This is a genomic window from Amycolatopsis sp. NPDC004368 (assembly GCF_053602515.1).
Map to the genome: position 1 here is coordinate 109,871 of NZ_JBSGDT010000008.1, position 53,841 is coordinate 163,711.

Consider the following 53,841-nt stretch of genomic DNA (forward strand, 5'->3'; position numbering starts at 1 on the left):
CGGCGCTGATGGCCGAGGTCGGCATCTCGGCGTCACTCGCGAGCACGCACCTGCGCAAGCTCAAGGACGGCGGCCTGGTCGTCGTGGAGGTGTCCGGCCGGCAGCGGCTTTACCGCCTCGCGAGCCCCGTCGCCGACGCGATCGAAGGCCTGTTGCTGCTCGCGCCACCGGGACCCGCGAAGTCGTTGCGGGAGGTCACCCGTGGCCGCAAGCTGCGTGAGGCCAGGGTGTGTTACGACCACCTCGCCGGCGGTGTGGGCGTCGCGATCAACGATGCCTTCCTGGGCAAGGGATTTCTGGTCGAGGACCGCGATTCCTACCGCGTCTCCGCCGAAGGGCGCGCGGAGCTGGCAGCGCGCGGGATCGACGTCGACCGGCTGAGCGGGCGGCCCCGGCCGTTGGCCCGGCCGTGCATGGACTGGAGCGAACGCCGCTACCACCTCGCCGGCAGCCTCGGTGCCGCGGTGAAGAGCCGGTTGCTCGACCTGGGCTGGATCGACCTGATCGAGGCGAGCCGGGCCGTCGACCTCACCGACGCGGGCCGCCGGGAGCTGCACGCGTGGCTCGGGGTCGGTCCGGGTGAACGGGTTCACCGGAGAACGGAGTGAGATGTTCGAGGTCAGCGAGGTGACGGTGGTCGCCGTCGACGTCTTCGGGACCACTGTGGACTGGCGCCGCGGTGTGCTCGAGGGCCTGCGCGCCCACCACGAGAACGACTTCGACTGCGCCGCGCTCGTGGATGCCTGGCGTGAGCGCTACCTGCCCGCGGTCGAGCGGATCAACAGCGGTGCTCGCGAGTGGGCGAACCTCGACGCCGTGCACCGTGAGGCGCTGGACGCCTGCCTCGCGGACCTCGGCGTCGCCGAGAAGGTCTCCGACGAGGCCCGTGACCGCATGGTCCGCGCCTGGCACGCGCTGCCGCCGTGGCCCGACGCCGCCGAGGGGCTGGCCGAGCTGCGTCGTGACTTCGTGGTGGTGGCGTTGTCCAACGGCGGGTTCGCCCAGCTCACGAACGTGGTGAAGGGTGCCGGCCTCGGCTTCGACGCGATCCTGTCGGCCGAGAACGTCGGCGCGTACAAGCCGGACCGCCGGGCGTACGTCAACGCCGCGAAGCTGCTGGACGTGCAGCCGGGCAACGTCCTGATGGTCGCCGCCCACACGTGGGACATCCACGGTGCCCGTGACGCCGGGTTCCGCACCGCGTTTGTCGAACGGCCGGGGGAGAAGGGGCCCGACCGCGCGGCCGATGCCGCCGAGACCACGGACAGCGACCTCGGGGCGGCGAGTTTCACCGACCTCGCGGCCCGGTTGCGGGCGGCCCGGCACGGTCGTTAAATTTCACTATGCGGAAGATAGATTGCACTTTGTGGAAGTTTTTGGCCGTCAAGCCTTGTGACGCCGTGGGCTGAGGGTTAGCGTTGGCGGGGCCACGACTTGTGTCGCAGTCCTGTTCCAGCCCTCGACCTGATGGAGGTGGCGACGGTGCCGAAGCACTTGCACGCTGGCTTCGTCAGGGCCGTGGGCGCTGAGGCCGTGGTGCGGGTCTGCGCGAAGCACGGGGGTGTCGTTCGTCGCGCGTGGTACCGGCAGCGGGTTGTCCGGCGGTGCACTGCCGGTGGCCGACGGTGTGGTGATCGCGTTGCGGCGCCTGCCTTCCGCCGTGGAGATCGACGTGGTGAACCGGCGCGCGGTCGTCGTGCCCGGGGTGACCAATGTGGACATCAGCCGGGCGGCGGTGCCGTACGGGCGGTACTTCGCGCCGGACCCGTCGTCGCAGCAGGTGTGCCCGATCGGCGGCAACGTCGCGGAGAACTCCGACGGCCCGCAAGCGGAGGTCGACGAGCGGTTCGAGCAGGTCACAGCCCTGTGTGAGCGGTTCGGGACCACGAAGCTGCGCGTCCCGCCCCGAGCCAGCTTCTGGACGCGTCGATCCGCGGCGTCGATCCACTCGTGACGCTTTCCTGAGCGTCGGTTTCCCAAGGAGTTTCCACATGAGCACGGTGGGTTTCATCGGGCTGGGCATCATGGGCCTGCCGATGGCCGAGAACCTGGTCAAGGCGGGGTTCGACGTCGTCGGTCACAACCGCGGTCCGCGGCGGGTCGAGGCACTGGTCGCCGCGGGTGGCCGTGGCGCGGCGAGCGTCGCGGAAGCGGTGCGGGGTGCCGATTTCGTGATCACGATGGTGCCGGATTCCCCGGATGTCGTTGCCGTGGCGATGGGCGAGGGAGGGGTGTTCGACAACGCACACGCGGGACAACTGTTCATCGACATGAGCACGATCGAGCCGGCGACGGCCCGTGCGGTCGCCGAAGCCGGCGCGAAAGCCGGGGTCCGGGTGCTCGACGCACCCGTGTCCGGCGGGGAGTCCGGTGCCGTCGAAGCCGCACTGTCCATCATGGTCGGTGGTGCGGTGGAGGATTTCGCCGAGGCGAAGCCGGTGTTCGATGCTGTCGGCCGGACCGTCGTGCACGTGGGGCCCCACGGGGCGGGCCAGACGGTGAAGGCCGCCAACCAGCTGATGGTCGCCGGGCACCTCCAGCTGCTCGCGGAGGCGCTCGTGCTCGCCGAAGCGTCCGATGTGGATCCGGCGGTCGCCGTCGAGGTGCTCGGCGGCGGGCTGGCCGGGTCGACCGTGCTGGAGCGCAAGTCCGCCGGCATGCTCAAACGCGACTTCACCCCCGGTTTCCGCCTGTCCTTGCACCACAAGGACATGGGCATCGTCGCGGCGGCCGCACGCGAAGCCGGGGTGGCGATCCCCCTCGGCAGCGCGGTCGCCCAGCTGATCGCCGCCCTCGTCGCCCGCGGCGACGGCGGCCTCGACCACTCCGGTCTGTTCAAGCTCACCGAAGAGCTGGCCGGCCGGACCCACTAGCTGTTCCTCAGTCAGGAGTGGAACCATGCCCAGGATGACCGCGGCCGACGCCGCAGTTGCCGTGCTGCGCCGCGAAGGCATCACGCAGGCGTTCGGATTGCCAGGAGCCGCCATCAACCCGTTCTACGCCGCGCTTCGCCGCGACGGGAACATCGCCCACACGCTCGCCCGCCACGTCGAGGGCGCCTCGCACATGGCCGAGGGGTACACGCGCACCCAGCCGGGCAACATCGGTGTCTGCATCGGCACATCAGGCCCCGCGGGTACCGACATGATCACCGGGCTGTACTCGGCGAGTGCGGATTCCATCCCCATCCTGTGCATCACCGGACAAGCGCCGGTGGCGAAGCTGCACAAGGAAGACTTCCAGGCCGTCGACATCGCCGCCATCGCGGCGCCGGTCACCAAGTGGGCCGTGACGGTGATGGAACCCGCACAGGTCCCGGGCACGATCCAGAAGGCCTTCTGGCTCATGCGCACCGGCCGCCCCGGCCCCGTGCTCGTCGACCTGCCGATCGACGTGCAGCAGGCCGAGATCGAGTTCGACATCGACTCCTACGAGCCCCTGCCCGTCGCCAAGCCGGCCGCGACCCGCGGCCAGGTCGACCGGGCGCTGGACCTGCTGGCGGCGGCCGAGCGGCCGGTGATCGTGGCCGGCGGCGGGATCATCAACGCCGACGCGGCCGACCTGCTGGTCGAATTCGCCGAGCTGACCGGTGTGCCGGTGATCCCGACCCTCATGGGCTGGGGCACGATCCCCGACGACCACCCCCTGATGGCCGGCATGGCGGGCATCCAGACGAGCCACCGCGGTGCCAACGCCACCATGCTCGAAGCCGACTTCGTGCTGGGCATCGGCAACCGCTGGGCCAACCGGCACACCGGTGACCTCGACGTCTACCGCGGTGAGCGCACCTTCGTCCACGTCGACATCGAACCGACCCAGATCGGCCGCGTGTTCGCGCCGCACTACGGCATCGTGTCCGACGCGAAAGCCGCGCTCGAACAGTTCGTCGCCGCCGTGCGAGAGCGCAAGGCCGCCGGGTCGCTGGCCGACCGTTCGGCGTGGGCCGAGGACTGCGCGCGGCGGAAGTCCACGATGCAGCGCAAGACCCACTTCGACGAGGTGCCGATCAAGCCCCAGCGCGTGTACGAGGAGATGAACCGGGTGTTCGGCCCGGACACCCGCTACGTCTCGGCCATCGGGCTCTCGCAGATCGCCGCGGCGCAGTTCCTGCACGTGTACCGGCCGCGGCACTGGATCAACTGCGGCCAGGCCGGCCCGCTCGGGTGGACGGTGCCGGCGGCGCTCGGGGTGGCCAGCGCCGACCCCGACACCGAGGTCGTGGCAATCAGCGGCGACTACGACTTCCAGTTCATGATCGAGGAGCTGGCCGTCGGTGCGCAGTTCAACCGGCCGTATGTCCACGTGCTGGTGAACAACTCCTACCTCGGGCTGATCCGGCAGGCGCAGCGGGCGTTCGACATGGACTACCACGTGCAGCTCGGCTTCGAGAACGTCAACTCGCCCGAGACGGCCGGCTACGGCGTGGACCACGTGAAGGTGGCCGAAGGCCTGGGCTGCAAGGCGATCCGCGTGCACCGGCCCGAGGACCTGCACGCGGGGTTCGAGAAGGCCCGGCAGCTGGCGGCGGAGTACCGCGTGCCGGTGATCGTGGAGGTCATCCTCGAGCGCGTCACGAACATCTCGATGGGGGCCGACCTCGCGGGCGTGAACGAGTTCGAGCCGCTGGCCGAGACCGAGGAGGACGCACCGACCGCGCTCGCGCGCCGATGAGTCCGAAGTGGAGTGACCCGGCTCCGTAAGGAATCGGAAACTACTCGTTCCCGCCAGCCGCCGGTTAGCCTGGTTCCGATCAGCAGGCTCGAGGTGGGGAACGTCGATGGCGAATCGTTGGGTGGCCGGCCTCGTGGTCGCGGCCGGGCTCACGGCTTGTTCGGCCGAGGAGCCCGCCACGGCCCCGGGACCGCGCGCGGTCTACGTCACCAACTGGGCGTCCGACACCATCGCCGAGTTCGGGCTCGACGCCGACGGTTCCTTGAAGACTCCGGCGATTTCGCTGTCCGTGGGCACTGGCGCCACGCACCCGCAGGCGTCGATCCGTTCGCACGACGGAAAATGGCTCTACGTCGGCAACTGGGGCACCCGTGACGTCACTCCCTTCCGGATCGAACCCGACGGCCACCTGACCGCGTTCCCCGCGGAGCACGGGCCGGCGCCGGAACCCGTGACACCGTCGGGCATCGCGCTGAGCCCGGACGGCAAGAACCTCTACACGGCCAACTTCGGCAATGGCGGCGACGGAACCGTTTCGCACTACCGCGTTTCCACCGACGGGCTGCCGCACGGTGTCGCCACGGTGCCCGCTCACGGCCGTGGCACCACCGCGCTCGCGGTGTCATCCGACGGCCGCACGGTGCTCACGGCCAACAGCGCTTCCGGCGACGTCTCGGCGTTCTCCGTCGCCGCCGACGGCAGCCTCACCTGGGTGACGACCGTGGCGACGGGCAAGGGCGCGTTCTTCGCGGCCATCACGCCGGACAGCGCTCACGCGCTCGTCACGAACTCACTGGCCGACAGCGTCAGTTTTCTCCGGCTGGGCCCGGATTCCCGGCCCACGCTGGTCAGCACGACGCCCAACCCGGCCGACGAACCCCGTGGCATCGTCCTCACCGGCCGGGGCGACCGCGCATACGTCGCCAATTTCGCGAACGGCACCGGGCCCGGCCACATCACCACGTTCACGGTGACCCCCACCGGGCTCCGCTCGGCCGGTCCGGCTGTCGCGACCGGTGGCAACGGCGCCGAGGGCATCGCGCTTTCACCCGACGGCCGGACCCTCTACAACGCCAACTTCAACACGAACGGCGAGGGCAGCGTCACCAGCTACCCCTTGGCACCCGACGGTTCGATCGGCACCCCGCGGCCGCCGGTGCTCACGGGTGGCCGTCAGCCCGACCTGACGAGCATCACCCTGCCGGTGAGCTGACCGCGGCGGCCCCGGTTGCCGCTGCCGGGGCCGCCGCCGGTCTTCAGGGACTCACAGCACGCCGGCGCGGAGCGCGAACGCCACCGCTTGCGTGCGGTTGCGCAGGTTGAACCGGCCGATGATCGACGCCAGGTCCTTCTTCACCGTGCTTTCCGAGTAGGCCAGGACCTTGGCGATTTCCCTCGTCTCGACACCTTCGGCGAGCATGCGGAGGATCTCGACCTCCCGAGTGGACAGTCCGGGGCCCGTGTAACCCAGTGGCTCCAGAACGTCTCTCTGCAGCCCACGGACCTGCGCGACGAGGCTGCCGAGCAACCGCGGTGACAGCACGGCCGAACCGTTGGCACTCGCGAGCACGGCGTCGGCGAGGTCGGCGCCGGTGGTCGTCGCGCGGTCGAGCACGGCGGCGACACCGTGGCTCACCAGCGAGAGCAGGGAATGCTCGCGGACGTCGGTGGTCAGCAGCACGATCGGTGCGGACAGGACCGCCGCCGCCTGCACCCGGCGCATCGTGGCGGGGGAGAAGCGCTCGTCGATGACGACGGTGACGTCGGGGCGGTCGCTCTGGGCCGGGCGCGGTCCTTCGGCGCCCAAAAGTTTCCGGATGGCTTCGGTCGTGAGCGGGTCGGGTCCGAGGACCGTGACGGCGACCTCGGTGAGCGACCGGCTCGGCCTCGTCGCGCCTGGCGAGCAGGACGGCACGGCGAATCCTCCCTCCGGTGGTGTTTTTCTTCCCCCGAAGATACTGAGCGAACAGGCGGTGAACGGGGTTCGCAAGGGTTCGGTCACATTCGAGATTCGGTGGCGGCGCGCAGACGGGACGAATGAGTCTGTTGTTGTGGTGGATTCACACACCACAACACCCCGGCTCTCACGGGACGTGCAGCGTGAGCGCGCCGTATATCGTCGGTTCCGCGCGGGGGATGAATTCGGATCAGGAATCATTATCATTCGCTGGAGGAATGGACCGGGCCGCTGCTGTCCGGTGGCGACGGTGACGTTTCGGGGACGACGCGGGAAAGGAGCCAGGCATGGCCGCACCGGCCCGGTTCGGTTCCCGGCAGGCAGGCTTCGCCGGCATCTGCCTGGGGTATTTCGCGATCATCCTCGACGGCAGCGTGCTCAACATCGCCGTGCCGGCGCTGCGCCACGACCTGAACACGTCCCTGGCCTCGGTCCAGTGGGTGATCAACGCGTACACCCTGTGCCTCGCCGCGCTCCTGCTCACGGCGGGGGCGCTGGGCGACCGCTGGGGCCTGCGCCGGTGTTTCCTCTGGGGCACCGCGATCTTCACCGCCGCCTCGCTGGCCTGCTCGCTCGCGCCGTCGGTGCACGTGCTCATCGCGGCCCGCGTCGTGCAGGGGGTGGGCGCGGCGGCGCTGTTGCCGGCGACGTTGGCGTTGATCCGCACCCTGTTCACCGACGACGGCGAGCGCGCCCGGGCCACGACCGTCTGGGTGTCGACCGGTGCGATCGCCACCGCGGTGGGGCCGATGGTGGGCGGGCTGCTCATCGACGCGTTCGGCTGGCGCAGCATCTTCCTGATCAACCTGCCGATCGGTGTCGCCGCGATCCTGCTGGCCAGGGCCGGGATCACGGAGGCGCCGCGGCACCGGCGCGAGGTCGACCACGCCGGTCAGCTCACGGCCGTGGCCGCGCTCGGGCTGGTCACCGCCGGGGTGATCGTGAGCGGTAGCGCCGGCTGGACGGATCCGCTCAGCGCCGGCCTGCTGGCCGGGGGCGTGGTGGCTGCCATCGCGTTCTGGGTCGTCGAGCACCGGGTCGCTTCGCCGATGCTGCCGCCGGAGTTCTTCTCGGTGCGGGTGCGCTCGGTCGCGGTGGCGAGCGCGGCGTTCATGGGGTTCCTGTTCTACGGCACGTTGTTCGTGATGTCGCTTTATTTCCAGGAGGTGCGCGGATGGTCGGCGGGGACGGCCGGGGTCGTGCTGCTGCCGCTCACGGTCGGCTCGACGATCGGGTCGCTGGTGCTGTACCGGCCGTTGGCGCGGCGGTGGGGCGATCCGGCGGCGTTGTTGACGGGGTTCGCGTGCTGCGCGTCGGGTGTCGTGGTGTTGCTGGTGTTCACGCGGGCCGCGGGGTACGTGCCGCTCGCGGCCGGCCTGTTGCTGGTCGGGGTGTCGAGCACCATCGCGTTCTCCGCGCTCACGTCGCTGCTGGTGCCGAGCGTGCCGGTGAACCAGTCGGGGGTCGCGTCCGGGGTGCAGAACACGAGCCGGCAGGCGGGCGCGTTGATGTCGGTAGCGGTGCTGGGGGCGATTCTGAACACGGCGGTGTTTGCGGCGCGGCTGCCGGTGGCGTTGGGGGTGCTCGCGGCGGTGGTGGCGCTGGCGCTCGGCACGGCCGGGTTCGCGACGAGGCGCTGACCATCCGACCACCGATTTCGGTCTGTCCGGTCAAGTCCGGTGTGTGCCCGGTTCACCGGAGGGGGTGACGGGTAGCCAGGAACCGACCCGGACGAAGGGAAGTTCTCATGCCGGCTGGCACTCGGTGGCACGTCGTACCGCGAACCGCGGGGCTGTGCGTGCTGTGGCTCGTGGTCGGTCTTGCGCTGGCGGTGCAGGCGGTGGTGGTGCTGAACACCGGGAGCGTCGGGGAACCCGCGCTGGAAGTCGTGGTGGCCGTGCTCGGTGGGGTGCTGGCGATCGCGTCGATCGCCGGGCTGGTGTCGCCACGCCTGCGTGGCCGGTGAATCACAGACATTGAGCTTCCTCGAACAACCCCACTCTTCGAGTGATCGGAAATGAACACGTAATGTGAATCCTCCGGAGGATGTTGTTAGATTTCCCGAATGACAACGCTGCGCGCCCTGGAATGCCTGGTCGCCCTCGTGGAAGAGGGTTCGGTGACGCGGGCCGCGGCCTCCCTGCAGATGTCGCAGCCCGCGCTTTCGCACCAACTCGCCTCGCTCGAACGCGAGATCGGCACGCCGATGGTCCAGAAAATGGGTCGGGGCGTGCGGGTGACGGCGGCGGGCCACGCCGTCGCGGAGGAAGCGCGGGCGGCGCTGAAAGCGTCCGAACGCGCGGTGCGGGTGGGCCGCCGGATCGGCTCGGGCGGCTCCGGCCGGCTGCGGATCGCCTGCGCGGAGACGATGACGGCGTGGCTGCTCGTGCCGGTGCTGCGACATTGGCGGGCTCGCCGGGCCGAGGTGCTCATCGAGCTCAGCGAGCACACGAGCTCCGACCGGATGGTGGACCTCGTGACCTCGGGGGAGGTCGACGTCGCCGTGGGGCCGCGCCCGTCGGAGACGGCCGAGCACCTCGAAGTTCTCGGTGATGAGGAAGTGGTGGTCGTCGCGCCGGCCGGACATCCGTTCGCCGAACGCCTTTCCGTGCCGTTCGGGGATCTCGCAGCGGAGCCGTTCGTGCACTTCGTGAGCGAAAACGGGTTGTCCGTGTGGGTCGACCAGCTCGCCGCCGAGCACGGGGTGGTGCTGGATCCCGTGCTGCGCACCAGAAGTCCCCGGACGGCCGCGCAGCTCGCCGCCGCCGGCATGGGCGTGACGATCGTGCCCGTGTCCGCGCTGCCGGCCCGCCCGCCCGGTGTGGTGCGCCGGCTGGATCCGCTGGTGGAGCGGGAGATCGTGGTGGTCGTCGCGGCGCCCTCGGATTCACTCGCCGGACTGTTCGTGGACGATCTGCGGCGCCGGGGGTTGCCGGGCGGACGGATGGCCCGCGCGAACTGAGGGTGTGACGGAATTCTTTCAGTGGCGGCGAATCGCGCTGTGGATCATCGCGCGGAGCTAGCGTGGCGCTCGACCTGGTTGTCGACCGGGGAACGCAAGACGGGTGGCGATTCCCCGCTCCCGCGACGGTTTCCGGTGCGCGTTCCCCTGAACACGGAAGAAGCGCACTCGTGACCCAACCTTATGTACTCGACGTCGACGGGACCGACATCCCCGGGGAGGGCGCGCGGCTGCGGGCCGGCGGCTCGGCGGTGGTGGTGGAGCTGCCGGGCGGGGTCCGCGCGTGGGCCGTCGGCCACGCCGGCACGCTGAAGGCGCTGCTCACCGACAGCCGGGTGTCGAAGGATCCGCAGCAGCATTGGGCCGCCTGGAAGGAAAACCGCATCGCCGCCGACTGGCCGCTGCGCCTGTGGGTGTCGGTGCGGAACATGTTCACCGCCTACGGGAGCGACCACCGGCGGTTGCGTTCGCTGGTCGCGTCGGGCTTCACGGCCAAGCGGACCATGGAGCTCAAGCCCTGGATCGAACGCATCACCCAGACGCTGCTCGACGACGTGGCCGAGCAGGGCCGGTCGGGCGAGGTGGTCGACCTGCGCGCGGCTTTCGCCTACCAGCTCCCGGTCGAGGTGATCTGCCGGCTGTTCGGAGTGGACGATTCGCAGCGGGCCGGCCTGCGCCGGGTCGTCGACTCCGTGTTCGACACCACGACCACCCCGGAAGCCGCGCAGGCCAACGCGGAGGAGATGTACCGGATCCTCACCGGGCTGGCCGAGCAGAAGCGCGCGCGGCCCGGCGACGACCTCACGAGCGCGATCATCCAGGCCGACTCCGAACGTTTCGGCCGGCTCACCGACGCCGAGGTCGTCGACACGTTGATCCTCATGCTCACCGCCGGCCACGAGACCACCGTGAACCTGCTCGACCAGGCCGTGACGGCGATGCTCACACACCCCGAGCAGCTCGCGCTCGTGCGGTCGGCGGAGTGCTCGTGGAGCGACGTCGTCGAGGAAACCCTGCGGTGGCAGGCACCGGTGGCCTATCTGCCGCTGCGGTACGCGGTGTCGGACATCGACCTGGGTGACGTCGTGATCCCCGAGGGCGACGCGATCCTCGCCGCCTACGCCGCGGCCGGGCGCGATGAGGCGGAGTACGGCGAGACCGCGAGCGAGTTCGACATCACGCGGGGAGTCAAGCAGCACCTGGCGTTCGGGCACGGGATCCACCACTGCCTGGGTGCTCCGCTGGCCCGGCTCGAGGCGACCACGGCGTTGCGGGCGTTGTTCGAGCGGTTCCCGGACCTGGCGTTCGCCGAGGGGCCGCTGGCGCCGATGAGCTCGTTCCTGTCCAACGGGCACGTGGCACTTCCGGTGCGCCTGGGACGGGACGCTTCGCGTTGACGTGCGGGTGGCCTCGATTCCCCGCGGAACCGAGGCCACCGTCGGGGTCAGGTCAGGGGTTCGCCGCCGTCGACGCGCAGGGTCACGCCGGTGAGGAACGGGTTCGTCATGGCGAAGAGCACGGCCTTCGCGATGTCGCCGACGGTGCCGATGCGGCGGGCCGGGTTGTGCGTCCGGAAGTGTTCGAAGTAGGCGGCTTTGCCTTCTTCGCCCATGGCGTCCCAGATGCCGGTGTCGATCACGCCCGGCGAGATGGAGTTGACGCGGATCGGCGCGAGCTCCAGTGACAGCGAGCGCGTGAGGAAGTCGGCCGCGCCGTTGGTGATCGCGACGCCGAGGAAACCGACCGCGGGCTTGAACGCGGCCACGCCGGAGAAGAGCGTGAAGGAACCGCCTTCGGCCAGGTGGGGCGCGAAGTGCTTGGCGAGCATCACGGGGCCGTCTCCACGTCCCGGGCCTCCCGTGCTCCTCTGTGGACTCTTCCACCGTACGGTCCGGGCTCCGCGAAGCCATCGATGTTCCGGCTGGCCGGCGGAGGTTTCGTGAATGTGTGGCGTTGAGCTTGCTCCTGACTAGCTAATGGGTATATCTTCTTGACAGGCATTAGCCGAGTGGGGGAACTCCCGCCTGGCGGTTACTGTTCAAAGGAGACAGCCATGTCCGAATCCCTCAAGGGGCGCAAGGTTCTCGTCGTCGGCCGGGGCAGCGGCATCGCCCGGGCGGTGGTGCTCGCGGTGCGTGGTGCCGGCGCGGAGGTCGTGGTGGCCGGGCGCGACGAGGAGAAGCTCAAGGGTGCGTACGACGATCCGGGGATCTCGGTGGAAACGGTGGACCTCACCGACGAAACCAGCGTGGCCGCGCTCGCACAGCGGCTCGGGCAGGTCGACCACGTTGTGTGCACGGCGTCGGCTCGCGCCCGTGGCCTCGTGGGCGATCTCGCGCAGGGCACGATCGCGCTTTCGTTCGAGACCAAGGTCATCGGCCCGATCCTGCTGGCGAAGCACCTGGCGCCGAAGATGCCCGCCGACGGCTCGATGGTGATCTTCTCCGGTGCGACCGCGCGCAAGCCGTCGATCGGCATGCTGGCGGTCGCGGCGACCAACGGCGCGGTCGACTCGCTGACCAAGGCGCTCGCGGTCGAGCTGGCACCGATCCGTGTCAACGCCGTGTCGCCGGGCACGATCGACACGGGTGCCTACGACGCGCTCGGTGACGAGAAGAAGGCGGCGCTCTTCGCGCAGCGTTCGGCGAGCAACCCGGCGCGGCGGATCGGGACGTCCGAGGACATCGCGGACGCGGTGCTCTTCGCGCTGACCAACGGTTTCGTGACGGGTGTGTCCCTCGGTGTCGACGGCGGCGAGCCGCTGGTGTGATGCCGTCGCGACGGGATCGGAAGGAGGTCGGTGATGCCGCTGCCGTGGCTGCACGCACCGGTGCCGGACGTGTTCCGGGGCAAGTTCCTCGTGCCCGGCGGGTTGCCGGAGCGGCTTTCGTACCAGGAGCCGCTGCGGCGCCGACTGCGGGTGCGGTTCGGCGGGGAGTGGATCGCCGACAGCGAGCACGTGGTTCTCCTGCACACCCCGGGCCGGTTCCCGGTCGCGTACTTCCCGGCCGGCGACGTGCGGGTCGAGGTGCTCGAGTTCCGGCAGCGGACCACGGTGCACCCGGACCTCGGCCGCACGGCGTGGTTCGCCGTGCGGGTGGGGGATCGTGTGCACGAGGGCGCGGCCTGGCAGCACGTGCGGCCGCCGGCGCACGCGGCGGAGTTCGCGAACCTCGTGGCGTTCTCGTGGCGGGCGATGGACGGGTTCCAGGAGGAGGACGAGCGCGTCACGGCCCACGCGGCGGATCCGTACCACCGCGTCGACGTGCGCAACACCTCGCGGGAGGTCGTGGTTTCGGTGGCAGGCCGGGTGATCGCGAAGTCCGGCCGACCCCGGGTGCTGTACGAGTCCGACCGGGAGCCGCAGTGGTACTTGCCGCGGGGTGATGTCGACGAGACCGCGTTGCGTGAGGAGACTTTGCGGACGGTGTGCCCGTACAAGGGGGTCGCGACCTACTACGCGGTGGGCGGGCACTCCGGGGTGGCGTGGTCCTATGTGGACGCGAAGGCCGAATCGGCGGCCGTCGCGGGTTTTGTCGCGTTCGATCCGAACAAGGTGGCGGTGCACCTCGACGGCCGGCGGTTGCACGACACCATCGGCCGGGGCGGGCCGAAGAGGGGACTGGATCGGGCGTTCGCTTCGGAACGGTGAGCGTCAGTTTCCGAACAGGTTTTCGCAGTGGTCGAGGAACGCCTGCGCGCGATGCGTGAGCGGGCCACCGGTGGGCCAGCCCAGGACGACGGGGGTCGAGGGTGCCTTGTCGCGCAGGGGAAGGGTCACGAGCTCCAGGCCTTCGTACGAGCGGGTCAGGGCCGGTTGCTGCACGGTCATCGAATAGCCGAGGTCGCGGGCGACGAGTGATCGCGCGAGCTCGAAGCTGCGCGCTCGATGCGTCGGTGCCATTTCGAGGCCGGCGGAAGAGAAGACGGTGCGGAAGTAGCGTTCGCTCGGGGGCACGTCGAGCAGGATGAAGGGCTCGCCGGCGAGTTCGTCCAGACCGACTGATGCGCGGGTGGCGAGGCGGTGCGCACCGGGCAGGAGTACGGCCGGCTGCTGGTCGTACAAGGTGTGGAAGGTGATTCCGGGGTACACGTCCTGTTCGTAGAGGAACGCGATCTCACATCGACCGTCGAGCAGGTGGTCCTGGATCTCCGGCAGGGTGCCCTCAAGAAACCGCACTGAGACGTCCGGGTGTTCGTTTTCGAACGTCGCGATCGCCGCAGGGAGGTGGAAGGGCGCGATGGGGCCGTAGCAGCCGACGACCAGCGTGCCGCTCACCTGCAGGCCGAGGCCGCGGGCCTCGACGCCGAGGTCGCTCATCGCTCCCACCACCCGCCTCGCGTCGGCGAGTACCTGTTTGCCGGCTGCCGTGAGCGAGGCGCCGCGGCGGGGCGAGCGGATGAGCAGGCGCACGCCGAGTGCGCGTTCCACCTCCGTGAGCGCCAGGGAAATCGCGCCCTGGGACACGTGGCATCGCGTGGCCGCGGTCGTGAGCGAGCCGGTTTCGGCGACGGCGATCAGGTATTCGAGCTGCCGGATCGTCACGTTCGGCAGATTCATGAGCTCATCATATAACTGACTTCAATTTGTCGAGCTGGACTTGGTAATCGCTGGTTGGCAGTGTTGTCGGAGTGACCGAGCAGCGCCAGCACCGCCACCCGTTCGTGCCGTATTCGCCGCCACGGCTACCCGTCGACGAAGGGCTGCGCCGCGGCGCCGAGTTCCACCGGCACCTCGAGCGGCGGCGTTCCGTGCGCTGGTTCTCACCGGACCCCGTGCCGGTCGAGGCGATCGAGCTCGCGGTGCGGGCGGCCAACACCGCGCCCAGTGGTGCGCACCAGCAGCCGTGGACGTTCGTGGCCACCCAGGATCCGGTGGTGAAACAGCGGATCCGCTTCGCGGCTGAACAGGAAGAGCGCAAGTTCTACCGGGAGCGCGAGATCCCCGAATGGCGCGCCGCGCTCGCGCCGCTGGAAACCAGCGAACACAAGGAGTTCCTCGAGGTCGCGCCGTGGCTGGTGGTCGTGTTCGCGCAGAAACACCGGCTGGTGGGAAACGATCAGCCGCAGAAGACGTACTACACGTCGGAGAGTGTCGGCATCGCGTGTGGGTTTTTCATCGCGGCGCTGCACTCGATGGGACTCGCGACGCTGACGCACACGCCCAACCCGATGGCGTTCCTGGGCCGCGTGCTCCGCCGCCCGGCGAGCGAGCGGCCGTACATCCTCTTCCCCGTCGGCTATCCGGCCGACGACTGTGAGGTACCGGACCTCACGCGCAAGCCCTTGTCGGAAGCGCTGGTGTTCGTGGGGGACTGATCAGGCGAGCGTGATCGGATCGTCGAGGTGCAGGGTGCCCGGGCGCACGACCTCGGCGTACGCGCCCGCGCACGGCATGGCCTTGCCGAGCCCGGCGACGTCCACGCGGTTGCCCTCCAGCACCGCCCGCACGGCCTGTGGGTTGCGCGGCAGCGTGCCGTGGGCGAGCGACGGCACGGCGCACCGCGGGGTGGGCAGGGTGACCCGCAGCGTGGCGCCGGTGTCACCGACCTGGATTTCCCTGCCCAGCCAGTGGTTCTCGACGAACGGCTCGGTGCCGGGCGGGGTCGCGATCACCAGGTTGGGCCGATAGCGGACGGCTTCGGTGTCGAGGTGCTCCAGCGTCGCGGTGCTGATGAGGTGGATCGGGGAGTGGTCCACGAAGTTGCGGCCGGTGGTGCCCTGGCCGATCTCCAGCGTCTGGGCCGGAACGATCGCGCTCACGCCGTGGTCGAGCACGTCTTCGGGGGCCGGGCGTTCGACGGACGCGCCGTCGGGGCGGGTGCCGGACACGGTGACCGCGCGGCCCAGCAGCTGCGACAGGCGCGAGCCGGCCTCGGGGGCTTCGGCGGGTAGCCGGGTGCCGTCGGGGAAGGTGATGACGATGTGGCCGTCGGTCTCGGCGGCGAACTCCAGCAGCCGGCGCCACAACCGCGGGTGTTTCGCGGTGGCGACGAGCCCGGTGCGGGTGTCGATCAGCGCGAGCGCGCGATCGCCGTCGAGCCCGGTGGCGTCGACGCGGGCCTCGCTCACGTCTTCGCCGAGCATCGATTTCACCGGGTAACGCCGCAGGGTGAGCACACGCACGACTGTCTCCTTCACTGGTGACCGGCGACGGGATGGTGCACCGCCGGCGAGATGAGCACCCGCGCGGGACGCGCGGACGTGTTGTGCCCCCGGTGCCCGGCGGAGATGCCCGTCAGCTTGGCGAGACGGGCGAGCGTGCGGCCGCGCAGCCGCGGTTTTCCCGCGATCGGGCGGTCGTCCTCACCGTCGTCACCCATGATCAGGGCTCGCGCCGGCCTGGCGGGTGCGCTGGTAGTGGCGACGGGCCTTCATCCGGTTGCCGCACACGGCCATCGAGCACCAGCGGGCGGTGTTCGGCTTGCTGTGGTCGATGAGAAAAAGGCGGCACTCCGGGTTCGCGCACGGCCGCAGCCGGCCGGGGCTCTCGTGCCGCAGCGTGTCCCAGGCCAGCACGGCGCGCGAGGCGGCCGCACGACCGGACGCGGTGTCGAGGTCCCACTTGATGCCGCTGCCGTCGAAAACCGCGCGGTAGCTCATGCCTTCGACGAACGGCGCGAGGGCCTCGGGCCCCGCCGCGCCGCGCACCACGTCCTGCAACGCCGCCCGCACGTCGACCAGCGCCCGCCACTCCTGCGGCGACGCCGGCTGCCCGTGGGCCGCCAGCCAGCCCCGGCCCAGCTCGGCGTTCGCGAGCTCGTCGTGCGGTGTCCCGTCGACCACCGGGGTGGTGTTCAGGAGATCGAGCAGCAGCTTCTCGTCGGTCACCACGCCAGGCTAACCGGCAAAGTCGGGGTTGACAAGTTAGATGGCCTCTGTTTCAGTTCTAACCATCAAACACCACGTTAGGAGTTAAAGCCATGACCGCTGTTCACCACCGCTACGCGACCGTCGACGGCCGGCAGCTCTTCTACCGCGAGGCCGGCCCGGCCGACGCCCCGGTGATCGTGCTGCTGCACGGATTCCCGACCAGCTCGTTCATGTTCCGCACCCTGATCCCCGCCCTCGCCGACCGTTACCGCGTGATCGCGCCCGACCACCTGGGCTTCGGCCTGTCCGACGCGCCTTCGGCCGACGAGTTCGACTACACCTTCGACGCGCTGGCCGACCTCACGGCCGGTCTGCTGCGTCAGCTCGACATCACCCGCTACGCGATCTACGTGCAGGACTACGGCGCCCCCATCGGCTGGCGCCTCGCGCTCGCCGACCCGGGTGCCATCACCGCGATCGTCACGCAGAACGGCAACGGCTACGAGGCCGGCTTCGTCGAGGGCTTCTGGAAGACCGTGTGGGACTACCAGGCCGAGCAGAACGCCGAGACGGAGGCGAACATCCGCGGCGCCCTCAGCCTGGACCTCACGAAGTGGCAGTACCTCGCCGGCGCGCCGGACGAGTCGCTCGTCAGCCCGGACGCGTGGAACCACGACTTCGCGCTGCTTTCCCGGCCGGGCAACGACGAGATCCAGCTCGCCCTGTTCCGTGACTACGCCACGAACCCGCCGCTGTACCCGGCGCTGCACGAGTACCTGCGTGCGCAGCAGCCCCCGGTGCTCGCGGTGTGGGGCAAGAACGACCCGATCTTCGGCCCGGAGGGCGCGACGGCTTTCAAGGCGGATGTGCCCGCCGCGGAGGTTCACCTGCTGGACGGTGGCCACTTCCTGCTCGAGACCGCGGTCGACGAGGTGGCTGAGCTGATCCGCGACTTCCTGGGACGCGTTTGCGCGGCAGGCTAAGCCTTCGGCGGCGGGCTCATCTGGAGACGCGCGTAGATCAACCCGAGGAGCCCGAGCGGCGCGAGTCCCACGCCCGCCGACGGTCGGTACTCCGCGGGCAGGCAGTCACCGAGGTCGTAGTCCTGCCACTCGATCGCGGGATCGCACGCCGCACCGGCGGAGGTGACGAACTGAGGTGCCGCGTTGACGTCGCGAAACGCCAGATAGGCCCCGACGCCGATGGCGAGCAGGCTGACGATCGTGACGATGGCACGTGCCGACACGGGCTGCTCCTTGAGGATCCGCGGAAACCGATCACTCGATCGCGGCATTCACCTCCTTCGTTACATTCCCGACGTCGGCGGACGAAGCCAGGGGAACTTCCGCGCGGCGCGCAGCATCCCGTCATCCGCGAAGACCACTGTGGACGCTTCCGAACACGAGGCGATCGAGCGCATCGGTGTGGGACTCGCCACGAGGGAGCCGGTGACGTGGGCGGGCTTGCGAAGATCCTTGCGTGAGCTCAGGACTTCTCGTCACCGACATACCAGGACTCCTCGCTCAGCGGCACCCGCGCGCTCCGAGAGCGGACGGGTCCGGCCGGCGCGGGGGAGCCCGGCGTGGCTGAGGAGTTCAGGCTGCGGTCGGTGGCCGTGGCGGTGTACGGGCCCGCCGCGTTGTTCGGGCTGGCCGAGGGATCGATGCTGCCGGTCGTGGCGTTGAGTGCGATCGACCGGGGGGCCACGACGTCGGTGGCGGCGCTGATCGGCGCGCTGATCGGGATCGGGTCGCTGATCACGAACATCCCGGCAGGCATCCTCGCGACGCGCGTCGGTGAGCGGAAGTCGATGCTGGTGGCGGCGGGGGTGACGGCCGTCGGGCTCGTGTTGTGCCTGGTCGACGTCGGGGCGGGCCAGGGGGCGTTGGTGCTGTACGGCACCGGCGTGCTGCTGATCGGTGCCGCGAGTGCGGTGTACGGCCTCGCGCGGCAGTCGTACCTGACGGAGCGGGTGCCGCTGCACATGCGGGCGCGGGCGTTGTCGACGCTGGGCGGGACGATGCGTGTCGGGCTGTTCCTGGGGCCGTTCGCCGGGGCCGCCGCGATGCAGGTGTGGGGGCAGGCCGGCGCGTACTACCTGAGCCTCGTCGCGGTGCTGGGTGCCGGGATCGTGGTGTACCGGGTGCCGGACCTCGAGACGACCGAGGAGCACCGCGCGGCCGCGGCGGCGATCACGACATGGGGGATGGTCAAGCAGAAGTGGCGGGTGTACGCGACGCTCGGTGTCGGCATCCTGCTGCTGTCGGGGATCCGGCAGACGCGACAGACCGTGGTGCCCCTGTGGGCCGCGCACCTCGGTCTGTCGCCCACGGTCAGCTCGCTCGTCTACGGGTTCGCCGGCGCGCTCGACGCCCTGGTCTTCTACCCGGCGGGCAAGGTGATGGACCGCCGGGGGCGGCGGTGGGTCGCGGTGCCATCCGCGTTCGTGCTCGGCGCCTCCTTCGTGCTCATGCCGTTCACGCACGGGGCGGTTCTGCTCACCGTCGTGGCCATGGTGATGGGTTTCGGCAACGGCATCGGCTCGGGCATCGTGATGACGCTCGGCGCCGACGTTTCGCCGGCCGTCGGCCGCCCGACGCACCTCGGCATCTGGAACGAGCTGGGCGACATCGGTTCGGGCCTGGGCCCGCTGCTGCTGGCCGGGGCGACCGCGCTGGCCGGGCTCGGGGCGGGGATCGTCGCCAGCGGCCTGGTCGGCTTCGCGGCGGCCGGCGCGCTGTGGACGTGGATCCCGAGGACGGCGCAGCGCGTGAGCAGGGTCGCGGAGCGGGCTTGAGAAGTGGCCGGAAAACGGGCTGACCGTGTTCGAACTCGGTCAGCCCGTCGCCACGTCGGTCAGAAGCCGGGGAAGACGCGGCGGAGGTCGTCGAGGGACAGCGCGCCGCCGACGCTGACGCCGGTGTCGTAGGGCGCCTTGAGGCGGCCGTTGATCAGGCGGATGAAGGCTTCGGCCGGGCCGTCGAACGTTGCCGACGGTGACTCGAGGTGATCGACCACCGTGACGGATTCGTCGATCACCAGGCCGCCACCCGGGATGGCGACCGACGCCGGCTTGCCGAGTTCGGCCGGCTTGCCCAGGAAGCCCAGCATGAAGCCGACCGGGCCGGCCAGCAGCTCGACGAGGACCTCCGCTGAGGCGGCCGCGACGCCGGCCTGGGGGTCGAAGGCCACGCGGACGTCCCACGAGTGGTTGGCGACCTCGTTCAGGCGCATGCCGAGGGCGGTCAGCAGCGAGACCGGCTCCGGCAGGAAGCCGAGATCGACGGTCAGCGACGAGCGTTTCTCGGGCGTGAGGGCTTCGACGGTGTCGAGCCAGCGGGCGTTGTGCTCCAGGAACCCTTCGGCCTGCGCGCGCGGAGCGGAGGCGTCCCAGCGGGCCCAGATCGTCGGGTTGTCCTCGGCCGCCACCGTTTCGCCGGCGGCGCGCGCGATCGGCGCGCGGCCGATCTCCGCGCCGCTGCCGAGGTGGGACAGGGCTTGCGCGACGGTCCATTCGGCAGCGCCGCTGGTCGTGGCCAGCTGCTCGTCGGTGAGGCTGCGGACGAGGGCGGCGAGGGTGTCGTGCTCGGCGCGCAGGGCGGTGATCGTGCGGTCCACGAGTTGGCTCATGTCACGGTCAACTCCGGATCCCGCCGCGGTGTTCCGCCGGTCACCGAGCGGAGCACTCTTTTTTCGTTCGCTGATGCCCTTGGGATATCACAGCGGCTCGAACAGGTCTTGGACGTGCGCCGCGGCCCCGGCGCACAGTGGGTCCGTATGCACTGTGAGCGCAAGGGAGTTGGCATGAGGGTCTTCTTGACCGGCGGGTCCGGCTACATCGGACAGGCGACGATCGCTGAGCTGGTGAAGCAGGGGCACGCCGTGGCGGCGCTCGCCCGCAGTGATCGCGCGGAGGCGACGGTGGTGGGCGCCGGTGCGACGGCGGTGCGCGGCGGGCTCACCGAGCCGGCCGTGCTGAAGGACGCGGCGGCCCGCGCCGAAGCCGTGATCCACCTCGCGCAGGCCGAATCGGGCGACGAGGACCTCGCCGCGGCCACGGCGATGCAGGACGGTGTCGGAGCCGGCACCTACGTGCACACCGGCGGGACCTGGGTCTACGGCGACACCGACGGCGTCGTGGACGAGACCGCGCCCTGGAACCCGCCGGCGGCGGTGGCGTGGCGCAAGCCGGTGGAGGACGCGGTGCTGGCGCACGGCGGGCGTCCCGTGATCGTGCAGCCCGGGCTGCTCTACGGCGGTGACAACCGGCTGATCGACATCTTCTTCGTGCAGCCCGGCAAGAAGAACGGCGCGATCCCCTACCTCGGCGACGGCGCCAACCACTGGGCGCTCATCCACGTCGACGACCTCGCCCGGCTGTACGTCGCCGCGCTGTCCGCGGCGGCCGGGTCGGTCTACGTGGGCGTCGGGGGCGTCAACCCGACCGCGAAGGAGGTCGCCGAGGCGTGTGCGCGGGGCGCGGGGCTGGCCGGCCGGACCGCGTCGATCCCCCTGGAGCAGGCGCGGGCCGAGATGGGCCCGATCGCCGACGCGTTCGCGCTCGACCAGCGGCTCACGTCGGCCAAGGCGCAGCGTGAGCTGGGCTGGCGCCCGCGGCACACCGACCCGCTGGCCGTCTTCGCCCAGGGCTGAGTGGCCGCGGCACGACGACGACCACAGTGGACGAGGCCCGCGATGGCGTAAGATACTTCTCGTAACTTACTGCGGGCTGGAGGGTTTGTGGCCGGACGGCGGATGTCCTATGACGAACGGCACGGCCAGCTGCTCGACACGGCCGCGGCGGTGGTGCGCGAGGAAGGTGCCGACGCGCTGACGCTGGCGCGCGTGGCCGAGCAGGCGGGTGTGACGAAGCCGATCGTCTACGGGCACTTCGAGACCCGCGCCGGGCTGGTGCGGGCGTTGTACGAACGAGTCGACGAACAGCAGTCCGAAGCCATCCGGGTGGCGTTCGAGACGAAGGCCCGCACGCTGGAGGAGACGGCCACGCTGCTGGCCGAGGCGTACGTGGGCTGTGTGCTGCACATCGGGCAGGAGTACGGCGCCATCACGGCGGCGTTGTCGACCGGACCGGACGTGGCGGAGGTCCTGCACGCCGGGCGCGAGCGGTACGTGGACCTGTATCTCGAAGCCCTGCACCGGTTCCTGCCGGGCGAGCTGGATCGGACCGTGATGCTGGGGGTCATCGGCGCGGCGGAGTCCCTGTCGCGGGAGGCGATCGCGGGACGGCTGCCCGGACCACAGGCGATCGACGCGGTGGAGCGCATCATCCTGGCCGTGGCCCGGGACAGCTGAAGCCGCCCGCGCGGGTGAGTGCGGGCGGCCGGTCAGGCTGGGGTGGAGGCGAGCTGGGCGATCGCGTCGGCGACGCGGTCGTACAGCGCGCGCGGCAGGTTGTGCCCCATGCCGGGGATCACGAGCAACCGGGCGCCGGGGATGGCCCCCGCGGTGTCCTCGGCGCCCGGTTGCGGGGATCAGTGGGTCGTCGGCGCCGTGGACGACCAGCGTGGGCACCACGATGTGCCGGAGTTTCTCGCGGCGGTCACCGTTGCTCAGCAGAGCGGCGAGCTGGCGCTGCATGCCCGCCGGGTCGTGGTCGCGGTGCACTGTGGACAGCAGCGTCGCGCGCAGTTCGGCGTCGTCGTAGGGGTACGCCGGGCTGCCCAGCGCGCGCGCCGCCGCGGCGGCGTGGTCCACATAGGCCTCCTCGTCCGCCGGATCGGCTGCCGGAGCGGTCAGCGCGGCGAGCGCTTCCGGTGTCGGAGGAGGCAGTGCCGGGTTTCCGCTGGAGGACATGATGGACGTCAGCGACAGTGTCCGATGTGGATGGTCGGTAGCCACGAGCTGTGCGATCATGCCGCCCATCGAGGCGCCGACGACGTGCGCGCGGTTCACCCCTGCCGCGTCCAGCACCGCCACGACGTCGGCGGCCATGTCCTCCAGGCGGTAGGGCAGTGCCGACGTCCCGCTCGGGTCGGGAACGCCGGCTTCCGCGAAGTGGGTGGACAGGCCGGTGTCCCGGTTGTCGAAGCGGATCACGAAGAACCCGCGCGCGGCCAGGGCCTGCGGGAAACCGTCTGCCCATTTGGTCAGCTGGTCACCGAGGCCCTGCACGAGCACGAGCGGTTCGCCGGACTCCGGGCCGACGGTGTCGTACTCCAGCTCGCAGTCTCCGGCTGTGGCGCGCGCCATCAGAAGTCCAGCGCCTGGGTGAGGTCGGCGATGAGGTCGTCGGCGTTCTCGATGCCCACCGAGATCCGCACGAGCGAGTCCGTCAGCCCGATCTCCTCACGCAGCTGCGCCGGGACGCCCGAGTGCGTGGTGGACGAGGGGTGGCAGATCAACGTCTCGGTGCCGCCGAGGCTTACGGCCAGCTTGCACAGCTGCAGGCGGTCCAGGAACGCGAACGCCTCGGGCTCGCCGCCCTTGACGTAGAACGAGAACGTGGAGCCCGGCGAGGTGCTCTGGCGGTCGAACACGGCCTTGCGCGGGTCGTCGGCGGAGAGGAAACCGAGGTAGTCGACCCGGGCGATCCGGTCGTGGTCGCGCAGGAACTCGGCCAGCCGCAGGGCGTTGTCGGCCGCGCGCTCGGCCCGGATCTGCAGAGTTTCCAGCGACCGCAGCAGCATCCAGCACGTGTTCGGGTCCAGTTGGGTCCCGAGGGCGCTGCGGGTCTGCTTCACCTGGCCGACGTGCTCGGCACTGCCGGTGAGGCCGCCCGCGATGAGGTCGCTGTGGCCGCCGGCGTACTTGGTCAGCGAGTAGACGGCGAGGTCGGCGCCGTGGCGCAGCGGCTGCTGGAACATGGGGCCCAGCAGCGTGTTGTCGACGACCACGAGCGGGCGCCGGTCCTGCTGCGTGCCGATCAGGTCCGCGACGTCGGCGAGCACCTTGAGGTCGATCAGCCCGCCAGTCGGGTTGGCCGGGGTCTCGGCGAAGAGCACGCTGACGGTGCCCTGCTCCATCGCCGCTCGGGCGGCGGCCTCCACGTGGGCCTGGTCGGTGCCGTCGGTGAAGCCCGCCGAACCGATCCCGAACGCGGAGAGCGTGTTGCGGATCAGGGTTTCGGTGCCGCCGTAGAGCGGGCGCGAGTGGAGCACGACGTCGCCGGGCCGGCAGAACGTGAGCAACGTCGTGGCGATCGCCGCCATGCCCGAGGCGAAGACGGCACCGCGTTCGGCGTCGTCCCACACGGCGACGCGGTCTTCCAGGATCTCGAAGTTCGGGTTGTTGAAGCGGGAGTAGACGAGGCCGGCCTGCTCGCCGTCACGGGCCTCACGCCGGCCGGCCGTGAGGTCGAACTGGTCCTTGCCCTGTTGTGCGGATTCGAACACGAACGTCGAGGTGAGGAACACCGGTGGCTTGAGTGAGCCCTCGGACAACGCGGGTGAATATCCGAACCCCATCATGAGCGTTTCCGGACGCAGCGTGCGGTCGCCCACGGTGCGCTGCTTGTAGTTCGACGACTTCATGCGTTCTCCTTGGGATGTGCGGCAGCGCGCAGGACCAGCAGGACCCCGTTCGCGTGTTCGGGTGCCACCACCAGACCGCGCTCCGTTGTCGTGAAAGGAACATCGGCTGAGCACAGGTGCGCAGCCGCGGTGTCCTGGTCGGACACCTTGACCGCCAGCACCGTCAGCCCGGTCGGCGGCAGGTCGATGCCGGGGTAGGTCGTGGTGAACGCGGCGGGGGTCAGGTAGACGATCGGGTTGCCACCGGTGGGTACCTCGAAGGTCCCAGGCGTGGGACGCTCGGGTTCGGTCGCGAACACGCGGGCGACCTCGGCGGCGCACGTCGTCGCGTCCCCGGCGACGATCCCGACGTGGTCGAGGCCCCACGCCGTGTTCGGGTGCTTCATCAGCGCCGGGATCCAGGTGTACTCGGGCGTGTGAATCTCGTTGGAGAACAGGTGGAGGTACCCGGCGACGTCGGTGAGCCGGGCGATCGAGAAGGCTGCCTCGACCTCGGTGCCGTCGGACAGTTCGACCGGGCGCCGCACGGCATGGGGGTCCGTGGTGGCGAAGCCCGCTGCCCGCCACTGCGCGGCCACCGCCGCGGTGTCGTCCGTGCGCAGGGCGACCCCCGCGATGCCCTCGCGCACACGCTAAGTTACGAGACGTAGCTTACATTTCGTAACTCAACTGTCAAGGCCGGTTGTGCCGATTGACGCCCGAACTCTGCGTCTGCTCTACTGTTCAGAGGTTAGTTCTGCTCTACAGAGTTTTCGGGTTCGAGGAGACGCGACGATGACCGATCAGTCCGGCACCCTGTCCGACGTGCGGCGGGGGATGATCCCGGCGCACATCTACAACGACCGGGAGATCTTCGAGCTGGAGAAGGAGCGCGTGTTCGGCCGGGCGTGGCTGTTCGTGGCCCACGAGTCGGAGATCGCCAAGCCCGGGGACTACGTGGTGCGCCGCGTGCTGGACGACTCGTTCATCGTCACCCGCGACGAGAAGGGTGAGATCCGGGCGCACTTCAACATGTGTCTGCACCGCGGGATGCAGGTCTGCCGTGCGGAGATGGGCAACGCGTCGCACTTTCGCTGCCCCTACCACGGCTGGTCCTACCGCAACGACGGCCGGATCGTCGGGCTGCCGTTCCACCAGGAAGCCTACGGCGGCGAGGCCGGGTTCAAGCGCAAGGGCCAGCGGCTGCTGCCGGCGCCGAACCTCGACACCTACAACGGGATGATCTTCATCTCGCTCGACCCGGACGCCGGGCCGCTGGTGGACTTCCTCGGGGATTTCCGCTTCTACCTCGACTTCTACACCAAGCAGAGCCCGAGCGGGATCGAGCTGCGCGGCCCGCAGCGCTGGCGCGTGAAGGCCAACTGGAAGATCGGCGCGGAGAACTTCGCCGGCGACATGTACCACACGCCGCAGACGCACACGTCCGTCGTGGAGATCGGCCTGTTCCGCGAGCCCAAGGCGGAGAAACGCAAGGACGGCGCCACCTACTGGGCCGGCAACGGCGGGGGCACCACGTACAAGCTGCCGCCGGGCGGGTTCGACGAGCGCACGCGCTACGTCGGCTACCCGCAGGAGATGGTCGACCGGATGAAGACCACGTTCTCCCAGGCGCAGCAGCAGATGATCGGCGAGGACGGCTTCATGATCTCCGCCGCGTCGGTGTTCCCGAACCTCTCGTTCGTGCACAACTGGCCGCGGGTCGCGGATTCGGACGACGTGCTGCCGTTCATCTCCGTTCGCCAGTGGCAGCCGATCAGCGAGAACGAGACCGAGGTGCTGTCCTGGTTCGCGGTCGACGCCGAGGCGCCCGAGGAGTACAAAGCCCTGTCGTACAAGGCTTATCTGATGTGCTTCGGCTCCACCGGCATGTTCGAGCAGGACGACGTGGAGAACTGGGTCTCGCTCACCAACACCGCCGCCGGCTCGATGGCGCGGCGGCTGAAGCTCAACAGCCGCATGGGAATCCTCGAAGACGACACCGAGGTGGTGCCGGCGCTCACGCCGGAGCAGTTCCACGGCCCGGGTGTCGCGCACACCGGTTACGGCGAGTACAACCAGCGTGAGCTGCTCAACCGCTGGGCCGACCACCTCGAACAGCCGGTCAAGACGGCCACCGCGCTGGAGGTCGGGGCGGTGCAGGCATGAGCACCGGAACGCACTCCAGCCGCTCGGCGCTCGGTGCCCACGCGTCGCGCATCCAGCGCACCGGCCGGCCCCTGCCGTTCGACGACGACCGCCACCGGCAGGCGCACCAGTGGCTGGTCGACGAGGCCTGGCTGCTCGACGCGCAGGACTACGAGCAGTGGCTGACCACACTCGCCGAGGACATCCACTACCTGATGCCGGTGCGGGTGACCACCGCGCTGGGCGCCGGCTTCGACACCGCGCCCGGCATGGCGCACTTCGACGAGGACAAGTACTCGCTTTCCCGGCGCGTCGCGCGGTTCCTGACCGAGCACGCCTGGACGGAGGACCCGCCTTCGCGGCTGCGCCACCACCTGTCCAACGTGCGCACCTTCGCGACCGAGGACGAAAACCACCTCGTCGTGGACTCGGCGACGCTGCTGTTCCGCAGCCGCGGCGACGTGCTGCCCGGCTCGATCGTCTCCGCCGGGCGCGAGGACCTGCTGCGCCAAACACCCGACGGCTGGCAGCTCGCGCGGCGCACGATCCTCGTCGACGATTCGGTGATCCGGATGCAGAACCTGGCGATCTTCCTGTGAACCTGCAGTGGGAAGGCGAGGCCGAGGACGCCCGCGCGGCGGCCGCGGCTGCCGCGGAACACGACGAGCTGGTCGCCCACACGACGGGCGAGGTGCTGCGGGTCGGCAACGAGTTCGCCGAGATCCTGGTGCGGCGCGTCGACACGCGCAACGGGGCCCGGCTGCTGATCGAGTCGCCGAAATCGGGGCAGTGGGTGGCGTTGTGCCCGCTGGAGCTGGAGGCGCTGACCTGGCAGAACACCGAGACGTTCTCCGCCATGATCGGCCACCCGTTCGGCCCGCTCGTGCCCGCCGAGGAGGAGGACTCGTGACCGGCTGGCTGGCGGGCCGGCGCGCGCTGGTCGTCGGCGCCGGGTCCGGCATCGGCCGGGCCGTGGTCGACGCGTTCCGCTCGGAAGGCGCCCGAGTCGCCGTGCTTGAACGCGACGCGGCCAAGGCGAAGGCACTCGAAGCCGAGGCCCCGGATGTGCCGGTGACGGTCGGCGACGCCACCACCCGGGCGGCCAACGACACCGCGGTCGCCGCCGCCGTGGCCGCGTTCGGCGGGCTCGACGTGCTCGTCAACTGCGTGGGCGTGTTCGACTTCTACCGCAGCGTCGAGGACCTCGACGCCGACGTGCTCGACGACGCGTTCGACGAGATGTTCCGCACGAACGTCAAGAGCCACCTGCACTCGGTGAAGGCCGCGCTGCCGGAGCTGAAGCGCTCGGGCCACGGCGTGGTGCTGCTGACCGAATCGACGTCGTCGTACTACCCGGGCCGGGGCGGGGTGCTGTACCTGTCGTCGAAGTTCGCCGTGCGCGGGCTCGTCACCGCGCTCGCGCACGACCTCGCGCCGGAGATCCGCGTGAACGGCGTCGCGCCGGGCGGCACGCTCGGCACCGACCTGCGTGGCCTGCCCAGCCTGGGCACGGCCGAGCGCAGCCTCGGCGATGCGCCGCGGCGGGCCGAGGAGCTCGCCGCCCGCGTGCCGCTGCACGTGGCGCTCAGCGGCGAGGACCACGCGTGGAGCTACGTGTTCCTCGCCTCCGACCGTGCCCGCGGCATCACCGGGCACGCCGTGCACCCCGACGGCGGCATCGGCGTTTCCGCACCCCGCAAACGATCCTGAACGGCTCCGCCGACGATCCTGAACGGAGATACCTCATGGCCAAGCTCACCGCCGACACCGACCTCTGCCAGGGGTACGGCAACTGCCTCACCACCGCCGCCGACGTCTACGACATCGACGACGACGGCAAAGTGGTCCTGCTGACCGAAACGGTCCCCGAGGCCGACCGCGTCCGCGTGGAAGCGGCCGCGCGCAGCTGCCCGGTCAAGGCACTGGGTGTGGTGGACGGATGAGCACGGTCGTGATCGTCGGGGCGTCCGTGGGCGGCGTCCGCACGGCGCAGGCGCTGCGGGCGCAGGGCCACGACGGCCGGATCGTCCTCATCGGAGCCGAGCCGCACCTGCCCTACGACAAACCGCCGCTGTCCAAGCAGTTCCTCGCCGGCGCGTGGGAGCACGACCGGCTCGCGTTGCTCACCTCGGCCGAGGCCGCCGAGCAGCGGATCGAGCTGCGGCTCGGCGTCGCCGCGACGGGGCTCGACCCGGCCGCGCGCACCGTCGAGCTGGCCGACGGTGGTGCCGTCGGTTACGACACCCTGGTGATCGCCACCGGCGCCGGCGCACGGCCCTCGCCGTGGGCGGCCTCCGGCGTGCACGTGCTGCGGACGCTGGCCGACGGCACAGGCCTGCGGGCCGCGCTCGCCGAGCCGGGGCCGCTCGTGGTCGTCGGCGGCGGGTTCATCGGCGCCGAGGTCGCCGCCACCGCGCACGCCGCCGGACGCGCGGTGACCATCGTCGACCCGCTGCCCGCGCCGATCGCGCGCGTGCTCGGCGACGAGGTGGGCCGCCTGGTCGGCGACGTGCACCGGCGCCACGGCGTCGAGACGCGCTTCGGCACCGGCGTGCGGGCGGTGTCCGGCCGGGTGGGGGCGCTGGAGGTGACCCTCACCGACGGGACCGTGCTGCCCGCGGGCACGGTCGTGGTCGGCATCGGCGCGGTGCCGGCCGTCGAGTGGCTCGCCGGATCCGGGCTGGAGCTGGACAACGGCCTGGTGTGCGACGAGTTCTGCCGCGCCACCGGGCATCCCGAGATTTTCGGCGTCGGTGACGTCGCGCGCTGGTTCCACGCCGGCCACGGCGAGCACGTGCGTGTGGAGCACTGGACCAACGCGGTCGAGCAGGCGGCTTGCGTGGCGCACAACATCACGCACCCCGGCGCGCCGGTCGAGTACCGGCCCACCGAATACGCGTGGAGCGACCAGTACGACTGGAAGATCCAGATCGCCGGCCGGCCGGACCGCGCGAGCGGGTTCGAGCTGGTGGGTGATCCCGCCGCCGACCCGCCGCGTTTCGCCGCCCTCTACCGCGCGGACGATGGCCGGCTGTCCGCGGTCGTCACGGTGAACTGGCCGCGGCTGCTCGTCGCCGCGCGCCGGCTCGTCACCGCCGGGACCCCTTACAAGGAAGGACTTTCCATGCTGGACAAGGTGATCTCGCCGGTGAGCGCGGCATGACGGACTTCGAGCCGCAGCGGCGGCTGGTGTCCGACGCCTGCCGCGTGCTCGCCGCGCGCGGCCTGGCGGAGGGTTTCCTCGGCCACGTTTCCCTGCGCGTGGACGAGCAGCGGATCCTCGTCCGCTGCCGCGGGCCACGCGAGCGGGGCCTCGCGTGGACCACACCCGAGGACATCCGCCTGGTCGACCTCGACGGCGCCGCCGCGGCCGACGGTGAGCTCGACGGCTGGTCGGTGCCCAACGAACTGCCGCTGCACACCGAGGTCCTGCGCACCGATCCCACCGCGGAGGCCGTGGTGCACGCGCACCCGCCGTCCGTCGTCGCCGCCGACCTGGCGGGGCTCGCGATCCGGCCCATCGTGGGCGCCTACGACATCCCGGGCGCCAAGCTCGCGGCCGGCGGGGTGCCGGTGTACCCGCGCGGGGTGCTGGTGCGCAACCGCGGGCTGGCGCAGGAGATGGTGGCGGCGATGGGCTCGCGGCCGGTCGTCGTGCTGCGGGGACACGGGCTCACGAGTCGCGGCGGGTCGGTGCAGGAGGCCGTGCTGCGGGCGGTGTCGGTGGACGCACTCGCGCGGATGGCGCTGGCGGTGGTGAGTGCCGGTGGGCGGCTGGTCGATCTGCCGCCGGAGGATCTGGCGGAGCTGCCGGATCTGGGGCCGGCGTTCAACGAGGGCGTGGCGTGGCGGCACGAGCTCGCCCGGCTCGGTTAGCGCGCGGGAGGCGGTGGTGCCGAGGCCCTGCCTTCAGCAAGGGCGGGGCGCCACGAAATCGCCCGGCTCCGTCAGTGCAGCAGTGGCGTGGCTTCGGCGACCGTCTCCTTGAGGCGTTCGCCGATCTCGCGCACCTCGGCGCGGGACAGGCGCCCGACGGGCAGGGAGACGTTCAGCGCGAGGCGCGCCGGGAGGTTGCCGGCGGGGAAGGCGACGGCGACCGACGCCACGCCTTCCTCGCTCTCCTCGCTGCTGGTCGCGTACCCGCGCCGGCGCACGCTCTCGATCTCCAGCTCCAGCTCGCCGCGCGTGCCGATGGAGTTGGGGGTGAGCGTCTCCAGCTGCTCGTCCGGGTACATGCGGTGCAGGTCCTCGGTGGACAGCTCGGCGAGCAGCGCCTTGCCGGTCGACGTGCAGTTGGCGGGCATCGCCTGGCCGAGGCGCGAGGCGACGCGCACGGCGCGAGGGCTTTCGATGGCCTCGATGAACCGCACGGTGGTGCCGTCGAGGATCGCGAGGTGCACGGTCTCGGCGAACTCCGTGTTGAGCTTCTCCAGGAACGGCCGCAGTGTCTCGCGCACGTCGAAGCGCTGCAGGATCGCGAACGCGACGGCCGTGAGCGACGTGCCCGGCCGGTAGGCCTTCGTCCGCGCGTCCTGCCGGATGAAGCCGCGGTACTGCAGCATCGCCAGCAGCCGGTGGGCGGTGGAGGACGCGACGCCCAGGTACTCGGCCACGTCCGTCATCCGCAGCTCGGGGCGATCCCCCAGGAGCAACAGGATCCGAAGCGCCTTGTCGACCGAATCGATCGGGTACTGCGGCGCGGGCGAGTGGGCGCCGGAGGGGTCGAGAGCGGGCTTCTTCATAGCAGAATCGTACGGCAAGTCGTGAACCCGGCGGCCCGCGGTGATCGCCACGGGCCGGCTGGCGCGCGCCGGGAACCCCTGGCCGGCAGCCAAGAACCCGACTGTGCGCACAGCGGAAACCGCTGAGCGCAACCGTCCCCGAGCGCGGGAAAGCACGGCGAACCTGTGCCTTGACCCCGGTCTCTACCTCTGTTAGACAGAGCGCACTTCTTCATCGCAGAAGACTGGTGAACCATGACTCAGTTCTCCCCTCCGCCGAGACCGTCCCCACCCCGGCGTCGCTTCGGATTCGTGGTCGCGGCTCTCGCGCTCGCCACGGCCGGCTGTTCCGCTTCCGCTGCATCGAGTGACGGCTACACCCTCGGCCTCATCACCAGCCAGACCGGCACCGGCAGCCAGCTCGGCGTCGGCGAGCTGCAGGGTGCGCAGCTGGCGGTGGACCAGATCAACGCGCGCGGCGGCGTCAACGGCAAGCCGTTGCGGCTGCGCACCGCCGACGACCAGAGCAACCCCGCGCAGGCCGTGCTGCAGACGCGCAAGATGCTCGGCAGCGTCGACGCGCTCGTCGGGCCTTCACTGTCGGGTCCGTGCCAGGCCGTGATCCCGCTGGCGTCCAGCGCGAAGCTGGTCGACTACTGCCTTTCCCCCGGGGTGAAGCCGAAACCGGGTTCGTACCAGTGGTCGGCCAGTGCGCCGACCGACACGCTCGCCGAGCGCCTGCTGGCGTACTGGAAGAGCCAGGGCATCACCCGCGTCGGGCTCATCAACACCACCGACGCGAGTGGTCTCGACGGCGCGCACGCTCTCCAGACGGCCGCCGCGCACACCGGCGTTGCCCTCGTGGGGCAGGCCAGCTACAGCCCGACCGCGGTGTCGGTCACCTCGCAGCTGCAGGCCGCCACTTCGGGCAAACCGCAGGCGTTGGTGGTCTGGAGCAGCGGTGCGGCCGCCGGGGTCGCGTTCAAGGGCATCGACCAGATGGGACTCGAGCTTCCCGTGGCGACGACCGACGGAAACCTCACCTACGCGTTCCTGCGCCGCATCGCCGACTACACCCCGCAGACGCTGCTCATCCCGGCGACCCGCGACTTCTGGTTCCAGCAGCAGCGCACCAGCACCCAGGTGCAGCAGCTCGAACGCGGTTACCACGACGAGTTCCGCGCCCGCTACGGTGCCGACCCCGACTTCGGCCCCGGCGTCGCCTACGACGGTGTGCTGCTCGTGGCGCAGGCGCTGGAGAAGGCGCACGGCGACGTCGCCGGAACCCGCGACGCGCTGGAGAGCCTGCGGGGCGTCTCCGGTGTCGTCGGCACTTATTCGTTCGCCCGGGACAACCACCGCGGGATCGGCGCCGACGACGTCGGCATCGTGCGCGCGAGCGGTGGCCGGCTGACCTTCGTGGGGAGATGAGCCCGTGTCCGGACTGATCCAGGTCCTCATCGGCGGCCTCGCCGACGGGGGTGTGTACGCGCTGATCGCGCTGGGCGTCTCGCTCGTCTACTCGATCAGCCGCATCATCAACCTCGCCCAGGGCGGGTTCGTGGTGTTCGCGGCGCTGCTCGCGGTGTCGATCCAGCAGTGGCTGGGCGTGCCGCCGCTGGTGACCGTGGTGATCGTGGTGCCGCTGTTCGCGCTGCTCATGGCGGGCGTGGAACGGCTGGTCATGGCACCGGCCGCCGCCCGGGCGACGCCGGACCGGATGCTGCTGGTCACCGTCGGCGTGCTGCAGGCCATCGGCGGGCTGCTGCTGCTCGTGTGGGGCAACCTGCCGTACACGATGCAGCCCTTCAGCGGCGACACGGCGGTGACGATCGGCGGCGTGCGGATCGTTTCGCAGTACCTGTGGATCATCGGCGCGCTCGTGGTGACGGTGGCCGCGCTGTGGTTCCTGGTGCAGCGCACGAGCCTCGGCCTCACGATGCGCGCCACGGCGAGCAACCCGGAAGCCGCCGCGCTGCAAGGGATCAACGTCGGCCGCGTGCGGCTGATCGCGTTCAGCCTCGCCGGCGCCATGGCGGCGCTGGCCGGCACGACGGTGATCCCGGCGACGTTCCTGCAGTTCTCCACGGTGACGCCGTACGCCGTCGCCGGGTTCATCGCGGCGGTGGCCGGCGGCCTCGGCAGCTCGGCCGGCGCGGTTGTCGGCGGGCTGGTTCTCGGTCTGCTGCAAGGACTTTTCAGTCGCTACACCAGTGGTGACCTCGCGCAGGTGATCGCGATGGCCGTGCTCATCGTGCTCCTGCTCGTGCGACCGACCGGGCTGCTGGGCAAGACGAGCGAGGTGCGGCGATGACGACGCAGGAACAACTCACTCCCGTCACGACGACCGCGCCGCCGCGTTCGCAGCGGTCACCGCAGCGGCTCGTGATCGCGGCCGTCGCGGTGGTCGTCGCCCTCGTGCTGCCCCTGCTGGTGCCGGGATGGCTGGGGCTGCTCGTGATCGCCGGGATCTTCTTCCTGATCGTGCTCGGGCTCAACCTGCTCATGGGGTTCGCGGGCCAGGTTTCGCTGGGACAGACGCTGTTCATGGCGATCGGCGGCTACGGCGCGGGCCTGCTCACGCTGCGCTGGCACTGGCCGACGCTCGTGGCGATGATCGTGATGGCCGTGGTGTCCGCGGGCGTCGCGGCCGGGCTCGGCACGGTGTTCCTGCGGCTGCGCGGCTACTACCTCGCGCTCGCCACCCTCGGTCTCGCCGTGATCACCGAATCGCTCGCGTCGGGGCTCACCGGGTTCACCGGTGGGCCCTCGGGGCTGGTCGGTGTGCCGAGCCTGCGGCTGGGCACCTTCGACGTGTTCAGCGACCAGGCCAACTACTACCTGCTGCTCGTGGTGTGCGGGCTCGGCGCGTGGTTCGTCGGCAACTTGCAGCGGTCTCAGACCGGGCGCGCGCTGTCGGCCATCGCCGCCGACCCCGCGGCCGCGACGATGCTCGGCATCAACGCCGCCCGCTACAAGACCAGCGCGTTCGTGGTCTCCGCCGTCTACGCCTCGCTCGGCGGCAGCCTGTATGCGTTCTACCTGCGGTTCATCTCGCCGGAAGTGGTCGGGGTGACGGTGGCGCTGAGCATCGTGATCATGCTCGCGCTCGGCGGCGCGCGCACGATCGTCGGGCCGCTGCTGGGCGCGCTGGTGATCCAGGGGCTGCCGGAGGTCGGCCAGAGTTTCGCGTCCTGGTCGCCGTTCGTGGCCGGGGTCGTGCTCATCCTCGTGATCACCTACCTGCCGCGCGGGATCTGGGGCGCGGTCAAGAAAGCGGTGCAGCGATGACCCCTCTGCTGGCCGTGCACGGGCTGACCCGCCGCTTCGGCGGCGTGACCGCGGTCGACGACGTGAGCTTCTCCGTCGCGCCCGGCACCGTGCGCGCGATCATCGGCCCCAACGGTGCCGGCAAGACGACCCTGCTCGACCTGATGACCGGCTTCACCGCGCCCGACGCCGGCCGCGTGGAGTTCGCCGGGCAGGACATCACCGGCGTGCGGCCGCACCGGCTGCCCGCGCTCGGCCTCGCGCGCACCTTCCAGTCCGCGCGGCTGGTGGGCACACTGACCGTGCGCGAAAACGTGATGCTCGGCGGCTACCGCTTCACCCGCGCGCGGTTCCTGTCCGACGGCCTGCGCCTGCCGCGCACCCGGCGTGAGGAACGCGCGCTCGGCCGCCGCGCCGACGAGCTGCTGGAGTTCCTGGAGCTCGGCGCGTTCGCCGATCGCCTCGCCGGTGAGCTGCCCGCGGGCGCCCAGCGGCTGGTCGAGGTCGCGCGGGGGCTCGCGGGCGGGCCGACGTTGCTGCTGCTGGACGAACCGGCGGCGGGCCTCGACGACACCGAGACCGGCGAGCTGGCGGCCGCGTTGCGCGCGGTGTGCGCCGGCGGCATCTCGCTGGTGGTGATCGAGCACAACATCGAGCTCGTGATGACCGTGAGCGACCACGTCACCGTGCTCGACGCCGGCCGCGTGATCGCCGACGACGTGCCGCAGCGCGTGCAGGCCGACCCCGCCGTGATCGAGGCCTACCTGGGAGTGAAGCCATGAAACTCACCGTTCGCGGCCTGTCCGCCCGCTACGGCTCCACGCGCGTGCTGCACGACGTGTCCTGCGAGGTTCCCGACGGCTCGATGGTCGCGATGATCGGCGCCAACGGTGCCGGGAAGACCACACTGCTCAAGTGCGTCGCCGGGCTGCACCGGCCGGTTGCGGGAGAGATCACGCTGGGCGACGTGCCCGTCGCGGGCCTCGCCGCGCACCAGGTCGCGCGCCGCGGCGTGTGCCTCGTGCCGGCGGGGCGCCAGCTGTTCGGCGACCTGACCGTCGCCGAGAACCTGCAGGTGGGCCTGCACGGCACGGGCGTGCGGGGCAGCGCCGCGGTGGCCGGGCGGCTGGCCCGGGTCTACGACCTGTTCCCGATCCTGCGCGAGTTCGCCGGTCGCCAGTCCGGTCTGCTGTCCGGCGGGCAGCAGCAGATGCTGGCCATCGCGCGGGCGCTCGTGCGGGAGCCGGAGGTGCTGCTGCTCGACGAACCTTCGCTGGGCATCGCGCCCCTGCTGGTGACCGAGATCCTGGGCGTGCTGCAGCAGCTCGCGCGCGACGGTGTGACGATCCTGCTCGCCGAGCAGAACGCCGCCGCCGCCCTCGCCATCGCCGATCACGGCGTGGTGATGGAGAACGGCACCCTCACCCGCGCCGACACCGCCGCGGCGCTGCTCGCCGACGAGGACGTGAGCCGGCACTACCTGGGGACCTCGGCGGGTCCGGTGGACGTGGGGAAGGTGCGGGCGCTGCCGAAGGGGTTGCGGGAGCCGTTGTTGTCCACTTGAGATTGTCCACAGGAGAGTCCGCACCTGCGGGAACTCGCGAACACCCTATTGGAGGCCACCGCGTGAAGCACCGCGCCGGGTTCCTGGCTCCGCTGTACTACGACGAGCTGCGACCGGACCAAGAGCCGGCCCGGACGGTTGTGCTCGTGCACGGTGGGAGCGTCACCGGGGCGTGCTACCTGTCCACTCCGGACGGTCGTCCCGGCTGGGCCCACGCCTTCGTCGAGCGCGGGCACCGGGTGCTGGTGCCGGATTGGCCGGGCGCCGGACGGAGCACCACGCTCCCGCCCGACGAGGTCACGGGCGAGGTGGTCTGCGCGGCACTCGGCGCGTTGCTGGAGGCGCAGGACGAGCCGGTGGCCCTGGTCGTGCACTCGATGTCGGGGCCGTTCGGGTTCCGGCTGCTGGGCACGCACGGGAATCGCATCGCCGCGTTGGTCGCGCTCGCGCCCGGCCCGCCCGGCGACATCCAGCCGGAGCCGGCGGTGCTGGAGGAGACCGAAGACGACGTCGAGATCCAAGGCTTGGCGCTGCGCTGGCGGCTGCCGAAACGTGGACTGTGGTGGCCGAGTGACTCGTTCGCACGGGCGAAGATGATTGGTGCCGGCACGAGGTTTCCGCCCGACGCCGTGGCGACGTTCAGCCGGCAGCTCGGCCCCATTCCCGCCGGGCTGCTGGCGCAGCGCCAGAACGTCCACGGCAGCCAGCTGCGCGCGCCCGGGCGTTTCGACGGCAAACCGGTGCTGGTGCTCACCGGGGACCGCGACACGGACCACCCGCGCGCGGCGGACGCCGCCACGGCCGAGTGGCTGGCCGCGCGCGGCGCCGACGTCACCTACCGGTTCCTCGACGATCCGGCGCATTCGGGCAATGGCCACCTGCTGATGAGCGAGGACAACAGCGACGTGCTGGCGGAGCTGGTCCTCGCGTGGCTGGACCGGGTTTCCTGACGGGCGCGATCAGCCGGCCGGCGTCGTCCGCAGCGGCTGGAGCAGCCGCCGCGAGGTGTTCAGCGCGGCGGACACCGGGTCGAGCTCGGCGTCGCTCGGGGTGTAGCCGGGGCCGGGTTCGATGCGGGTGTCGCCGGGTGCCACGAGCTCGCCGCACTGTTCGCAGCGGCCGTCGTGGTCGAGCAGCGCACCGTCCGCGTGGTGGCGCAGCGCGCGCTTCACCCCGGCGGGCGAGTAGAAGTCGTCGCCCCAGTTGATGAGCGAGCGGACGATCGGCCACAGCGCCACGCCCTTGTCGGTCAGGACGTACTCGACAGCGCCCGCGCTCTCATCGCGCGTGAGCACGCCTTCGCGGACGAGCAGCTTCAGCCGGGCCGTCAGCACGGCGCGCGGGATGCCGAGCTGGGTGGCGAAGTCACCGAAGCGGCGCACGCCGTAGAAGGCGTCGCGCACGATGAGCAGGGTCCACCGCTCGCCGACGATCTCCAGGGCCCGGGCCAGGGAGCAGTTGCGGTCCGCGTAGGTGCTGGGAAGGGCCATGCTCACCAGTCTACCTCGCTGGTTCGTTCACTGAACCGACCTGTGCTACGGTTCATTCATTGAACTGACGAGCTCAGGAGAACCAGCGATGTACCAGTTCCTCGTTTCCTTCACCGTTCAGCCGGACCACCGCGACGACTTCGTCCGCGTGGCCCGCAAGACCGGGGCCGACTCCCTGGCGAACGAGCCCGGCTCGATCCGGTTCGAGGTCATCGCGGACGAGGAGAACCCGGACGTCTTCTACCTCAATGAGGCCTACGCCGACATCGACGCCTTCACCGCCCACGCCCAGGGTCCGTACTTCGGCGCGTTCTTCGCCGAGGCGAGCGCCTACGCCGAGGGTCCCGTGTGGCTGATGAAGGGCACCGTGGTCGGCGACAAGGCCGCGGTCTGAACCGGTGAACGACGGTCGGCGCACCGGGTTGGTGGACTCGGTGCTGGCAGCGCACGGCGGCCGCGAGCGGTGGAGCCGAGCCGGCACGATCCGCGCGCGGCTGCACCTGGCCGGTCCCATGCGGGCGGCGCTGGGTCAGGAGAAGACGTCCGCCGGGCTCGACCTGACCGTCGACGTCCACCGGCAGCGCACGGTGTTCGCCGCGTGACGATCGAAGACGCGGCCGGCGTCGTGTTGATCCTCCGGTGCGCCTCGGTGTGGTGCGCCGCGGGCGAGTTGCCCAGCACGTAGGGCACGTAGTCGCGGCGCTGCAGCCCGCGCTCGTCGTCGCGGAACGCTGCTGGGTGCTGTGTGTGGCGAGGTACGACGGGAACGTCGTCGACTTCAGTGACCTCGCCGTGGAGTTCGCCGGTGAAGCGCCGGTTCCTCCCGATTTTCGTGAAAGGTGTTGAAAATGTCTTCAGACGACAGGCTGTTCCTGGTGACCGGCGCGACCGGCAAGACCGGCGGCGGCGCGCTCAGGCTGCTGCTCGACGGCGGCCACCGCGTCCGTGCGATGGTGCACCGCGAGGACGACCGCTCCCGCGCGCTGGCCGAGGCCGGGGCCGAGGTGGTCGTGGCCGACCTGCACGACCTCGACGGGATGACCACGGCGTTGCGGGGGGTCGGTGGTGCGTACTTCTGCCACCCGATCCTGCCGGGCCTGGTGGAGTCGACCGTGATCTTCGCCCAGGCGGCGACGGAGGCCGGGGTCAGGTCCGTGGTGAACATGTCCCAGATCTCCGCGCGCCGGGAGGCCGGCAGCAACGCCGCGCGCCAGCACTGGCTCAGTGAGCGCCTGCTCGACCGCACCGATCTGCTCACCACCCACATCCGGCCGACGTTCTTCGCGGAGTGGCTCAAGATGTGGTGGGAGAAGCGCGACGGCGAGGGCTATCTGCGCCTCCCCTTCGGCGACGGGCGGCACGCGCCGATCGCGTCGGCCGACCAGTCGCGAGTGATCGCCGCCCTGCTGCTGCAGCCCGAGCCGCACAACCGCGCGGTGTACTCACTGCACGGCCCGGTGGAGCTCGACCACCACGGCATCGCGGCGGAGATGGCGGCCGAGCTGGGCCACCCGGTGCACTACGAGCCGATCAGCGTCGAGGAGTTCTCCGCCTCGGGGCGGGAGAGGGGCGCGGACCCGCACCTCGTGCAGCACCTCGCCAACGTCGCGGTCGACTACCGCAACGGTGTGTTCTCCGGCACCAACGACATCGTCGAGAAGATCGGCGGGCGGCCGCCGTTGTCGGTCGCGGAGTTCGTCCGGGAGAACCGTGGCGCGTTCGAGACCAGCGGGCCGCGGTTCGTTCCCGCTCCGTGACCCGGGCGGTGCCACTGTCCACACTCGACGGACGCGGCGGGGTCACGCCCGCCGTGCCCGCCGGGTGGCGCGGGAGATGCGGGCTTCGGTGTCCTCGATGGTGACGTCGTGGCCGGCGGCGCAGCGCACGGTGGCGGAGAGGAGCTCGCCGCAGCCCGCGTGGACCAGTTCGACGCCGCCGGCCGGGCCGTCGAGGGTGGCGCCCCAGCTCATCATCGCGACGACCACGGGGAACAGCGTGCGGCCCCGCTCGGTCAGCACGTACTCGTGGCGGGTGCGCGACCCCGGCTCGCGGTAGGGCTGCTGGCGCAGCAGGCCGTCGTCGACGAGTTGTTTGAGGCGTTTCGCCGCGACGGCGTCGCTGAGGCCGGTGCGGCGGGTGAGCTCGTCGAAGCGGCGGCCGCCGTAGAACGCTTCGCGCAGCAGGATCATCGCCGATCGGGTGCCGACGAGCTCCAGCGCGCGTTCGATCTTGCACCAGCCTTCGGCGGTCCACGCGTCGCGGTCGACGAAGCCGCCGACGCGCGTCATCACGGGGCGGTCCGCCTCGGGCTCCTGTGTGTGCTCCATGACAGACACTGTACCTGACTAGCGTAAAGCATAGTCAGACTGCTACGGTGCTGACTATGTCTTTGAAAAGTCAGCAGGCGAGACCCGAGGCGCCCGCGCGGGGCCGGTGGTGGGCCCTGGCGGTGGTCTGCCTCGGCGTGATGATGGCGTTCGTCAACGTCTCCTCGATGATCTCCGCGCTGCCGGCCATCCAGTCCGACCTGCATACGTCGTCGGCCCAGCTGGTGTGGGTCAGCAGCGCGTACACGCTGGCCGTGGTGAGCCTGGTGCTTACGGCCGGCACGCTGGGGGACCTGATCGGCCGCCGTGCCGTGTTCCTCGGCGGCGTGGTGGTGTTCGCCGCGAGCAGTGCCCTGGCGTACTTCTCCGACAGCGCGGGCCTGCTGATCGCGGCCCAGGCGCTGATGGGCGTCGGCGGTGCGGCGATCCTGCCCGCCAGCCTGTCGATCGTCAGCCACTCCTTCGCCGATCCGCGCGAACGCACGAGCGCGATCAGCGTCTGGGCGAGCTGTTCGGGGCTGGGCCTCGCGATCGGGCCGCCGGTGGCGGGCATCCTGCTCGACCACTCGAGCTGGCACTCGGTGTTCCTGACCAACGTCGTGCTGGGTGTCGTGGCGATCGCGCTGACGCCGGTGCTGGTCCCGGAGAGCAAGCACCCGACGCGCCGGCTCGACCCGGCCGGTGTCGTGCTGGGCACGATCGTGGTCGCGTCGGCGACCTACGCGATCATCGAAGGGGGCTCGGTCGGCTACGCGGCTGCGCAGATCATCGCGGTGTACGTGGTGTTCGCCGGGTCGCTCCTGGCTTTCGTCCAAGTGGAGCTGCGCCACCCCGACCCGATGCTGGACCTGCGGCTGTTCAGGAGCCCGTCGTTCGCGGCCGTGATGGGGGTCGCGACCGCCACGATGTTCGGTTTCGTCGGGATCTCACTGGTGAGCGTGCTCTACCTCGAACGCGTGCAGCACCTCGACGCGCTCGGCACCGGTGTGCGGATGCTGGTCATGTTCGGCACCTACATCGTGGTCAGCGCGCTGGCCGCCCGGCTCGTGCGGCGCATCGGTTTCGTGGCCATGCTCACCGGCGGCCTGGTGATCATGGGCGCCGGTGCGCTGCTGCTGCTGGTCACGGGACCGGTGCAGGGGTTCGGGCAGGTGTGGCCCGGGCTGTTGATCGTCGGCATCGGTTCCGGGCTGCTGGTGGCCCCTTCGACCGCGGCCGCGGTGAACAGCGTTCCGGCGCAGCAGGCGGGGATGGCGAGTGCCGCGGTGAACATGTTCCGGCAGCTGGGCAGTGTGCTCGGCCCGAGTGTGCTGGGCACGATCGTCACGACGAAGTTCCCGCGGAACCTGAGCGACCGTCTTCTCGAATCCGGGGTCCCGGCGGACCTCGCGCGGCAAATCGCGGACGGCGCGAGCCACGGCGCCAGTACCTCGGTGGCTTCCCTGCAAGCCACGGTGACGCGTGCGGCGGCGCCCGCGTTCACCGACGCGGTCCACTCGGGACTGCTCGTCGGCGGCATCGTCCTCGTGGTGATGGCGGTTCCGACCGTGGCGTTCGTCCGGCACCGGGCTGCCGGTGCTCGCGCGGAGAAGACGCGGTGACTGTCGGCTTGACCCCGACCTTGTAGCAGCCAGGCCAGTTCTTTCGAGGGAGCACGTGCATGAAGCCAGTCCTCAACCGGCGCGTCGCGGTGACCGGGGTGGGTGTCGTGTCGCCGGCCGGAATCGGCGTGAAGGAGTTCTGGGCCGGGCTGTCGCGCCCGGCCGCCACGGCGAACGTGCGGCGGCTCACCGGCTTCGACCCGCGGCGCTGGATGTCGCACAAGGCAGCGCGCACGGCGGACCTCGCGACGCAGATGGCGGTCGCGGCCGCCGACGAGGCGCTGGCCGACGCGGGGCTGCTCACCGGCGAGATCGACCCCACGGTGGCGGTGCCCGACGCCACCCGCGCCGCCGTGTCGCTCGGCACCGGGATCGGCGGGGTGTCCACACTGGAGTCACAGGCCGAAGTCCTGGCGGCGCAGGGTGAGCGCAGGGTGTCGCCGCACACCGTGCCCATGACGATGCCGAACGCCGGCGCCGCCGCGCTCAGCATCCGCTACGGCTTCCAGGGCAGCGCATCGGTGATCACCACGGCCTGCGCCGCCGGCACCGACGCGATCGCCGCGGGCGCCCGGCTCATCGCCTCGGGCGCGGCCGACGTCGTGCTCGCGGGCGGCAGCGACGCCAGCCTCACGCCCGTGTGCGTGGCCGGCTTCACCACCATGCGTGCACTGAGCCGCAGCGGGATCTCGCGTCCGTTCGATGTGGACAGAGACGGCCTCGCCGCCTCGGAGGCGGCCGGCGTCCTCGTGCTGGAGCCCTTGGAGCTCGCCCTGCAGCGCGGCGCGCGCGTCTACCTGACCATCGACGGCACCGCCTCCACCGCCGACGCGTACCACGTCACCGCACCCGCTCCCGACGGCGCCGGCGCCGAGCGCTGCATGCGAATGGCGATCGACGACGCCGGCTACACACCGCGCGACATCACCCACATCAACGCCCACGGCACCTCGACCGCCCTCAACGACGCCGCCGAGGCCCACGCCATCCGCCGCGTCTTCGGTGCCTCGCGGCCGCTGGTGACCAGCATCAAGGGGGCCACCGGGCACTCGTTCGGCTCGGCCGGCGCGGTGGAGGCCGTCGCCGTGGCGCTGACGATGGCGCACGAACTCGTCCCGCCGACGCTCGGACTGTCCACCCAGGACCCCGCACTCGACGTCGACGTGGCCCGGGAACCCACACCATGGACGCCGGGACCGGTGCTGTCGAACAGCTTCGGCTTCGGTGGGCACAACGGCAGTCTGGTGTTCTCGCCGGTCGGCTAGCCCCGGCTGCGTTGTTGGCGTTGGTTTCGCCGAGGCGTGCGCGGGGCGGGGTGGGTTGTGGTTGTCGAGGGCTGTCCTCGCAGGGCGGTTCACGTTGGTCGTGCACCCCGAAGCTGGATTGTGTTGACGGCCGCTGAGCCGTTGTCAAGGCGGGAAAGATGCCTTGACAACGGCTCGGCGGCCGCAAGGAGGCTTCGGATCGGGGTGCGGGGAGGGGCATGGGTTCATGCGGCCCTGCGTTTCTACGGCCCGTTGCGTGATCGTTTTTGAGCGCCGAGGGCGTCGGCGCAATTGCCATTGCTCACCGATTTCGCAATTTGTCAAGGAGCTCGCGCAGTCATTGCCGGGTCGCGACCAAGATCGTGACGAGTACACTGCTTAATGTGAAACCTGGCACTGTGGCAGTGTTTCCAGGACCTCCGAAGCGATACGGGAGGCAATTCAGTGGACGATCAGTGGCCGGCGATCGCGCGGTTCGCGGAACTCGTCTGCGGCACCCTCGGCTCCGCTCAAGTGCAGCAGCGCGCACTGCCCGATTTGGCGAGATTGACGCGCAGCGACAGCGGTGCCGTCTATTTGCTCGATCGCCACGACCGGCGCACGCTCGTCTCGACGATCGGCGGCCCGCCGTCGCTGGTCCACGACTTCGACGAGGTCCCCCAGCCGTGTGAGTACCTGCGGCGGACGACGAGCACGCACTACTCGGTGCACGACGTGATGATCCACCGCAGCGCGGCCGACCACCGCCGGTCGCCGCAGGGGCGGGTGCTCACCAAGTACGGGTTCGAGCACTGCCTGGCGGTGCCGCTGCTGCGTGCCGGGCGCGCCTTCGGCATGATCACGTTGTCGCGCCGTCGCGGCCGGCCGGCGTACGGGACGCCGGAGCAGCAGGTCGCTGATCGGCTGGCGCGGTTCGTGTCGGTGGCGCTCACCAACGCCCGGGCGTACGAAGCCGCCGCCGGCCCGGCGCGCTTCGAGGAGACCGTGGTGCTCAGGACGGCGTCGAGCGCGGTGGAGGTCCGCACGACCCGGCTGAGCGAGAACGTCGGGGTCGCGCTGCCGGCACAGCGCAGCGGGAACCCGGCGGGGGCCGGCGCGGCGCTCACCGCGCGGGAGGCCGAGGTTCTCGACCTCGTGTCGAGCGGCCTGGCGAACCTCGAGATCGCGGCCGAGCTCGGGATCGCGCTCAACACCGTGAAGCAGCACCTCAAGCACGTCTACCGCAAGCTCGGCGCGCGGTCCCGGGTCGAGGCGGTACGCACCACCGCACGGCCGGTGAATACCACCTGAGGGGTATGGCCCCGGTCGTCCGCGCGGAAGAAGGTGGGTTCGCGGGCCCGGAACCGAGGGCCGTCTCCCGAGAGGCGATGAACGTGACGTACGACGTCGGTGGAGTGGCCCGGTGAGGCCGGCCTCGGTGGACCTGGTGATCACGGCGGGCGCGATCGCGACGATGGACGCGACCCGCCGGATCATCCGCGACGGCGCGGTCGCCATCGCCGGCAGCCGGATCGTCGCGGTCGGCAAGCGCGACGAGATCCTCACCACCCACGCGCCCGCGAAGCTGATCGACCGGCCGGGCGGCCTGCTCACCCCGGGCCTGATCGACTGCCACCACCACGCCGCCGGCGCGTTCCTGATCAACGGCGCCGTCGACGAGCAGCCGCAGCTCAAGCGCCTGAAAGAGATCGTGGTCCCGCACGAGGACCAGCTGACGGAAGAAGAGGCCTACGTTGCGGCGTCGGCGAGCCTCGCCGAGCTGATCCGCCACGGCACCACCTGCTTCGCCGACGCCGGCGGGCCCCGCACCGCCGCGACGGCGCGGGCGGCAACGGAGCTCGGCATCCGCGGCGTGCTCGCGGCGAAGTCCGGGGACCAGGCCGGGCCGTTCGGCGGCGAGGTGCCGAGTGCGGAGGATTGCCTCGCCGAAGCCGACGAAGCCCACGACCGGTTCAACGGCTCCGCCGACGGTCGCCTGAAGGTCTGGTACGACCTGGACATGCCGCCGGCGGTCAGCGATCGGCTGGTCGAGGAAGTCCTGGAGCGGGTGTCCGAACGCGACGCCGGCATCGTCGGCCACTTCATCGGCCGCCCGTCGGACGCGAGCCGCAACGCGGATCTCGAGCGCTACCACCGGATGGGCGTGCTCGATCAGCGGCTCGTGCTCGCGCACATCGGCTGGCTGCCCCCGGACGACGTCAAGCTGCTGGCCGCCTCGGGCGCCTCGATCGCCCACGCGCCGGGCGGCAGCCTCATCGGCGGCAACGGCTGGGTCGCCCACGGCGTGATCCCCGACCTCTCGGCTGCCAGCCTCAGCAGCAGCGGTTCCGCGCCGGATCGGCCGATCAGCTGAACGCCGATCGGCAGACCGTCCGGCGCGGTTCCGCCGGGCACCGTCATCGCCGGGGACGCCGGTGCGGCTCGCCAGCGCGGGGAACTCCATCACGTCGGCCCGGAGCCGCGCGCCCTCGGGCGAGCCGAGGCGCTCGATCGCGATCGGCGGGACCGACGACGTGGCGCACAGCACCGCGTCCACGTCGGCGAACAGCTCCACCACCCGGCTGCGCAACCCGACCCGCGCCCGCTGCGCCGCGAGGTACTCGTCCTGCGTGACCTGCTCGGCGAGCGCGAAGCGGGACTGCACGTCCGGGCCGAACTCCGCGGCCCGCTGAGGCCAGCGGCCCGCCGATCGGTGCCCGGCCGAGCTCTCCGTGAGCACGGTCGTGGCCAGCGTCGGGTACAGGTCCTCGACCGGGAACCGAAGCTTCCGCACGTCGTGGCCGCGCGCGGCGAGGTGCTCCACCGCCGCGACGACGGCCTGGATCTCGGGCTCGGGGCGGCGGCCGCCGAAGTCGTCGGCCACGGCGATCGTCCGGACGCCGTGGCTGGGCCGCCGGGAAGTCAGGACTTCGTCGCGCTCGATGACCCGCCGGTCGGCTGCGGGGTGTCCTCGGTGATGCCCGCGAGGTTCAGGCGTAGGAGTTGCGGACGTCGTTGTGCCCGCCGCGTTTGAGCAGGACCGGGTGCCGGTCGGTGGCCGCGTCGAGCTCGCGGGCCGTGGGCAGGTGCCGCTCGCCGAGGTTGAGCTCCTGCCAGTTGGTGGTGGTGCGGATCCACTCGCCCGGTGGCGGGCGCGCTGAACATACCGATGATTTTGCGATCGGCACCGATGCGCGATCTCGCGACCGAGGGTGGCCGCTCGGCCAGAACCTCGACCACGGCGTCGAGCACCGCTTCCCGTCGAGACCCCCGGCCCGACGCTGGCGTCCACTGCCGGCCGTCATGGCGGTACGGTGCCGCCATACCGATTTTCTGGCAAACCCCTCTTCACCTGTGAAGATCAGGCCGTCAGCGCTGCCCGGGCCACGGTCTCGATCGGAATTTCGGGCGAGTGTCGGACTGGTCAGTCGGCTGACCGGGGCTGCCGTCCGAGTCGACCGCCGAGCACCGGTCGATGAACGCTGATGGGTGAGGATGTCGGCAAAACCATCACATGGTGGATGTGTACCACGTCACATGCTTACCGCCGCGGCTCGGCCGTGGCGGTAACCTCGAACACGGAGAGCGCGCGAAAAGCACTTGTCCGGTATGGGTTAGCCCGGCGTATTTGCAATATCCCACCTGAGCGCTCTTTTGTTGGAATGGTGGATAATATCGATGTCTGTCATCATTATCGGCGCGGGCATGGGTGGACTCAGTTTAGCTCAAGGTCTGCGCAAGGCGGGGGTTCCGTTCGAGATTTACGAACGCGACGCTGCGCTCGATGCCCGGCCGCAAGGTTATCGGCTCCATATCGACAGTGTAGGAAATGACGCACTTCGTGCGGTTCTGCCACACAACTTGTACGAACTCTTTCGGGCGACCGCGCAGCAAGTTCTCGCTCGCAACGTTGTGTACGACGAGAAATTGCGCCACGTGGAGGATCTTCCCCTCGTCGGCCGCGACCCGCACTTGAACGTGAACCGGTTCACCGTGCGCCAGATCCTGCAGCACGGGCTGCGCATCAACTTCGGCAAGCGGTTCACGCACTACGAGGCGGACGGTGACGGCGTGACCGCGCACTTCACCGATGGCACTTCGGCCCGGGGTGAACTACTGGTTGGCGCCGACGGTGTGAATTCACCGGTGCGCCGTCAGTACCTGCCACACGCCGAGGTCGTCGATTTCGGGCTTGGGAGCTTCTACACCAGGGTGCCGCTGACGGAGCAGAGCCGTCGGCTGTTCACGCCCGAAGCATTCAAAGTGTTCTCGTTGGCGGTTGCTCCCGACAACACGCTGATCGGCTTCGGATCAGTCGATTATCCGGAGCCGGTGGCCGAAGCAGCTGCTCGATTGGTTCCTGACCTCGATTTGCGGGATCACGACCCGTACATGTCCTTTTCGTTCAGCGCGCCGCAAGACATCTTCGCGCTCAGCGAAGGCGAAGCCGCGGCGCTGTCCGGTGCGGAGATGCGTGAGGTCGCGTTGGACCGCTTGGCCGGGTTCGCTCCCGAAATTCGGGCGATGGTGGAGCACTGGGACGACGACTCGACTTTCCCGCTCAAAGTGAGGACCAGCGTGCCGGTCGACCCGTGGGAGACGACCCGGGTCACGGTGATGGGCGATGCGATCCACACGATGAGCCCGGCCGCCGGTGCTGGGGCCAACACCGCGTTGCGGGATGGCGCGACGTTGTCGGCGGAGTTGGCCTCTTCGTTGCGGCTCGACGCGGTTGCCAAGTACGAATCCGCGATGGTGCGATATGGGTTCGACGCGGTTCGCCACTCTGCCAGCAATGGTGCGCGCAGCTTCGGTCAGCCTGCACTGCCGCCGGTGTCCTCGTTCCAGTAGCCGTGGTTGCGTGCCGTACTTCCTCGGCGGAGGAGGGCGGTTCTGAACAACACGGTGTCGCGCGTTCGCCCACCAGCCGGCGTGTCCGGCTGGTGGGCGAACGCGTTCGTCGGCGCAGGAGGAAGGCCTCGTCGGCGGGCTCAGACGCCGTGGGTCTCGTCCTCGTCCGATCGCCAAGGGCCCACAACCGGCTGCGGAGAGCCGATGGCGCCGGCGCCCGCCGCCCGGTCTTCGAACACCACCGGCCGGCGCGGAGTCATGTCGTGCTGCAGCTGGAAAACGTCGAACCGGTTGTACCCCCCCACGATGTCGTGCAGCTGCTTCGGCTGGCTGCTGCGGGCGAGGTCGATCTCCGCGTGCACGATCCCTTCTTCGCCGACCAGCGGCGCCACCACCGGATTGCCGTCAGGACCGAAAATCCCCGACAACGCGCTGTTCGGTCGCCGCATCAGCCGAGCGATCTCCGGGTCGTCACCCGCGGCGATCTCGATCATCTCGTCGGTGATGGTGGAGCAGGCGACCACGGAGAACAGCTTGCCCTCGAAGGCGTGGGCGGCGCTGCGGACCGCGATGGCCTGCGCCATGTCGTAGTCGGCCGGCGCGACGGGCAGCGAGATGCAACTCCGACGTGTACGAGTTTGCCCTGTGCCAGCAAGGAGAACCGCGCGAGCGTGTTCGTGTTCTCCCCGCACGCCGGCGCGCCCAGGGGACCGACGGCGGAGTCGAGCACCCGGACGGTGTTGCCGTCACCGCCGCCCCAGGTCAGTTCCTCGGCCCACATCGGCACGAGCTTGCGGTGGACGTTGAGCACCGAGCCGTCGGGGCCGATCGTCACGATGCTGCTGTAGATCAGCCCGAGGCTGTGCCGGCTGCGTTCGTTGACGCCGATGACCACCGTGGTCTTCGTGGCCGCGGCGGCCGCGCGCAGGGCGTCGAGGTGGGGGCCGGGGATGTCTATGGCGCAGACGCCGAGTGGCAAGATCCAGCACTACCGGCTGCGGCGGCTGCTGGCCGAACGCGACTGAGTGTACGAAAACCAGGCCCGCGAATACTGGCGCACAAGAACGGGCGGCTCCTCACCGGGAGCCGCCCGTTCGGGCCGTGCGTCAGGCGATGCCGCGGAACCCGCCGCGGTAGAACAGCAGCGGGTTGTCGTCCTGGCCCGCGCTCATCTCCACCACGCGGCCGACGACGATGTCGTGATCGCCTGCCTCGTGCTCGGCGTCGATCACGCAGTCGAGCCACATCAGGCTCTCGGCCAGCACCGGGTTTCCCGCTGTCGTCTCGGTGCGCACCACCCCGCCCCACCGGTCGGCACCCTTGCGCGCGAACGCGGACGCGGCCTCCCGGAGACTTCCGTGGCGTAGTCGGCCAGGTCGATCACCTGCCGGTCGGTGTCGTCCTTCACCAGGCGCTCGAGCAAAGCCTCGGCGACCTGTCGCGTGCGCGAAGCGGGTTTCGGGTTTCCCACCACGACGGTGGTTTTCATAGCTGCTCCGTCCGGCCCCCGGGAGGGCGATCTGTTCGCAGCTGGTACGAGGTCTTGTGGCTCGTACAGCCCCGCACCGGCTTTCGGTGCGGGCCGCGGCTGGGCGCGGAATGCTTGCGACGCTAGCGCAGCGGCCGAAGCCGGGTCAACGGCGCGTTGGCGAAATACCACCCGAGGGTTATGGCCCACCAGCAGTTCGCGCCGAGAAAATAGCGGAGAACTGCGTTGGCCTTCACTTTCGAGGAATGTGGTATCAGTGGACGACGATTCGATCAAGCCCAACCCCATTCGGGATTCGGCGAACAAACTGAAGCTGAGCGTCTTCGCCGCGAACGGCTCGGGTGGTGCCTTCACTTTTCACCCGGACCGGTTCTCCGGCGATTGGGACGCCATCGCGCGGCTCGCGAAAAAAGCCGACGAGCTCGGCCTCGAAGGGTTCGTCTCCGCGTCGCGCTGGCGTGCTTTCGGCCGCGGCGGACACTATTCGGGCGACATCATGGAGACCCTCACCTGGGCCGGTGCCGTCGCCGCGATCACCGAGCGGATCAGTGTCATCAGCACGGTTGCGGTGTCGCTGATCAACCCGGCGTTCGTCGCCAAGGCCGAAGCGACCATCGACCTCATTTCCCGCGGCCGCGCCGGGATGAACCTCGTGTGCGGCTGGTTCCAGCCCGAGTTCGACCTGTTCGGAATCGAGCTGAAGGAGCACAGCGATCGGTACGCCTACGGCGACGACTGGATGGAGGTGTTCGACAAGCTGTGGACCTCGACCGAGGAGTTCAATCTGCAGAACGAGAGCTTCCACGTCAAGGACGCCATTTCCCAACCGCGTCCGCTGCAGTCGCGCCCGGTGCTGCTGAACGCGGGCGGGTCACCGCGCGGCCGGAAGTTCGCGGCCCAGCACGCCGAAGTCGCGTTCACCATTCCGGACGACCCGGATCCCCTGGCAGTCAAGGAGCGGGTGGCCGAATACCGCGAAGACGCGCGCAGGATGTTCGGCAAGGAGATCCAGATCTGGCTTTCCGCTTACGTCGTGCAGAAGGACACCACGACCGAAGCGGAGGCCTACGCCCACGACTACATCGTGACCCAGGGCGACGACGTGGCTGTCATGGAAATGATCAACGCGAACATCCCCAACTCCCAGACGATGCGGCCCGGCCGGCTGGCCGAGATGGCGTACGAGTTCAAGGCGGGCTACGGCGCGTACCCGCTGGTGGGCTCGGCGAGTGACATCGCGAAGCGCATCGGGGAGCTTTCCGATGCCGGCGTCGACGGTCTGATGCTGCTGTGGCTGGACTACGAGGATGGGCTGGTGCGCTTCGCCACCGACGTGCTGCCGCGGCTCGAAGAAGCCGGGCTGCGCGCGCCGGCTGGTTCGGAGTGATGCCCGCGGCCCGGGCCCCGGTGGGGTCCGGTCCGCGGTGTCTCAGTGCCCGAACGCTTCCTGCAACCACCACGAACCACCGTCCGACGTGATCTTCGCGTCGAGCACCAGCGGCTTCCGGGGCTTCGCCGCCAGCCACTCGGTCACCACGCCGAGGTCTTCGGCGCAGCGCACGGTGCGGCCTTCGCAGCCGTGCCCCCGCGCCAGCGCGGCGAGGTCGTGTTCGGGGAAGGTGACGTTCTCCAGTCCCGCGGTGCCGGCGCCGAAGTGGTGGACTTCCGCGCCGTAACCGGCGTCGTTGTAGACGACCACCAGCAACGGCAGCTCGAGCCGGACCGCGGTGTCCAGTTCGGACAGTCCCATCAGGAATCCGCCGTCGCCCAGCGCGGCCACCGGCACGCGGTCCGGTCGGGCCAGCGCGGTGCCCACCGCGGTGGCCAAACCAAGCCCGACCGACTGAAACGCTTGGGTGAAACAGAAGCCGTTCTCGTCGGGCACGTCGAGGTACATGCTGGGGTACCCGAGGAAGTTTCCCGAGTCGACGGACACGGTCCGCTCGCGCGGCAGCAGGCGGTTGAGCGTGGCCGACAAGGTGCGTGGGTCGATCCGGTCCGGTGTGGACTCGTCGTCGAACGGCAGCTGGTTCCACCGCAGGCCCGTGCGGATCCGCTCGCCGATCTCGGGTCGCCGGTAGCCGACGCGGGTCTCGGACCCGAGCAGCTCGGTGGCCGCGCGGGCGGTTTCCGTCACCCCGCCCCACAAACCGAGGTCCACGTCGTGGTGCCGGCCGATGGCCGCCGGGTCCAGGTCGATCTGCACGAGACGGGCGTCCGGTCCGATCAGCGCGCCGTGGCGCGTCGTCCACATGTTCAGCGCGCACCCGAACGACACCACGAGATCGGCCTGTGAGATCAGTTCGGCCGTCAGGGGCGAGGCGAAGCCACCCGAGACGTCGATGCTCCAGGGGTCGTCGTTGAACAGGCCGCGGCTCACGGCCGCCGTCGCCAGCAGCGCACCCCTCCGTCGTCCGGGCTCCCGGATCGCCTCGGCCGCGCCCGGGGACCGCCCGCCGCGCCCGGCGATGAACACCGGCCGTGCCGACTCGTTCAGGAGGTGGGCGAACTCCGCCAGAGGCCCGGGCGCGGGCTGGGGCGGCGCGACCGCGGTCGGCAGCCGGCCGTCGTCCTGTGGTGGCAGTTCCTGGTCCTGGACGTCGATCGGGACGTTGAGCACCACCGTGCGCCGCTGCTGCACGCACACGGCGAACGCCTGCGCCACGTCGCTCAGGGCGGAGCGCGGCGAACGCACCCGCAGCGGCACCGCGCCGACGCCGGCCGCGAGACCGGGCTGGTCGACGAAGAAGTTGGACGCCGGGTCGTTCGCTTCGGCCGTCAGCACCAGCAGCGGGGTGCGGCTTTTGGCGGCTTCGGTGATGCCGGGCAACGCGTTGGTGTAGCCGCAGCCCTGGTGCAGCGACAGCACGGCGACCTCACCCGACATGCGCGCGTACGCGTCGGCCATGGTGGCGGCACCACCTTCGTGCCGGGCCGCCACGAACCGCGCGCCCCCGGCCACCAACGCCTGCGTGAAGTGGAAGTTGCCGCTGCCGACCACGCCGAACGCGGCGCACACGCCCTGCTCGGTGAGGAACCGGCCGATGGCCTCGTGGACCAGCATGGTCAGCGCGCTCCGTTCTCGACGAGCGCCAGGATCCTCGCCGGGCTGCCGGATCCGCCGACGATCCGCAGTGGCGCCACGATCAGCAACGCTCCCGTCGGCGGCAGCAGGTGCAGGTTCTGCAGCTGGGTGATGCCGTACTTGCCGGCACCGAGGATGCACGAGTGCACGGGGAACGGGGTTCGAGGCCGAACGCCTGCCCGGCGTCCGTGCCGACCGTCTCCACGCCGAAGCCGAGGATCGGTGTTTCCTCGGCCAGCCAGCGTGCGCAGGTGGGGTCGACGCCCGGCGTGTGGGAGCCGCTGTCGTCGGCGTTGAGGAACAGGGCCTGGTCGTGCGAACGCGCGGCCCAGCCGGTGCGGTACAGCAGCCAGCCGGCGGGCAGGCCGCCGTGTTCGCGCTGCCACTCTTCGACATCTTCGCGGCGCAGCAGATAGTCCGGATCGGCGGCCGCCTCGCGGGTCTTGTCGATCACCGCGGCCGGGGCGATGAGCCGGCTCGGCGGCACGTCCGCGAGGTCTTCGAGGCCGGCGCCGGTGATCCAGTGCCGCGGCGCGTCGAAGTGGGTGCCGACGTGCTCGCCGGTGTGAATGGTGTTGTGGTACCAGAAGGGGACGCGCTCGTCGTACTTCGACAGCGTCTCCAGCTGGAACGGGGGAGTGGCGGCCACTTCCGGGGGCAGCTGGATCACGGGCGTCGTGGCCGAGAGCGGCGCGGTGAGGTCGACGATCGAGACGGCACCCTCGGCGAGCGCGGAAATCAGCGTGGTCACTGGTTCGGGGGACATGGATTTCATCGTGTGCGAGCGGTCTTCGCGGCACCAATACCTATCGGGGCGCCGTTATGCTCCAGTGGGCATAGCTGGAGGGTTTTTCGCTATGCCTTCTCCGGAGGTGGTGAGTGGAGCGTTTCCTCGACGGCCGGCTCAAGCTGCGCCACCTCACGCTCGTGATCGCGATTGCCGACAACGGCACGCTGCTCGGTGCCGCCCAGTCGCTGCACGTGACGCAGCCGGTGGTCACGCGCGCCCTGCGCGAGGTGGAGGCGATCGTCGGGGTGGAGCTGTTCACCCGCGGGCCGAGGGGCGTGCGGCCCACCGCTTCGGGGGAGATTCTGCTCGACCACGCGCAGGCGGTGCTCGGCCAGCTGCGCTCGGCCCAGGACCGCATCGACGAGCTGCGCAGCGGCGGCTTCGAGCCCGTGCGCGTCGGTACGAACCTGGCGGCCGCGCACACGCTGCTCCCGGCGGCGCTCATCCGGCTCAAGGCCGACCACCCGACGCTGACCGCGACCGTGGTGGAGAGCCTGAGCACCGACCTCGACGTCCGGCTCGTCCGCGGCGAGCTCGACCTGCTCGTCGGCCGCCTCCCCGCCCGCACCACGCCCCGTTTCCGCGACCTGCCGCTCTACGACGACCCCGTGGGCATCATCGCCCGCCGCGACCACCCCGCGTTCGCCGCTGGCCTCGGCACGCTCTCGCAGCTGCAGGACTTCCCCTGGCTGTTGCCCGGCCGCCCCACCGCCCTGCGCGACGAACTCGACGAGCTCTTCGCCCGCCACGGACTGCCCTTGCCCCGCAACAGGATCGAATGCTCGACCATCCTGACCATGCGCTCGATCCTGACCCGCTCCGACGCCGTGTCACCCATGCCCCTGCTCATCGGCACCGGCGACGACGGCCTGGCGACCCTGCCGGTCCGCCTGGACACCGTGCCGCCCACGATCGGCATCACCACCCTCGCGGCCCGCGAGCCGACGCCGAGCGCGCGGCTCCTGATGGGCCACCTCGTCGCGGAGGCGCAGCGGATCTCGGCCGAACTCGCCGACCTCGGATGACCCCCGGGGGTTATGGCGTGCGGGATTCTCTGGAGGCGAGGCTGTCGGGGAAGGAGGTCCCGATGACCGAACACCTGCAGCACGCCGTGGCCTCACTCGCCGCCGGGCGCCCTGTGCTGGTGACCGGCACCCACGCCGACCTCGTCTTCGCCGCCGAAGACGCCACCCCGCGCCTAGTCGCCTTCGCCGTCCGCCACACCGACGGCTTCCTCTGTGCCGCCTTGCCGGAGGAGACCTGCGACCGCCTCAACCTCCCCCCGATGCCCCGCGCCTCACCCGACGCCGCCGCCTTCACCGTCACGGTCGACGCCCTGGGCGGCACCACGGGCATCTCCGCCACGGACCGCTCCCGCACACTCCGCCGCCT

At 70.5% G+C, this 53,841-nt stretch carries 58 protein-coding genes and 5 pseudogenes (2 of these 63 only partly in view); 42 read left to right on the forward strand and 21 right to left on the reverse strand.

Annotation, left to right across the window (positions count from 1 at the left end):
• The 6 genes and pseudogenes from ACWEOE_RS14615 to ACWEOE_RS14640 form a co-directional block, all read left to right on the forward strand.
• Positions 1 to 608: the 3' portion of an ArsR/SmtB family transcription factor gene (locus tag ACWEOE_RS14615; protein WP_452008504.1), read on the forward strand. Its footprint begins 103 nt before the window's first position; 608 of the gene's 711 nt are visible here — the last part of the coding sequence; its start codon lies beyond the left edge, outside the window; the stop codon is at positions 606 to 608.
• A gap of 1 nt (position 609) precedes the next feature.
• Positions 610 to 1,335, forward strand: a complete 726-nt coding sequence (locus ACWEOE_RS14620; protein WP_452008506.1) for a haloacid dehalogenase type II — start codon at positions 610 to 612, stop codon at positions 1,333 to 1,335.
• A gap of 186 nt (positions 1,336 to 1,521) precedes the next feature.
• A pseudogene (locus tag ACWEOE_RS14625) lies at positions 1,522 to 1,822 on the forward strand (FAD-binding protein); the annotation flags it as partial.
• Between the two features lie 169 nt (positions 1,823 to 1,991).
• The gene (locus ACWEOE_RS14630; RefSeq protein ID WP_452008508.1) at positions 1,992 to 2,873 is read left to right on the forward strand and encodes a 2-hydroxy-3-oxopropionate reductase; all 882 of its coding nucleotides are present in this window, start codon (positions 1,992 to 1,994) and stop codon (positions 2,871 to 2,873) included.
• A gap of 25 nt (positions 2,874 to 2,898) precedes the next feature.
• The gene (gcl, locus tag ACWEOE_RS14635) at positions 2,899 to 4,671 is read left to right on the forward strand and encodes a glyoxylate carboligase (RefSeq protein WP_452008510.1); all 1,773 of its coding nucleotides are present in this window, start codon (positions 2,899 to 2,901) and stop codon (positions 4,669 to 4,671) included.
• Positions 4,672 to 4,777: 106 nt separating this feature from the next.
• A complete protein-coding gene (locus ACWEOE_RS14640) occupies positions 4,778 to 5,884 on the forward strand; it encodes a lactonase family protein (RefSeq protein ID WP_452008513.1) in 1,107 nt (368 codons plus the stop codon).
• Positions 5,885 to 5,935: 51 nt separating this feature from the next.
• On the opposite strand, the gene ACWEOE_RS14645 is transcribed toward ACWEOE_RS14640, so the two are convergent.
• A complete protein-coding gene (locus tag ACWEOE_RS14645; protein WP_452008516.1) occupies positions 5,936 to 6,586 on the reverse strand; it encodes a response regulator transcription factor in 651 nt (216 codons plus the stop codon).
• 329 nt (positions 6,587 to 6,915) lie between these two features.
• On the opposite strand from ACWEOE_RS14645, the gene ACWEOE_RS14650 reads away from it, so the two are divergent.
• The 4 genes from ACWEOE_RS14650 to ACWEOE_RS14665 all read left to right on the forward strand — a co-directional run bounded on the left by ACWEOE_RS14650 (position 6,916) and on the right by ACWEOE_RS14665 (position 10,987).
• Positions 6,916 to 8,268 carry an MFS transporter gene (locus ACWEOE_RS14650; protein ID WP_452008518.1) on the forward strand — a complete coding sequence of 451 codons (1,353 nt, stop codon included), beginning with the start codon at positions 6,916 to 6,918 and terminating at the stop codon, positions 8,266 to 8,268.
• A 107-nt stretch (positions 8,269 to 8,375) separates the two neighbouring features.
• Positions 8,376 to 8,594, forward strand: coding sequence for a hypothetical protein (locus ACWEOE_RS14655; protein WP_452008521.1), 219 nt, complete (start codon positions 8,376 to 8,378; stop codon positions 8,592 to 8,594).
• 99 nt (positions 8,595 to 8,693) lie between these two features.
• Positions 8,694 to 9,590: a LysR family transcriptional regulator gene (locus ACWEOE_RS14660; protein ID WP_452008523.1), complete on the forward strand. Its 897-nt coding sequence runs from the start codon at positions 8,694 to 8,696 to the stop codon at positions 9,588 to 9,590.
• 170 nt (positions 9,591 to 9,760) lie between these two features.
• Positions 9,761 to 10,987 carry a cytochrome P450 family protein gene (locus tag ACWEOE_RS14665; protein ID WP_452008526.1) on the forward strand — a complete coding sequence of 409 codons (1,227 nt, stop codon included), beginning with the start codon at positions 9,761 to 9,763 and terminating at the stop codon, positions 10,985 to 10,987.
• 47 nt (positions 10,988 to 11,034) lie between these two features.
• Here the strand turns inward: ACWEOE_RS14665 and ACWEOE_RS14670 are convergent, their stop codons facing one another.
• The gene (locus tag ACWEOE_RS14670; RefSeq protein WP_452008825.1) at positions 11,035 to 11,418 is read right to left on the reverse strand and encodes an SDR family oxidoreductase; all 384 of its coding nucleotides are present in this window, start codon (positions 11,416 to 11,418) and stop codon (positions 11,035 to 11,037) included.
• A 225-nt stretch (positions 11,419 to 11,643) separates the two neighbouring features.
• On the opposite strand from ACWEOE_RS14670, the gene ACWEOE_RS14675 reads away from it, so the two are divergent.
• Complete coding sequence (locus ACWEOE_RS14675) at positions 11,644 to 12,360, forward strand: SDR family oxidoreductase (protein WP_452008529.1); 717 nt, start codon at positions 11,644 to 11,646, stop codon at positions 12,358 to 12,360.
• A 33-nt stretch (positions 12,361 to 12,393) separates the two neighbouring features.
• Positions 12,394 to 13,242, forward strand: coding sequence for a DUF427 domain-containing protein (locus ACWEOE_RS14680; protein ID WP_452008531.1), 849 nt, complete (start codon positions 12,394 to 12,396; stop codon positions 13,240 to 13,242).
• Between the two features lie 3 nt (positions 13,243 to 13,245).
• Here the strand turns inward: ACWEOE_RS14680 and ACWEOE_RS14685 are convergent, their stop codons facing one another.
• Entirely contained in the window at positions 13,246 to 14,151 is a 906-nt protein-coding gene (locus tag ACWEOE_RS14685) for a LysR family transcriptional regulator (protein WP_452008533.1), read from the reverse strand.
• Between the two features lie 71 nt (positions 14,152 to 14,222).
• On the opposite strand from ACWEOE_RS14685, the gene ACWEOE_RS14690 reads away from it, so the two are divergent.
• Entirely contained in the window at positions 14,223 to 14,909 is a 687-nt protein-coding gene (locus tag ACWEOE_RS14690; protein ID WP_452008536.1) for a nitroreductase family protein, read from the forward strand.
• Here ACWEOE_RS14690 and ACWEOE_RS14695 read toward each other — a convergent pair whose 3' ends face one another.
• Genes ACWEOE_RS14695 through ACWEOE_RS14705 form a run of 3 tightly spaced genes read right to left on the reverse strand, consistent with a single transcriptional unit; the run spans position 14,910 to position 16,421 of the window.
• On the reverse strand, positions 14,910 to 15,716 hold the full coding sequence (locus tag ACWEOE_RS14695) for an MOSC domain-containing protein (protein ID WP_452008538.1): 807 nt from the start codon (positions 15,714 to 15,716) through the stop codon (positions 14,910 to 14,912).
• A gap of 11 nt (positions 15,717 to 15,727) precedes the next feature.
• Positions 15,728 to 15,913: a hypothetical protein gene (locus tag ACWEOE_RS14700; RefSeq protein WP_452008541.1), complete on the reverse strand. Its 186-nt coding sequence runs from the start codon at positions 15,911 to 15,913 to the stop codon at positions 15,728 to 15,730.
• A complete protein-coding gene (locus ACWEOE_RS14705; RefSeq protein WP_452008544.1) occupies positions 15,906 to 16,421 on the reverse strand; it encodes a CGNR zinc finger domain-containing protein in 516 nt (171 codons plus the stop codon). Before ACWEOE_RS14705 ends, ACWEOE_RS14700 begins: the two co-directional genes overlap by 8 nt.
• Before the next feature lie 92 nt (positions 16,422 to 16,513).
• Between ACWEOE_RS14705 and ACWEOE_RS14710 the strand changes: the two genes are divergently transcribed.
• Complete coding sequence (locus tag ACWEOE_RS14710) at positions 16,514 to 17,386, forward strand: alpha/beta fold hydrolase (RefSeq protein ID WP_452008547.1); 873 nt, start codon at positions 16,514 to 16,516, stop codon at positions 17,384 to 17,386.
• Here the strand turns inward: ACWEOE_RS14710 and ACWEOE_RS14715 are convergent.
• Positions 17,383 to 17,649 carry a hypothetical protein gene (locus tag ACWEOE_RS14715; protein WP_452008550.1) on the reverse strand — a complete coding sequence of 89 codons (267 nt, stop codon included), beginning with the start codon at positions 17,647 to 17,649 and terminating at the stop codon, positions 17,383 to 17,385. The genes ACWEOE_RS14710 and ACWEOE_RS14715 overlap by 4 nt on opposite strands.
• Positions 17,650 to 17,985: 336 nt before the next feature.
• Between ACWEOE_RS14715 and ACWEOE_RS14720 the strand changes: the two genes are divergently transcribed.
• Entirely contained in the window at positions 17,986 to 19,200 is a 1,215-nt protein-coding gene (locus ACWEOE_RS14720) for an MFS transporter (protein WP_452008553.1), read from the forward strand.
• Between the two features lie 59 nt (positions 19,201 to 19,259).
• On the opposite strand, the gene ACWEOE_RS14725 is transcribed toward ACWEOE_RS14720, so the two are convergent.
• Positions 19,260 to 20,033, reverse strand: a complete 774-nt coding sequence (locus ACWEOE_RS14725; protein ID WP_452008556.1) for a maleylpyruvate isomerase family mycothiol-dependent enzyme — start codon at positions 20,031 to 20,033, stop codon at positions 19,260 to 19,262.
• Between the two features lie 174 nt (positions 20,034 to 20,207).
• Between ACWEOE_RS14725 and ACWEOE_RS14730 the strand changes: the two genes are divergently transcribed.
• Together ACWEOE_RS14730 and ACWEOE_RS14735 are read left to right on the forward strand one after the other, a co-directional pair.
• Complete coding sequence (locus ACWEOE_RS14730) at positions 20,208 to 21,056, forward strand: NAD-dependent epimerase/dehydratase family protein (protein WP_452008558.1); 849 nt, start codon at positions 20,208 to 20,210, stop codon at positions 21,054 to 21,056.
• 102 nt (positions 21,057 to 21,158) lie between these two features.
• Positions 21,159 to 21,716, forward strand: a complete 558-nt coding sequence (locus ACWEOE_RS14735; protein WP_452008561.1) for a TetR/AcrR family transcriptional regulator — start codon at positions 21,159 to 21,161, stop codon at positions 21,714 to 21,716.
• A gap of 222 nt (positions 21,717 to 21,938) precedes the next feature.
• Here ACWEOE_RS14735 and ACWEOE_RS14740 read toward each other — a convergent pair.
• From ACWEOE_RS14740 to ACWEOE_RS14750, 3 genes and pseudogenes are all read right to left on the reverse strand, one after another.
• Positions 21,939 to 22,613: pseudogene (locus tag ACWEOE_RS14740) on the reverse strand (alpha/beta fold hydrolase); the annotation flags it as partial.
• The gene (locus ACWEOE_RS14745) at positions 22,613 to 23,893 is read right to left on the reverse strand and encodes a cystathionine gamma-synthase family protein (protein ID WP_452008564.1); all 1,281 of its coding nucleotides are present in this window, start codon (positions 23,891 to 23,893) and stop codon (positions 22,613 to 22,615) included. The pseudogene ACWEOE_RS14740 and the gene ACWEOE_RS14745, both read right to left, overlap by 1 nt.
• On the reverse strand, positions 23,890 to 24,522 hold the full coding sequence (locus tag ACWEOE_RS14750) for a VOC family protein (protein WP_452008567.1): 633 nt from the start codon (positions 24,520 to 24,522) through the stop codon (positions 23,890 to 23,892). Before ACWEOE_RS14750 ends, ACWEOE_RS14745 begins: the two co-directional genes overlap by 4 nt.
• Before the next feature lie 145 nt (positions 24,523 to 24,667).
• On the opposite strand from ACWEOE_RS14750, the gene ACWEOE_RS14755 reads away from it, so the two are divergent.
• The 7 genes from ACWEOE_RS14755 to ACWEOE_RS14785 are packed head-to-tail and all read left to right on the forward strand — an operon-like array spanning position 24,668 to position 29,893.
• On the forward strand, positions 24,668 to 26,038 hold the full coding sequence (locus ACWEOE_RS14755; RefSeq protein WP_452008570.1) for a Rieske 2Fe-2S domain-containing protein: 1,371 nt from the start codon (positions 24,668 to 24,670) through the stop codon (positions 26,036 to 26,038).
• Entirely contained in the window at positions 26,035 to 26,616 is a 582-nt protein-coding gene (locus tag ACWEOE_RS14760) for a 3-phenylpropionate/cinnamic acid dioxygenase subunit beta (protein ID WP_452008573.1), read from the forward strand. Before ACWEOE_RS14755 ends, ACWEOE_RS14760 begins: the two co-directional genes overlap by 4 nt.
• Positions 26,613 to 26,927, forward strand: a complete 315-nt coding sequence (locus ACWEOE_RS14765) for a hypothetical protein (protein ID WP_452008576.1) — start codon at positions 26,613 to 26,615, stop codon at positions 26,925 to 26,927. Before ACWEOE_RS14760 ends, ACWEOE_RS14765 begins: the two co-directional genes overlap by 4 nt.
• Positions 26,924 to 27,727 (forward strand): 3-(cis-5,6-dihydroxycyclohexa-1,3-dien-1-yl)propanoate dehydrogenase, encoded by an 804-nt coding sequence (gene hcaB, locus ACWEOE_RS14770; RefSeq protein ID WP_452008579.1) that lies wholly within the window; start codon positions 26,924 to 26,926, stop codon positions 27,725 to 27,727. Before ACWEOE_RS14765 ends, hcaB begins: the two co-directional genes overlap by 4 nt.
• A 35-nt stretch (positions 27,728 to 27,762) precedes the next feature.
• Positions 27,763 to 27,960, forward strand: coding sequence for a ferredoxin (locus tag ACWEOE_RS14775; protein ID WP_452008582.1), 198 nt, complete (start codon positions 27,763 to 27,765; stop codon positions 27,958 to 27,960).
• Complete coding sequence (locus tag ACWEOE_RS14780; RefSeq protein WP_452008585.1) at positions 27,957 to 29,180, forward strand: NAD(P)/FAD-dependent oxidoreductase; 1,224 nt, start codon at positions 27,957 to 27,959, stop codon at positions 29,178 to 29,180. Before ACWEOE_RS14775 ends, ACWEOE_RS14780 begins: the two co-directional genes overlap by 4 nt.
• Positions 29,177 to 29,893: a class II aldolase/adducin family protein gene (locus ACWEOE_RS14785; protein ID WP_452008588.1), complete on the forward strand. Its 717-nt coding sequence runs from the start codon at positions 29,177 to 29,179 to the stop codon at positions 29,891 to 29,893. The genes ACWEOE_RS14780 and ACWEOE_RS14785 overlap by 4 nt, the downstream gene beginning before the upstream one ends.
• 71 nt (positions 29,894 to 29,964) lie before the next feature.
• Here the strand turns inward: ACWEOE_RS14785 and ACWEOE_RS14790 are convergent, their stop codons facing one another.
• Entirely contained in the window at positions 29,965 to 30,759 is a 795-nt protein-coding gene (locus tag ACWEOE_RS14790) for an IclR family transcriptional regulator (protein ID WP_452008591.1), read from the reverse strand.
• Positions 30,760 to 31,050: 291 nt separating this feature from the next.
• On the opposite strand from ACWEOE_RS14790, the gene ACWEOE_RS14795 reads away from it, so the two are divergent.
• From ACWEOE_RS14795 to ACWEOE_RS14820, 6 genes are all read left to right on the forward strand, one after another.
• A complete protein-coding gene (locus ACWEOE_RS14795) occupies positions 31,051 to 32,169 on the forward strand; it encodes an ABC transporter substrate-binding protein (RefSeq protein WP_452008594.1) in 1,119 nt (372 codons plus the stop codon).
• A 4-nt stretch (positions 32,170 to 32,173) separates the two neighbouring features.
• Complete coding sequence (locus ACWEOE_RS14800; protein ID WP_452008597.1) at positions 32,174 to 33,052, forward strand: branched-chain amino acid ABC transporter permease; 879 nt, start codon at positions 32,174 to 32,176, stop codon at positions 33,050 to 33,052.
• Entirely contained in the window at positions 33,049 to 34,029 is a 981-nt protein-coding gene (locus tag ACWEOE_RS14805; RefSeq protein ID WP_452008600.1) for a branched-chain amino acid ABC transporter permease, read from the forward strand. Before ACWEOE_RS14800 ends, ACWEOE_RS14805 begins: the two co-directional genes overlap by 4 nt.
• Complete coding sequence (locus ACWEOE_RS14810; RefSeq protein WP_452008603.1) at positions 34,026 to 34,790, forward strand: ABC transporter ATP-binding protein; 765 nt, start codon at positions 34,026 to 34,028, stop codon at positions 34,788 to 34,790. Before ACWEOE_RS14805 ends, ACWEOE_RS14810 begins: the two co-directional genes overlap by 4 nt.
• A complete protein-coding gene (locus tag ACWEOE_RS14815) occupies positions 34,787 to 35,572 on the forward strand; it encodes an ABC transporter ATP-binding protein (protein WP_452008606.1) in 786 nt (261 codons plus the stop codon). The genes ACWEOE_RS14810 and ACWEOE_RS14815 overlap by 4 nt, the downstream gene beginning before the upstream one ends.
• 62 nt (positions 35,573 to 35,634) lie before the next feature.
• The gene (locus ACWEOE_RS14820) at positions 35,635 to 36,522 is read left to right on the forward strand and encodes an alpha/beta fold hydrolase (protein WP_452008609.1); all 888 of its coding nucleotides are present in this window, start codon (positions 35,635 to 35,637) and stop codon (positions 36,520 to 36,522) included.
• 9 nt (positions 36,523 to 36,531) lie between these two features.
• Here ACWEOE_RS14820 and ACWEOE_RS14825 read toward each other — a convergent pair whose 3' ends face one another.
• Complete coding sequence (locus ACWEOE_RS14825) at positions 36,532 to 37,062, reverse strand: winged helix-turn-helix transcriptional regulator (protein ID WP_452008612.1); 531 nt, start codon at positions 37,060 to 37,062, stop codon at positions 36,532 to 36,534.
• Between the two features lie 88 nt (positions 37,063 to 37,150).
• Between ACWEOE_RS14825 and ACWEOE_RS14830 the strand changes: the two genes are divergently transcribed.
• The 3 genes from ACWEOE_RS14830 (at position 37,151) to ACWEOE_RS14840 (ending at position 38,819) form a co-directional block, all read left to right on the forward strand.
• On the forward strand, positions 37,151 to 37,456 hold the full coding sequence (locus tag ACWEOE_RS14830; protein ID WP_452008615.1) for a putative quinol monooxygenase: 306 nt from the start codon (positions 37,151 to 37,153) through the stop codon (positions 37,454 to 37,456).
• A gap of 4 nt (positions 37,457 to 37,460) precedes the next feature.
• Complete coding sequence (locus tag ACWEOE_RS14835; protein WP_452008618.1) at positions 37,461 to 37,664, forward strand: hypothetical protein; 204 nt, start codon at positions 37,461 to 37,463, stop codon at positions 37,662 to 37,664.
• A gap of 246 nt (positions 37,665 to 37,910) precedes the next feature.
• Positions 37,911 to 38,819 (forward strand): NmrA family NAD(P)-binding protein, encoded by a 909-nt coding sequence (locus ACWEOE_RS14840; RefSeq protein ID WP_452008621.1) that lies wholly within the window; start codon positions 37,911 to 37,913, stop codon positions 38,817 to 38,819.
• A 42-nt stretch (positions 38,820 to 38,861) separates the two neighbouring features.
• On the opposite strand, the gene ACWEOE_RS14845 is transcribed toward ACWEOE_RS14840, so the two are convergent.
• On the reverse strand, positions 38,862 to 39,389 hold the full coding sequence (locus ACWEOE_RS14845; protein WP_452008624.1) for a winged helix-turn-helix transcriptional regulator: 528 nt from the start codon (positions 39,387 to 39,389) through the stop codon (positions 38,862 to 38,864).
• A gap of 56 nt (positions 39,390 to 39,445) precedes the next feature.
• Here ACWEOE_RS14845 and ACWEOE_RS14850 point away from each other — a divergent pair, with 56 nt between their 5' ends.
• From ACWEOE_RS14850 to ACWEOE_RS14865, 4 genes are all read left to right on the forward strand, one after another.
• Positions 39,446 to 40,990, forward strand: coding sequence for an MFS transporter (locus ACWEOE_RS14850; RefSeq protein WP_452008627.1), 1,545 nt, complete (start codon positions 39,446 to 39,448; stop codon positions 40,988 to 40,990).
• A gap of 59 nt (positions 40,991 to 41,049) precedes the next feature.
• Positions 41,050 to 42,255 (forward strand): beta-ketoacyl-[acyl-carrier-protein] synthase family protein, encoded by a 1,206-nt coding sequence (locus tag ACWEOE_RS14855; protein WP_452008630.1) that lies wholly within the window; start codon positions 41,050 to 41,052, stop codon positions 42,253 to 42,255.
• Between the two features lie 444 nt (positions 42,256 to 42,699).
• A complete protein-coding gene (locus ACWEOE_RS14860; protein WP_452008632.1) occupies positions 42,700 to 43,545 on the forward strand; it encodes a LuxR C-terminal-related transcriptional regulator in 846 nt (281 codons plus the stop codon).
• Between the two features lie 112 nt (positions 43,546 to 43,657).
• Positions 43,658 to 44,608, forward strand: coding sequence for an amidohydrolase family protein (locus tag ACWEOE_RS14865; protein WP_452008634.1), 951 nt, complete (start codon positions 43,658 to 43,660; stop codon positions 44,606 to 44,608).
• A gap of 114 nt (positions 44,609 to 44,722) precedes the next feature.
• On the opposite strand, the pseudogene ACWEOE_RS14870 reads toward ACWEOE_RS14865, so the two are convergent.
• Together ACWEOE_RS14870 and ACWEOE_RS14875 are read right to left on the reverse strand one after the other, a co-directional pair.
• A pseudogene (locus tag ACWEOE_RS14870) lies at positions 44,723 to 45,118 on the reverse strand (amidase family protein); the annotation flags it as partial.
• 106 nt (positions 45,119 to 45,224) lie between these two features.
• Complete coding sequence (locus ACWEOE_RS14875; protein WP_452008637.1) at positions 45,225 to 45,422, reverse strand: amidohydrolase family protein; 198 nt, start codon at positions 45,420 to 45,422, stop codon at positions 45,225 to 45,227.
• 490 nt (positions 45,423 to 45,912) lie between these two features.
• Between ACWEOE_RS14875 and ACWEOE_RS14880 the strand changes: the two genes are divergently transcribed.
• Positions 45,913 to 47,085: an FAD-dependent oxidoreductase gene (locus ACWEOE_RS14880; RefSeq protein ID WP_452008640.1), complete on the forward strand. Its 1,173-nt coding sequence runs from the start codon at positions 45,913 to 45,915 to the stop codon at positions 47,083 to 47,085.
• A gap of 140 nt (positions 47,086 to 47,225) precedes the next feature.
• Here the strand turns inward: ACWEOE_RS14880 and ACWEOE_RS14885 are convergent, their stop codons facing one another.
• Both ACWEOE_RS14885 and ACWEOE_RS14890 read right to left on the reverse strand, forming a co-directional pair.
• Positions 47,226 to 47,669: a hypothetical protein gene (locus ACWEOE_RS14885; protein WP_452008841.1), complete on the reverse strand. Its 444-nt coding sequence runs from the start codon at positions 47,667 to 47,669 to the stop codon at positions 47,226 to 47,228.
• Positions 47,576 to 48,037 carry a nitrilase-related carbon-nitrogen hydrolase gene (locus ACWEOE_RS14890; RefSeq protein WP_452008827.1) on the reverse strand — a complete coding sequence of 154 codons (462 nt, stop codon included), beginning with the start codon at positions 48,035 to 48,037 and terminating at the stop codon, positions 47,576 to 47,578. The genes ACWEOE_RS14885 and ACWEOE_RS14890 overlap by 94 nt, the downstream gene beginning before the upstream one ends.
• Here ACWEOE_RS14890 and ACWEOE_RS14895 point away from each other — a divergent pair.
• A complete protein-coding gene (locus tag ACWEOE_RS14895) occupies positions 47,973 to 48,110 on the forward strand; it encodes a hypothetical protein (RefSeq protein WP_452008843.1) in 138 nt (45 codons plus the stop codon). The two genes, ACWEOE_RS14890 and ACWEOE_RS14895, sit on opposite strands and share 65 nt — an antisense overlap.
• Positions 48,111 to 48,191: 81 nt before the next feature.
• Here ACWEOE_RS14895 and ACWEOE_RS14900 read toward each other — a convergent pair.
• Positions 48,192 to 48,422: pseudogene (locus ACWEOE_RS14900) on the reverse strand (flavin reductase family protein); the annotation flags it as partial.
• Positions 48,423 to 48,479: 57 nt separating this feature from the next.
• On the opposite strand from ACWEOE_RS14900, the gene ACWEOE_RS14905 reads away from it, so the two are divergent.
• Positions 48,480 to 49,961: an LLM class flavin-dependent oxidoreductase gene (locus ACWEOE_RS14905; protein WP_452008642.1), complete on the forward strand. Its 1,482-nt coding sequence runs from the start codon at positions 48,480 to 48,482 to the stop codon at positions 49,959 to 49,961.
• A 42-nt stretch (positions 49,962 to 50,003) separates the two neighbouring features.
• On the opposite strand, the gene ACWEOE_RS14910 is transcribed toward ACWEOE_RS14905, so the two are convergent.
• Positions 50,004 to 51,638 (reverse strand): thiamine pyrophosphate-binding protein, encoded by a 1,635-nt coding sequence (locus tag ACWEOE_RS14910; RefSeq protein WP_452008645.1) that lies wholly within the window; start codon positions 51,636 to 51,638, stop codon positions 50,004 to 50,006.
• Positions 51,639 to 51,640: 2 nt separating this feature from the next.
• Positions 51,641 to 52,434 (reverse strand): annotated as a pseudogene (locus ACWEOE_RS14915) (cyclase family protein).
• A gap of 104 nt (positions 52,435 to 52,538) precedes the next feature.
• Here ACWEOE_RS14915 and ACWEOE_RS14920 point away from each other — a divergent pair.
• Together ACWEOE_RS14920 and ACWEOE_RS14925 are read left to right on the forward strand one after the other, a co-directional pair.
• Entirely contained in the window at positions 52,539 to 53,474 is a 936-nt protein-coding gene (locus tag ACWEOE_RS14920; RefSeq protein WP_452008648.1) for a LysR substrate-binding domain-containing protein, read from the forward strand.
• 62 nt (positions 53,475 to 53,536) lie between these two features.
• A protein-coding gene (locus ACWEOE_RS14925) for a 3,4-dihydroxy-2-butanone-4-phosphate synthase (RefSeq protein ID WP_452008650.1) crosses the window boundary here: on the forward strand, positions 53,537 to 53,841 show its beginning. It continues 310 nt past the right edge of the window; only the first 305 of its 615 coding nucleotides appear in the window; it begins with the start codon at positions 53,537 to 53,539; its stop codon lies beyond the right edge, outside the window.

What these genes read in the sequence shown, in the direction of transcription:
- ACWEOE_RS14620 (WP_452008506.1), top strand. Translation starts at nt 610, where the DNA reads ATGTTCGAGGTCAGCGAGGTGACGGTGGTCGCCGTCGACGTCTTCGGG.
- ACWEOE_RS14630 (WP_452008508.1), top strand. Translation starts at nt 1,992, where the DNA reads ATGAGCACGGTGGGTTTCATCGGGCTGGGCATCATGGGCCTGCCGATG.
- gcl (WP_452008510.1), top strand. Translation starts at nt 2,899, where the DNA reads ATGCCCAGGATGACCGCGGCCGACGCCGCAGTTGCCGTGCTGCGCCGC.
- ACWEOE_RS14640 (WP_452008513.1), top strand. Translation starts at nt 4,778, where the DNA reads ATGGCGAATCGTTGGGTGGCCGGCCTCGTGGTCGCGGCCGGGCTCACG.
- ACWEOE_RS14650 (WP_452008518.1), top strand. Translation starts at nt 6,916, where the DNA reads ATGGCCGCACCGGCCCGGTTCGGTTCCCGGCAGGCAGGCTTCGCCGGC.
- ACWEOE_RS14655 (WP_452008521.1), top strand. Translation starts at nt 8,376, where the DNA reads ATGCCGGCTGGCACTCGGTGGCACGTCGTACCGCGAACCGCGGGGCTG.
- ACWEOE_RS14660 (WP_452008523.1), top strand. Translation starts at nt 8,694, where the DNA reads ATGACAACGCTGCGCGCCCTGGAATGCCTGGTCGCCCTCGTGGAAGAG.
- ACWEOE_RS14670 (WP_452008825.1), bottom strand. Translation starts at nt 11,418, where the DNA reads ATGCTCGCCAAGCACTTCGCGCCCCACCTGGCCGAAGGCGGTTCCTTC.
- ACWEOE_RS14675 (WP_452008529.1), top strand. Translation starts at nt 11,644, where the DNA reads ATGTCCGAATCCCTCAAGGGGCGCAAGGTTCTCGTCGTCGGCCGGGGC.
- ACWEOE_RS14680 (WP_452008531.1), top strand. Translation starts at nt 12,394, where the DNA reads ATGCCGCTGCCGTGGCTGCACGCACCGGTGCCGGACGTGTTCCGGGGC.
- ACWEOE_RS14685 (WP_452008533.1), bottom strand. Translation starts at nt 14,151, where the DNA reads ATGAATCTGCCGAACGTGACGATCCGGCAGCTCGAATACCTGATCGCC.
- ACWEOE_RS14700 (WP_452008541.1), bottom strand. Translation starts at nt 15,913, where the DNA reads ATGGGTGACGACGGTGAGGACGACCGCCCGATCGCGGGAAAACCGCGG.
- ACWEOE_RS14710 (WP_452008547.1), top strand. Translation starts at nt 16,514, where the DNA reads ATGACCGCTGTTCACCACCGCTACGCGACCGTCGACGGCCGGCAGCTC.
- ACWEOE_RS14725 (WP_452008556.1), bottom strand. Translation starts at nt 20,033, where the DNA reads ATGAGCCAACTCGTGGACCGCACGATCACCGCCCTGCGCGCCGAGCAC.
- ACWEOE_RS14730 (WP_452008558.1), top strand. Translation starts at nt 20,208, where the DNA reads ATGAGGGTCTTCTTGACCGGCGGGTCCGGCTACATCGGACAGGCGACG.
- ACWEOE_RS14735 (WP_452008561.1), top strand. Translation starts at nt 21,159, where the DNA reads ATGTCCTATGACGAACGGCACGGCCAGCTGCTCGACACGGCCGCGGCG.
- ACWEOE_RS14745 (WP_452008564.1), bottom strand. Translation starts at nt 23,893, where the DNA reads ATGAAGTCGTCGAACTACAAGCAGCGCACCGTGGGCGACCGCACGCTG.
- ACWEOE_RS14755 (WP_452008570.1), top strand. Translation starts at nt 24,668, where the DNA reads ATGACCGATCAGTCCGGCACCCTGTCCGACGTGCGGCGGGGGATGATC.
- ACWEOE_RS14760 (WP_452008573.1), top strand. Translation starts at nt 26,035, where the DNA reads ATGAGCACCGGAACGCACTCCAGCCGCTCGGCGCTCGGTGCCCACGCG.
- ACWEOE_RS14775 (WP_452008582.1), top strand. Translation starts at nt 27,763, where the DNA reads ATGGCCAAGCTCACCGCCGACACCGACCTCTGCCAGGGGTACGGCAAC.
- ACWEOE_RS14780 (WP_452008585.1), top strand. Translation starts at nt 27,957, where the DNA reads ATGAGCACGGTCGTGATCGTCGGGGCGTCCGTGGGCGGCGTCCGCACG.
- ACWEOE_RS14785 (WP_452008588.1), top strand. Translation starts at nt 29,177, where the DNA reads ATGACGGACTTCGAGCCGCAGCGGCGGCTGGTGTCCGACGCCTGCCGC.
- ACWEOE_RS14790 (WP_452008591.1), bottom strand. Translation starts at nt 30,759, where the DNA reads ATGAAGAAGCCCGCTCTCGACCCCTCCGGCGCCCACTCGCCCGCGCCG.
- ACWEOE_RS14805 (WP_452008600.1), top strand. Translation starts at nt 33,049, where the DNA reads ATGACGACGCAGGAACAACTCACTCCCGTCACGACGACCGCGCCGCCG.
- ACWEOE_RS14810 (WP_452008603.1), top strand. Translation starts at nt 34,026, where the DNA reads ATGACCCCTCTGCTGGCCGTGCACGGGCTGACCCGCCGCTTCGGCGGC.
- ACWEOE_RS14815 (WP_452008606.1), top strand. Translation starts at nt 34,787, where the DNA reads ATGAAACTCACCGTTCGCGGCCTGTCCGCCCGCTACGGCTCCACGCGC.
- ACWEOE_RS14825 (WP_452008612.1), bottom strand. Translation starts at nt 37,062, where the DNA reads ATGGCCCTTCCCAGCACCTACGCGGACCGCAACTGCTCCCTGGCCCGG.
- ACWEOE_RS14830 (WP_452008615.1), top strand. Translation starts at nt 37,151, where the DNA reads ATGTACCAGTTCCTCGTTTCCTTCACCGTTCAGCCGGACCACCGCGAC.
- ACWEOE_RS14840 (WP_452008621.1), top strand. Translation starts at nt 37,911, where the DNA reads ATGTCTTCAGACGACAGGCTGTTCCTGGTGACCGGCGCGACCGGCAAG.
- ACWEOE_RS14845 (WP_452008624.1), bottom strand. Translation starts at nt 39,389, where the DNA reads ATGGAGCACACACAGGAGCCCGAGGCGGACCGCCCCGTGATGACGCGC.
- ACWEOE_RS14850 (WP_452008627.1), top strand. Translation starts at nt 39,446, where the DNA reads ATGTCTTTGAAAAGTCAGCAGGCGAGACCCGAGGCGCCCGCGCGGGGC.
- ACWEOE_RS14855 (WP_452008630.1), top strand. Translation starts at nt 41,050, where the DNA reads ATGAAGCCAGTCCTCAACCGGCGCGTCGCGGTGACCGGGGTGGGTGTC.
- ACWEOE_RS14880 (WP_452008640.1), top strand. Translation starts at nt 45,913, where the DNA reads ATGTCTGTCATCATTATCGGCGCGGGCATGGGTGGACTCAGTTTAGCT.
- ACWEOE_RS14885 (WP_452008841.1), bottom strand. Translation starts at nt 47,669, where the DNA reads ATGGCGCAGGCCATCGCGGTCCGCAGCGCCGCCCACGCCTTCGAGGGC.
- ACWEOE_RS14895 (WP_452008843.1), top strand. Translation starts at nt 47,973, where the DNA reads ATGACCACCGTGGTCTTCGTGGCCGCGGCGGCCGCGCGCAGGGCGTCG.
- ACWEOE_RS14910 (WP_452008645.1), bottom strand. Translation starts at nt 51,638, where the DNA reads ATGCTGGTCCACGAGGCCATCGGCCGGTTCCTCACCGAGCAGGGCGTG.